Here is a 57,671-nt window from a genome sequence, read left to right as displayed (position 1 = left end):
TGTTTCTTTGTATTCAAACGCTTGCACGGCTAATGGCCACGAGTAATACATGAGGATGCTGCAAAATAAAATGATGACGGTGAAGTTAATCGAGTCTAGGATTCTTCCCGGTAGTGGCGCTAAGCGTCGGCGCACGATGTCTAAGTTGACGTGGCCACCTATGTGCATGAGGTATGGGCCGCCCAGCAGAAAGTACGGTCCAAACAGTAGTACCGCCAGTTCCATTCCCCATGTGGTGGGAGCGTTCAACACATAACGGCTAGTTACCTCATAGAGCATCACAGGTACGATGATCAGCATAAGGGCGGCAGCTAGCTGAAAAAGCCAGCGATTCAGGGTGGTTATCAGGCGTATATAGGTACGCAAGGCATGCTGCATGGCTTCTGGTCCGGAGCATCAAAGGGAAGAGATATACGGGCTGCAGCCAACTCACTGTTGAGCTGGCTGCAGCGTGGTGCAGGTGAGCTGCTTAAGTCAGCAGGCCCAGGCGCTCCAAGAATGCTATTTGACTGTCTAGCATCTTGGTCGCGTTTGGATTGTTATTGGTTGCCTTGCGCCATACTTCGACCACTTGCTTACGCGCCTGTGCAACTTCCGCAGGATCCAAAGAGCTGACGGTCACCCCTTGTTTGCGGAACGCCTCTAGGGCATTCCCGTCGGCTACCATGATGTGTTGACGTAAGGCCGCAGATGTGTCACGGGCTGCCGTAGCCAGAGCCACTTTGAAGCTTTCAGGCAGCTTGTCGTAAGCGGCTTTATTGGCAACGTAGCTAGTAGCGGTAGAAGGTTGATGTGGGCCAGGCATAATGATGTATTTGGCCACTTCGCCTAAACCCGCCTCTAGGTTAGCCGTTAAGTCGCCGCGGTCAGCCAGATCAATAACGCCTTTATCTAGCGCTGAATAGACCTCGCCAGTTGGCAAGGGTGTGACGGATACGCCTAAGGAACCCATAACCGTAGAGGCTAAGCCCACGAATCGTCCTTTTTTACCTTTGAAGTCGGCAATGCTTTCGATAGGTACTTTGGAGTGGATGGGCTCAGGGCCGTAGACGGTGGGGGCGATATAGTACAAGCCAGCTGGCGCGTAGGCTTCGCGAGCTAGTTCTATGCCTCCCAACTCATAAAACCATGCTTCATATTGATCTCCCTCAGGAAAGCCAAAGGGAACAGTGCTGGTGAAGGCTAAGCCTGGTATTTTGCCTGCTTCGTAGCCGTCAAAAGTCTTCATCATTTGGAAGGCTCCACCGCGTACCGCATCAAATGCTTGGTTGGCGGGCACTAATTGGCCTGCTGAGTACAGGTCAATTTTAAAGCGTCCATCGGTCAACTCAGCAACACGCTTGACAAAATATTCTTCAAATTTTTGTGGTGTGGTGCCCCCGTCCCAGAGAGCTTGCATACGCCAGTTTACGGTATCTGCAGCGCGTGCAATATGAGCGCCTGCGCCCAGCGTGGCGACGCCAGCCATGCCTAGGCCTTTAATCAAGGTGCGGCGAGAGATTTGTTTCATACTTTCCTCCAAATGGTGCTTATGGCTTATCTCTGCGTGTAATAAGAGATAGAAATGTCATACTTTAAAGCGACAATGTGGGCCCATAATAGAAATTAAAATGGGACAATACAAGGTACAGTTGTTGGGTCAGTGTGCAAACTGTCCCAGGTTATGCGAAGGTACGCATTAACCCTAGGAGAACGGAATGAGGCCGGTTTATCAAATTGTCGGAGCGATTCGGGCAGACATAGAGGCAGGGCGTTTATCTGCCGGCACGCGCTTACTGTCGATTCGTAGTGGTGCTGCGCGCTATGGTGTGTCGAAAAACACCATGTCTGACGCCTATGATCGCTTAGTGGCGCAAGGCTTATTAGTGGCTCGTCCTGGGTCAGGCTATTTTGTAGCCGAAACTGATACGCTGAATACGGGCAGCTTGCAGCCACATGTTGTTCAAGCCTTGGATACGGTGTCTTTATTACGCGAACAACTGATACGCCAGCACGAGGTGCGAGTGGGGGATGGTCGCTTACCCAGCAGTTGGGCACGGGGTTTGGACAAAATGGTACGCAATCAAGTGGCTACGAACGATACTATGGATCATGGTTACGGTAACCCTTGGGGCTATGAGCCTTTACGCGATCATATCGCCTTGATGCTACGTGAGCGTGGTATTAAGGTTGGCTCTGAACGTGTATTACTTACCTATGGTGCTAATCATGCTTTAGACCTAGTAGCCCGCTATTGCCTGAATCCAGGCGATGTGGTCTTGGTTGATAGCCCTGGGTATTATCCATTATTCGGCAAGTTGCAATACTGCAATATACAAATTGTAGGTGTACGACGTGGCGTTGATGGACCAGACTTGGCAGAGTTAGAGCTAGCGTGCAAAACGCATAAACCAAAGTTGTTTTTTACTCAGACTTTAGCTCATAACCCTACGGGTACTAGTGCAACGCTACCTGTTTGTCATCGTATTTTAACGCTAGCCGAGCAACACCAGTTTTATGTGGTTGAGGACGATCCATTCGCTGATATTTTACCTGTCGATAGTCCTCGTTTAGCCACCTTAGATCAACTGGCTCGAGTGATTTATGTGGGTACATTTTCCAAAACGCTATCCGCAGGTGTACGAGTAGGATATGTGACCGGGCCAGAAAAAATTCTGTCTGCTCTGTGCGACTTAAAAATGCTGACCTTGGTGGCCACTTCTGATTGGGCGGAGCGTACGGTGTATGACCTTATTGTTCGCGGGCAATACTTAAAACATTTGAGGCGTTTAAAGGTGCTGGTGCAACGTACTCAAAAGCAGGTGTATCGGGCTTTGACTGAACTTGGCTTGAACGTATTTAGCCCGCCTTCTGGAGGGTTCTATTTGTGGGTCTTGTTGCCTTCCGAGCTTGACGAGGCAGCGTTTTTAAGTGCGGCAGCCCAGCGCAGTATTTTCATCGCCCCTGGGAGTATTTTTATGCCGGACAAGCGTGTCGCTAGGGCAATGCGGGTCAATATCGCGTATGCCATGGATGAGCGTTTTTTAGATTTTTTGCGTGGGTGGTTAAGGCCTGTTAGGGGAGGGCGAGGCTGAGTGAGCGCGTGATGGTCGTGTACGCTTATGCTTGGCTATGAAATAATAAGAACTTCATCTTTTTTTATAGATCTATTTTATGTCGGCCATACACAGCAATCGCCGTGATTTCGTGCGCTTTTCGCTGGAGCAAGGGGTGCTGCGCTTCGGTGAGTTCAAAGTGAAGTCCGGGCGTATCAGCCCATACTTTTTTAATGCAGGTTTGTTCAATACCGGAGCCAGCGTCGGTCGTTTAGCACAATTTTATGCGCAGGCGCTGTTGGATGCGGGTATTAGCTTCGATATGCTATTTGGTCCAGCATACAAAGGGATACCGTTATCTACCGCGACGGCGATTGCACTGTCTGCACACCCTGATTGCCACACCGATGTTCCCTTCGCTTTTAATCGCAAAGAAGCCAAGGCGCATGGCGAGGGTGGGGTATTAGTGGGCGCCCCTTTGCAGGGTAAGGTAGTGATTATTGATGATGTGATTACGGCAGGAACTTCTGTACGTGAGTCGGTAGAAATTATCCGCGCAGCAGGTGCCGAACCCGTCGCCGTATTGATCGCCCTTGACCGTATGGAACGTGCAGGCAACGATCAGATTCTTTCTGAGCATTCTGCGGTACAAGACGTAGAGCAAAAATTTGGCATGCCGGTGGTGAGTATTGCCTCTTTGCATGATATTTTGGATTTCTTGCGGAATGATGAGACCCTAGCGGCTCATCACGAGCAAGTAGATGCTTATCGCCAACGTTACGGCGTGTAGTTACCGCCACAGAGCTAACCCTAGCCGCCTATCGGTGGCCGGGGTGATTGCGCCACGTACGAATGGTGGCGCGGTTAATGTAAATGACACGTTAAGCCATCTGGCTGATTGTCTTGCGAAAGCGGCTGAGGGACAGAGCAAACAAGGCAATCCCAATGGCGAGCAAGGCCAGAAATGGCTTCCAAACTACGCTGATACCGGCGCCTCGGTACAAAATGGCTTGACCTAAGTCGACAAAGTGCGTGGTGGGTGCCAAGAGCATAATGTCTTGTACAAGGGCGGGCATGCTTTCTCGTGGAGTCATGCCACCAGATAGTAATTGCAGTGGCAACAGGGTCAGCATCAGTAGCAGACCGAACTGAGGCATGCTGCGCGCTAAGGTAGCAAGAAAGATACCCATGGAGGTGGTGGCAAACAGGCAAAGCGCAGCACCTGCTAAGAAAAGCAGAATTGAGCCCTGAATGGGTACGTTGAGTAAGCCTTGCACCACTAGCAGTAGTGAGGCCGCCACGGCGACAAGCACCACTAGCCCCATGGACCACACTTTGGCCAGCATAATTTCTGCTGGTGTCACAGGCATAACTAATAAGTGCTCGATCGTGCCATGCTCGCGCTCACGGATTAAGGCGGCACCTGTCAGAATAATAGCGAGCATCGTGACATGGTTGATAATCTGCATCACGCCGCCAAACCAGGTCTTTTCCAGGGTAGGGTTAAAGCGTGCCCGCATGACTAGTTCCACTGGCAATACTGTATTGCTACGATAGCCTTGGACAAACTCGTTGACTTCGGCCATTACGATTTGTTGAATGTGATTATTGCCACTGAATGCTTGACTCATGCGGGTGGCATCGACGTTGAGTTGAATTTCAGCGTGGCGACCGGCTAGTATATTTCGTTGGAAATTAGGCGGTATATTCAGTACGAAAGTGTAGTGGCCGGCGTCCATGCCCGCATCCATTTGCTGAGGGGTAATCATGGCGGGCGGGTTGAAGTTAGGCGGATAGAAAGCACTAGCGATGCGAGCTGACAGGGGAGAGTGATCTTCATCCACGATAGCGATAGGGGCGTGGTGCAGGGTCTCGGGCATGGCTGTTGCCGCGGTGTATACCGACACTGAAAAAGTATAGACGATTAATATCAGCATCATGGGGTCGCGCAACAGACTCCAGATTTCTTTGATGCCGAGGCGATAGATGTTAGCGAAATACATGTCGTTCCTGGCTCAGTTATCTTGTTTTTTTAGTAAAGCGATTGCTACGCCCATAATGATGGGGATCGTGAGTAGCAGGGGCCAGAATGCATAGTGTAAATCTGCAAGGCTAAGGCCTTTACTAAATACGCCTCTGCTGATGGCAAACATATGGGTTGCAGGGTAGATCTCCCCAATAAGTTTGCCTGCCCCTTCTAGCGAAGACACCGGGTCTAGCAGCCCGGCAAATTGTGTGGCGGGAATCAGGGTGCCAATCATGGCAAAGAACATCGCGGCGATTTGGCTGCGTGTTACCGCCGATGCCAACAGCCCCATGCCAGTAGAAATAATACTGAACAGAAAAGCGGCAAGAAAGAGGGTGGCGTAACTGCCGCTTATGGGGACACCGAACACAGTGACAGCCAGTGCGCTCATGAGTAAAAAATTCACCATTGCCAGGCCGATATAAGGCAGTTGTTTACCTAGTAAGAACTCACTTCGGGTGACGGGGGTAACGTACAGGTTGATGATTGAGCCCAACTCTTTTTCTCGCACCACGGCAAGCGCTGTGAGCATAGCAGGCAAAATCAATAACAATAAGGGGATGACGGCGGGTACGATAGCAGGCAAGCTTTTGACATCAGGGTTGTATCGATAGCGAGTTTCAATTTGGGCAACGCCTTGTAAAGGCATACCTAAACGCTCGCTCGCCTGCCTAGCAAGCCATTGCCTGTGCATGCCTTGAACATAGCCCTGTACGGTTTCTGCCCGCGTGGGCATAGCGCCGTCTATCCAGGCGCCGATTTCTACGTTCTCGCCGCGAAGCACCTTACGGCCAAACCCCTGCGGGATTTCCAAAGCCAGGGAAAGTTCACCGCTGCGCATGCGTTCGTCCAGCTCGTTATGGTTATTGAGCGGTGGGCGCTCAATAAAGTAGCGAGATCCTGACAGATTCAGGGCATAGTCGCGGCTAATACTACTTTGGTCTTGATCAAGTACGGCGTAGCGTAAATCTTCAACATCCATGCTAATGCCGAAACCAATGACAAACATCAGGATGACGGAGCCGGCCAGGGCTAAGGTGGCACGTACGGGGTCTCGTCGAAGCTCAAGCGCCTCACGCCACGTATAGCTTAGCATTCGCTGCAGACTAAAGCGTGAGGGGCGCTGTGATGGGGTAGAGGGGGCAGTGCTGACCACTGGGGGGGCATCTTGGCTGCTGGGTGAGCCAGCCAACACAGGCTCCTCACGCGTTTGGCCGCTGGCCTCGAGTAAATACCCGATAAAGGCATCTTCCAGATCGTTGGCCGCCCTTTTTTTTACTAGGGCCGCCGGCGTATCACTATCTAGCACCTTGCCTGCATGCATCATGGACATGCGGTCACAGCGTGCAGCCTCGTTCATAAAGTGGGTCGAGATAAAAATAGTTACTTTGTCTCGCCGTGATAGCTCAATGAGAAGACGCCAAAAGTTATCTCTTGCGATGGGATCCACCCCTGAGGTGGGTTCGTCTAGGATGAGAAGCTCGGGGCGATGCACCATGGCCACAGCGAGCGATAGGCGTTGACGCATACCTAACGGCAGGCTGCCAGGGAGGCTATCCATGGCTTGCTCAAGCTCAAAGCGCTGGCTCATTTCATGGATGCGGGCGGGGATATCTGCCTCGGGGACATGGAACAGGCGGGCGTGCAGTACCAGATTTTGTTTTACTGTGAGTTCGCTATAAAGAGAAAAAGCCTGTGACATATAGCCCACGCGACGGCGGGTTTCGATGTCGTGAGGATCGACTTCGTTGCCAAATAGCCATGCTTTGCCTTCGCTGGCGGGTAACAGCCCGGTGAGCATTTTCATGGTTGTGGATTTACCACAACCATTAGATCCCAGAAAACCAAAAATTTCTCCCCGCCGGATTTTAAAACTGACGTGGTCAACCGCTACAAAATCACCAAAACGCATGGTTAAGCCTTGCGCTTCAATGGCAATGTCGGTGTCGTCAACGTCGAGAGCGGGAATATGGACGGGTTCGTAACCCCGTCTTTTTTCTTCTGGCAATAAGCGGATGAACGCCGTTTCCAGTGATTCAGCGTGGGTCTTTTGTAAGAGTTCGGCTGGAGTGCCTGTAGCCAGGATTTTCCCATTATCCATTGCGGCGAGCCAATCAAACCGCTGAGCCTCATCCATATATGCGGTGGCGACGATGACGCTCATCGTGGGACGCTCTAGCCTGATGCGAGCGATCAGATCCCAAAACTGAGCGCGTGCCAAAGGGTCTACGCCTGTTGTGGGCTCATCTAACACTAGGAGGTCGGGGTCATGGATCAGAGCACAGCACAAGCCCAGCTTTTGTTTCATCCCGCCAGAGAGTTTTCCAGCAGGCCGGTCTAGAAACTTATCCAAATCCGTGCTGCGGGTAAGATCGTCGATCCGTCGTCGCCTTTCGGCCGCACCATGGCCAAATAAGCGACCAAAAAACTGCAGGTTTTCCTCAACAGAGAGGGTGGGGTAAAGGTTTTTTCCTAGCCCTTGTGGCATGTAAGCAATACGGGGGCAAGCCGCTTGACGATGTGAGCGGTCAGCCATGCTGGCCCCCAGAGCAATGACGCTTCCTTGCTGGACTGCGCGTGCGCCGGCGATCAAGGCAAGCAAACTGGATTTGCCGACACCGTCAGGGCCAATTAAGCCGACCATCTTTCCAGCAGGAATATCGAGATCTAACTTGTCCAGCGCCACGGTTTTGCCATAACGCAGGCTAACGCCGTGTAGTTGGGCAATAAAGGAAGCGGCTTGAGGCATGGTTTACTCCGGCAGACGCACGTTCAAATTGGCAGGCCATTCCTTTTTGGGGTCATATTTGATCCACGCGACCCCAGGCAAACCGGTTTTGACTTGCTGAAGATGTTTGCGCAGCAGTTCGGGAGGAATCTGTGCTTTGACGCGGAACATGAGCTTTTGTCGTTCGCTTGCTGTCTCTACAGTCTTGGGGGTAAATTGTGCCGTGCTGGCGACGAAGGAGACTTGGGCGGGGATGACATATTCGGGGGCCGCATCAAGAACAATCCGCACGTCTGTGCCCATCGCCACTCGTCCGGCAATGGCCTCGGGCAGGAAGAAGGTCATGTACACATCAGAGAGATCAACTAAATTCAGTACACGCCCCCCCGCCCCTAAGACCTCACCAGGCTGTGCGACGCGAAACTGAATCCGTCCATCACGGGGGGATTTCAAGGAGTTGTCATCGATATCGGCTTCGATTCGGGCGATGGTGGCCTGAGCGGCCGTCACCTGGGAGCTTGCTCCGATTTCTTGTGCTTTGGCTGCTTGGACGGCAGCGCGACCTGCGACCACTTGAGCTCTGGCCGCGGTGAGTGCTGCTTGTGCGCTATTGACTCGCGCGCGATCATCATCTAGTTCTTGGCGTGATGAAGCGCCTCCTTTGGCGAGGCTTTCCGAACGGGCTAAACGTTTACGACTGGCATCTAGTTCCGACTCACGTTGTAGTACCACGGCATTAAGCGCCTCAACGTCGCTTTCACGCAGCGTCACTTGAGCTTGCGCGGCGGCCACGGCATGAATGGCTTGTTGCTTCATGGCCAAAGCTTCGTCGCGTTGTGCTTGTAGGGTGGTAAGTTGCATGACCGCTAACACTTGGCCAGCTTGTACGAAATCGCCTTCGCCCACTTTGATTTCGTCTACCCTGCCAGGTAGCTTGGTCGCGATGTCGATCTCGGTTGCTTCGATACGTCCGTTGCCGCGGGCAAAGCCTTCTGCAGGTTGATCATCGGAAAAATGCTGCCATGCATACCAGCCAGCACCGGCTAAAAGGACGAGGGCAGCGATAAAAACAGTTTTTTTGAGCGTAAGTGAGGTAGCCATCTGCAAGCCTTGTGGTGTTGATCTCAATAATTAAAAGAGGTGTTTTTTGCGTTGGTATCCGGTGAGTCAGGCTAGGAGGGCGAGGCTCCCCCTCCTAGGGCGGCGTACAACAGCACTTGATTAGACAACAGCAGCCGACGGGTTTGTACCAGCCCTTGCTCGGCATCAAGCAGGCTGCGTTGTGCATCCAGCACTTCAAGATAGCCTGAAGCCCCACTGTCGTAACGCATTTGAGCCAACTGCGCCCTTTGTTTCTGGGTTTGTAAGGCCTGTTCTTGGATGTGGACTTGTTTGTTTAGCCATTCACGGTTAGATAGCGCATCGGCGACTTCACGAAAAGCCGTTTGAATGGTTTTTTCATAGTTCACAATAGCCATGTCTTTGCGTACTTCAGCCAGACTTAGGTTGGCTTGACGTCGTCCGCCATCAAAGATGGGTAAAGAAATGCTAGGCAGGAAAGACCACGCTTTACTGCCGCTGTCGAATAGGCCTTTTAGCTCGGCGCTGGATGAGCCAAACGCACCTGTTAAGGTGATGGTTGGAAAGAAGGCCGCACGTGCTGCCTGAATATTGGCGTGAGAAGCGAGTAGGCGTTGTTCAGCAGCAATTATGTCGGGGCGCGCGGTGAGCAACTGGGCTGGTAGTCCGGGCTGCACGGGGGCGATGTGCGTAGCCAGATAAGCAAGACTTTGGGCTGGTTGTTCAGGCGTATCCTTGGCGCCCAACAAAAGGGCTAGAGCATGGTTTTGCGCGGCGCGCTCTTGCTCAAGGCGAGCGGCAAGCGATTGGGCCTGGATTAAAAGAGTTTGAGCTTGGGTCAAATCCAGCATAGAGGCCGCACCAACCGCTTCGCGGTGCGTAAATAAATCTAAAGAGGCTTGTCGGGAGGCAATGGTTTCCTCTGCTAATCGGAGGCGCTCGTTCAGTTCGCTTAAGCTTAACCAAGTGTTGACCACGCCGCTGATAAGGCTGATTTGCACAGCGCGGCGTGCGGAGTCAGTGGCTAAGTATTGTTGTAAGGCAGCTTCTTTTAAACTACGTACGCGTCCCCAAAGATCAACTTCCCAAGTGCTCATCCCCGCATACGCTTCGTATTTTCCGGAGACCATCGATTGTCCACTCATGTTCAGGTCACCCGGCACTTTGGCACGCCCCGCTTCGGCACCGATACCTAAGCTTGGCCATTGGTCTGAGCGCTGAATTCCATAGATGGCTTGTGCTTCCTCCACTCGTAAGACGGCGGTTTGTAAATCGCGGTTGTTCTCTAGTGCAATCGAAATGAGCTGTTGCAGTTGTGGGTCCGTGAAATGAACACGCCAGTCGCTATTTAGGGCGGCGTTATCTTGGGAGGCCGTTTGGCCCGGGTAGTGGTTAGCGACGGGTAGCGGGGAGGGAGTTGGCGTTGAGTTTAGCGCCCCGCATCCAGCCACTGCCATCAGCGTAACCATGCTAGCTAAATAACGTAGCTTTGGGGAATACAAGCTAAGAGAGAATTCTTTCATGTTTTTTAACCAATGAGGTGAGCCCGTGAGGCCAGAGCAGGCGCATCGGCAATTGAGGATGGGAGCCGCTTGCATGCATTAAATCTTCGCTATATGGATGAGTAGAGCAAGAGCATGACAGTACGATACCGCAAATACCCATTTTATTCGTGTGGATATGATGACATGTCATTAAAAACCGACTAGTCGGTCGTTAGTGATATTATAGACATTAAAAATGACCAGATACAATATGATTGATGAGTATTCAACTATGCCTGTACCATCCCAAGCCTTAGGGCGCGTGCGTTTGCGTTTGGCTCCAGAGATCCGGATAGAGCAAATTCTGGACGGCGCTTTGATTGAGTTCTCCGAGCGCGGTTTCACTGCAACCCGTATGGACGATATTGCGCAGCGCTGCAGTTTGTCTAAGGGGGGGCTCTATGCCCACTTTAAAAGTAAAGACGAGGTGTTTGCGGCATTATTGCAGCGCTCGTTTACTCCGCCAGACTGGTCGGGGATGCCTGCGTACGATGCGCAGCATGGGGTGCGGCCTATTGCCACGTGGTTGGTGCATCAACTGCACCATACACTGATGTCTCCGACAAGCGTCAATACACTGCGTTTGCTGGTGTCCGAGAGTGCGCGTATGCCGCATTTGGTCGCTCAGTGGGAGCAGAATGTACTTCAGCCGCACTTGGCTTTACTTGGCAAAGCGCTTGAGCCTTTTGGCGGTTCTGAACGAGCCACCACAAGTGTGGTGGTGCGAGAGCCTTGGCTGGCCTTGGCGCCAGTGGTGCATGCACTACTGGCGCAAGTTGTGTTCGGTCAGCGACGTCATAAAAATTTGGCTGACTACCAACAAGGGCACATTGATTTACTGTGTGAGTTGCTGGAACGGTGAACATGCCAGGCAGGATAAGCCTTGCGGCTTAACCTGCTTTTCACTTTCACTCAACTGTCTAGTTTTTGCTTAAGTAGGTCGTTGATTTGCTGCGGGTTTGCCTTGCCTTTAGCGATACGCATTACTTGGCCTACCAAAGCATTAAACGCCTTGTCCTTACCCGCGCGATACTGTTCGATCATGCTGGGGTTCGCTTGCAGCACTTCGTCCACCATGGCCTCAATGGCGCCCGTGTCGGTGATTTGCTTTAGACCTTTGGCGGCGATGATGGCGTCGGCATCACCGTTGTGTTCGCCGTCCCACATCAGTGCAAAGACATCTCGAGCGATTTTGTTTGAAATCGTGTTGTCGGCAATCCGCTCAATAAGTTTAGCCAATTGTGCAGGGTTGATGGCAGATTCGCTGATATTCAGTTCGAGACGGTTCAAGGTAGAAGACAGCTCTCCTAGCACCCAGTTCGCCGCCAGTTTGGCCTGTGCCGGTGAGGCGGCTACCAGAATGGCTTCAAAGTAGTCAGAGGTAGCACGGTCAACGGTTAATTGGGCGCTATCGTACTTGCTCAGTTCGAAGTTTTGCTCAAAACGAGCGCGTTTCTGGGCTGGCAGCTCTGGCATCTCTGCTTGTACGCGGGCAATCCAGTCGGCGCTAATTATTAACGGTGGCAGGTCAGGATCTGGGAAGTAGCGGTAGTCGTGTGCATCTTCTTTGCTGCGCATGCTGCGAGTCTCGTCCTTGTCGGAGTCGTAAAGACGCGTTTCCTGAGTCACTTTACCGCCGTCTTCAATGAGCTCGATTTGACGGCGAGCTTCATATTGAATGGCACGTTCTAGGAAGCGGAAGGAGTTGATGTTCTTTAACTCACAGCGAGTGCCTAGCGTGGTTTGCCCCTTAGGGCGCACAGAGACGTTAGCATCGACTCGAAATGAACCCTCTTGCATATTGCCATCACAAATACCTAACCACACCACTAGGCTATGCAGCGCACGTGCGTAGGCAACAGCTTCTGCTGCTGAGCGCATTTCAGGTTCGGAGACGATTTCGAGCAAAGGTGTTCCTGCTCGGTTTAAGTCAATACCGGTAGACGGCTCCCCATGCGGGCCACGAAAGTTTTCGTGCAAAGATTTACCCGCGTCTTCTTCAAGGTGGGCGCGCGTCAGGTTGATGACGCGCTCTTCATCGCCCAGCATAAAGTGGATTTTGCCACCTGACACTACCGGAATTTCCATTTGGCTAATTTGGTAGTTTTTGGGGAGATCGGGGTAAAAGTAGTTTTTACGCTCAAAGACCGAACGAGGAGCGATTTGTGCACCCACGGCAAGGCCAAAGCGTATAGCACGCTCGGCAGCCCCTTTGTTAAACACTGGCAAGGCGCCAGGCAAGGCCATGTCGACGGCGTTGGCTTGGGTATTAGCTAAGGCTCCAAATTGGGTGCTGCTATTGGAGAATATTTTCGATGCGGTAGAAAGTTGGGCATGTGTTTCCAGCCCAATCACAATTTCCCATTCCATTATTTTTGTCCTGGTTGACGTTGATGCCAATCGGTGGCTTGCTGGAAGCGATCAGCAAAAGCCAGTAATTGGCCTTCGCGAAAGTAGTTGCCGATAAGGTGTAAGCCTATAGGCAAGGGGCGTTCCGTGGTGGTGCTAAAGCCACAAGGTATAGACATGGCGGGCAAGCCCGCTAGGTTCACGCCTAAGGTATAAATATCGCCCAACCATTCGGCCGTGGGGTCGTTGGCTTGAGCTCCAATAGCGGCTGCTAGTTGCGGGGTGACGGGCCCTAGGATGACGTCACATTGTGTAAATGCTTTTTGGAAGTCATTGACAATCATGCGGCGCACACGTTGAGCTTGCACATAGTAGGCATCGTAATAGCCGTGGGAAAGCACGTAGGTGCCCACCAGAATGCGGCGCACCACTTCAGGGCCGAAACCTTCGGCACGGGAGCGGCTGATCATGCTGGCTAGGTCGTGGTACTGTGCGGCTCGGTGGCCGTATCGTACGCCATCAAAGCGAGATAAGTTCGTTGAGGCCTCGGCAGGACTAATGACATAGTAAGCAGGAATGGAGAGCTCTGTGAGAGGCAGTTGCACACTGACGCGCTCAGCGCCTAAGCCTTCGTAGACCTTTAAGGCGGCCTCGACACTGGCGGCAATCTCCGTATTTAGACCTTCGCCAAAGAATTGCTCGGGCACACCAATGCGTACGCCTTTTAAGGGCAGGCTGCCTTGTTGGTCGTAGCTAGTTTGTGTCGTTTGATATTCGTGGCGAATACGCTCGCCAGTGTTGGCTTGCTCATCGCAAAACTCTAAGCTGGTGGCATCATTTTCATCAAAGCCCGTCATGACGCACAACATTTCCAATAAGTCTTGGGCGCTGCGGGCAATAGGGCCTGCTTGGTCTAAGCTGGAGCCGTAAGCAATGATGCCGTAGCGGGAAATAGTGCCATAGGTGGGCTTGATGCCGCTGACGCCACAAAGGGCTGCAGGTTGACGAATAGATCCCCCCGTGTCGGTGGCACTAGCTGCGAAGACCAGGCCAGCCGCGACGGCTGCGGCCGAGCCACCCGAGGAGCCACCAGCCACTAGCGCTGGGTTCCAGGGGTTGTGTACCGGACCGAAGACCGAGCTTTCATTGCGCGAGCCCATGGCGAACTCGTCGCAGTTCAGCTTGCCCAGCGATACGGCGCCTGCAGCGCTCAGCTTTTGCACGACTGTGGCATCAAAAGGGCTGAGGTATTGGCCCAACATTTTGCTGCATGCTGTTGTGTGCCAGTCGCGGGTTACAAAAAGGTCTTTGTGAGCAATAGGAATACCGCACAAAGGACCAGCCTGAGCATTGGCTAATTGTTGATCAGCCAGTGCAGCCTGAGCTAGGGTGAGTTCGTGGTTTTGTTCGACAAAAACGTTCAGGGCTTGTTGCTGTTGAGCATAAGCCATGGCTTGCTCAGCCAGTTCGCGCGCGCTGACCTGTTTGTTGGCCAAAGCGTGACGTGCGGCAGCAATGCTAGGGTAATCTGAGTGTAGAGACATAATGGACGTTTATTCTATGACCGTGGGTACCAGGAACAAGCCATCTTGTTCGGCGGGGGCGTTACGCATCATGGTTTGACGCTCTGCTTGGCTGCGAGTGGCTTCAGCATGGTCTTCGCGTAGACGTAAGCTAATGTTCTGGTGTGCAGATAAAGGGTGATACATAGGCTCGACACCACTTGTATCGATTGTTTGTAAAGCCTGTATGAGTCCGAGTATGCGTGTGAAGTCCTGTTCAACTTGCGCAGACTGCTCGGCGGATAAGTCGATCCGCGCCAGTTGGGCGATGTGGGCAACGTCCTGCTGATTGATAGACATAAAAAATGATCTGTAAAAAGTAATAAAATATGGCAGAAAATCTATCTTTAACGACAGAAACCCCCATTTTAAAGGCTTATAGTGGTTACGGAATTTATCTGACCACTAAAACAGTCCTATGAGTGCTCAATTATAAGTTATCATTGAGCGTTTCTTTCCCAGGGGTATTTTAATTCGCTGCCTGGTTCTTGCGCTTGCCGTTCACGCTAGAGTTCCGCGTCGAATTTACCTGTAGTCCTTCCCAAACACTTAATACGTTGCGCGCCCATGTTCGGATTCCTACGCAGTTATTTCTCCAGCGATATGGCGATCGACCTCGGTACAGCCAATACTCTGATTTTTGTCAGAGGTAAAGGCATCGTACTGGATGAACCGTCTGTTGTCGCCATTCGCCACGAAGGTGGCCCGAGTGGTAAAAAAATTATTCAAGCAGTTGGCCAAGAGGCTAAACAAATGCTGGGACGAGTGCCCGGCAATATAGAAGCGATTCGTCCCATGAAGGATGGCGTTATTGCCGATTTCACGGTGACCGAGCAAATGCTCAAGCAGTTTATACGCATGGTACACCCACGCAGTATGTTTGCGCCTAGCCCGCGTATTATTGTGTGCGTTCCTTGTGGCTCTACTCAAGTTGAACGTCGTGCCATACGTGAGTCAGCCTTAGGGGCCGGCGCAAGTCAGGTTTATCTGATCGAGGAGCCCATGGCTGCCGCGATAGGCGCTGGGCTGGCTGTTTCCGATGCCAGTGGCTCTATGGTGGTCGATATTGGCGGGGGTACCACCGAAGTAGCTGTCATCTCTTTGGGGGGTATGGTCTACAAGGGGTCTGTGCGAGTAGGTGGGGATAAGTTTGATGAAGCGATCATCAACTATATCCGTCGTAATTACGGGATGTTAATCGGCGAACCCACCGCTGAATTGATTAAGAAAACGATTGGTTCCGCTTTTCCAGGCACAGAGATCCGGGAAATTGAAGTGAAAGGGCGTAACTTGTCTGAGGGGGTGCCACGTAGCTTTACGGTGTCCTCCAACGAGATTCTAGAATCCCTAACCGACCCTCTAAATCAGATTGTATCGGCCGTAAAAACTGGCTTAGAGCAGACACCTCCCGAGTTAGGGTCGGATATTACCGATAAAGGTATTGCTTTAACCGGTGGCGGAGCCTTGTTGCATGATTTGGACCGCTTGCTGCAAGAGGAAACTGGTTTACCGGTAGTAGTAGCCGAAGACCCCCTGACATGCGTGGTACGCGGATGTGGTGAGGCCCTCGAGCATTTGGAACGTTTAGGTGCCGTTTTTATATACGATTGACCCCTGCCAGCAGCCAGGCGCTAGCGATAGCGCTTGATGCGGGAACGAAAGGCGATGCAAGAACAAGGAACACTGAGGCTCTTTAAGCGAGGACCAGCCATAGAGTTGCGGGCGGCTGGATTCTTGCTGGTGGCTGCGTGTTTGATTGTTATCGATGCGCGCTGGACGATTCTGCAGCCAGCACGAGAAGCGCTGGCGGTGGCGATTTATCCTTTTCAGCGTGCCGTGATGGCGCCGCGTGACTTACTGACCTATTTTAGTAGCTGGACCGATGCAGCCTCAATGGCGCGCTCGGAAAAAGAAGCGCTGCAGCGTCAGCGCATTGAGTTAGCACAGCTTTCTACACATGCCGCCCAATTACTATCGGAAAACGAGCAACTTCGTCGTTTGTTACAGGTCTCCGATACGGTCACGCAGTCCTCTGTGGCCGTAGAAGTGTTTTATGAGCCGCCCAATGCGTTCTCGCATCACCTCGTCTTTAATAAGGGTTCGGCTGACGGTATCATGCCGGGTATGCCTGTGATTGATGAGGGTGGGGTGGTCGGGCAAATTATGCGTGTCACGCCTTTTACGTCCGAGGCGGCTCTGCTGACTGACGACAAGGTATCCATTCCGGTACAAGTGCTGCGTAACGGCCTGCGTTTAATTGCTTTTGGTGGTAATCAGGCTGGTCGCATCGAGGCTCGTTACCTTACGGCTGATGTGGATCTGGAAGAAGGTGATACTCTTATCACTAGCGGCATAGGAGGCTTGTTTCCCGCAGGCTTGCCTGTTGGTACTGTCGAGCGTATCGAACGTGACGTTGCTTCAGGGTTTGCATTGGCGGTGCTCAAACCGTTATCCCATCCAGAGCGTTACCGTCACTTTCTCGTGTTGCTAGTCTCTGTTTCCGATAAACCCGATTTACAGGATAATCAGGTCCATGGTGAGCAAAAGCAGTAAGCAGGCTTCACCAAATAAGCTTAGACGTTCACAACTGAGTGATCTTCAGCCTATCGATAGTCAGCCATTTCTGAGAGAGTGTCATCCCTTGTGGGTATGGGGCAGCCTGTTTGTAACATGGATGATTTCCCTGTTGCCTTGGCGTTTGTGGATCTACGCCCCTGATATGCTGCTACTGATGTTGGCTTTTTGGGCTGTGCATGCGCCTCATCGGGTACCGCTTAGTTTAGCCTTTGTATTGGGCTTACTGATGGATGTGCATGATGGGGCAATGCTGGGCGAACATAGTCTGACTTATGTCATTGTGGTGTTTGGTGCCCGCGTGTTACGTAAGCGCATGCTGCAATTTAATGTGTGGACCCATGTGTTACATATGCTGCCAATATTTTTATTCGCTCAGCTTGTTGGTAGATTGGCCCATGCTTGGGTAGCAGGGGAGTGGGGGGGCTGGTCGTGGGTGGGGGCTACGTTACTGACGCTAGCAATTTGGCCCTTAGTCGACATTCTTATGTTCCTGCCCCAACGTCGTCTGGATGATGCAGACGCGGGCAGCAGTTAAGCCGCATTGTTATGTTCGAATTCAAGCAGACGACCCACTTACAACGCAAGCGCACGCTGATTCGAGCCTGCGTGGCGGGTTTGGTCGCCATAGCCTTATTTGGAATATTAGGTGCGCGCTTATGGTATTTACAAGTCGTGCGTTACGAAGGCTTAGCGGCGCGAGCGGACCAAAACCGTATCGCCGTCGTACCCATCACGCCCCGTCGAGGCGAAATCTTAGATCGCAATGGTGTTGTATTAGCCCGTAACTATCGTGACTATACCTTGTCCGTAGTGCCCGCAAAAATAGGTGAGCCGATCAATGATATGTTGGATCGCTTGGGACAGTTGGTGCATCTGAGTCCGCGAGATCGACGCTTATTTACGCGTGCGGCAGAGCAGAGCAGTCGCTATGCTGAGATTCTTTTACGGTCTAACGTGAATGAAGAGGAGGCCTCTTGGTTTGCCACCCGTTCTTACGAGTTTCCTGGTGTTAGCTTACAAGCCCGTTGGGTGAGGGAATATCCTGAAGGTGAGTCGGCTGCGCACGTTATTGGTTATGTGGGACGTATTTCCGAGGCGGATCGTAATCGCTTAGAGGAAAGCGGTGAGCTAGGCAATTATCGGGGCACGCAAGTCATTGGTAAAAAAGGGATCGAAAAAACCTGGGAAGCGCAATTGCATGGTCGCACTGGTGTGGAAGAGGTGGAGGTGGCTGCTTCTGGTCGCCCTGTGCGCTCGTTGGATCGCGTTGACCCCGTTCCTGGGTCGAATTTGCGCTTATCCCTAGATATTAACCTGCAAAAAATCGCTGAGGCCGAGTTCGCTGGTAGGCGAGGGGCTTTAGTCGCGATAGAGCCTGCTACAGGGGAAATATTGGCGTTAGTGTCCGCCCCTTCTTTTGACCCTAACTTATTTATTGATGGTATTGATGTAGAAAATTGGCGCAAATTAAATGAATCGCCTGATCATCCGCTGATTAATCGTCCCTTATATGGGACCTATCCAATTGGCTCTACTTATAAGCCGTTTGTCGCCTTGGCGGCATTAGAACTTAATAAGCGTAAGGCAGGAGATCGTTTTCCCGACCCGGGCTATTACGAATTCGGTGGGCAACGGTTCCGTAACGCCGGAGGCGCTGTGTATGGGCCTACGGATATGCATCGTGCATTGGTTGTGTCTTCAGATACCTATTTTTATTCTTTAGGGCCTGAAATCGGTGTAGATAATTTGCACGACTTCATGAAGCCTTTTGGGTTTGGACAAGTGACCGGCATTGACCTGGATGGTGAGCGTCAAGGTATTTTGCCCTCTACGGATTGGAAACGTCGTGCCTTTGCTAAGCAGCCCGCGCAGCAACGTTGGTATGCGGGGGAAAGTATTTCTGTTGCAGTAGGCCAAGGTTATAACTCGTTTACTTTGCTGCAATTGGCTCAGGCAACCTCTACCTTGGCTAATAACGGGCTGTACATGACACCACATTTGGTCAGTCAGGTCGTGAATCCGTATACCGATCAAATTTTAGAAACGGTGCGGGTCAGCACCCATACAATTCCCTTAAAGTCTGAGCACGTACAACTGGTTAAACAAGCGATGAAAGGGGTTATTCAGCATGGTACAGCACGCCGAGCTTTTGCCGGCGCACCTTACCAAGCGGCGGGGAAAACAGGAACGGCCCAAGTGTTTAGCTTGCGTGGGGCTAAATACAATGCCAGTGCTATTGATGAACGTTTGCGTGATCATGCCCTATTTATGGCCTATGCGCCGGCTGACAATCCTCAAATTGCGGTTGCCCTGATTGCCGAGAATGCTGGCTGGGGCGGAGCTGTTGCTGCTCCTATTGCCCGTAAAGTGTTTGATTATTGGCTGGTAGATCGGCCTGAGCTCAAAAGCGCTCCTGTGTTAGAACAAGACGTGATTGCGGAAACAGAAGAGGTAGCGGCGCCGTGAAAAAAATTTATTTTTTTGCTCTGCGGGCGCTGACGGCCTTTGATTGGCCTTTGCTGATTTTATTGTGCTTGATGGCCGCTTTGGGGCTGACTGTTATGCACTCGGCAGTGGGTAGCACAGGCGGTCGTTTTGCGGATCAGACGCATCATTTCTTATTGGCTTTTTTGGTGATGTGGACCGCAGCCCTGATTTCACCCAAAGGCTGGAAAGTGCTGGCTCCTTTAGTGTATGTGGTAGCCGTCACTTTATTGCTAGGTGTAGAGTTCTTTGGGGCCACTAGCAAAGGTGCGACGCGCTGGCTAGATGTAGGTTTCACGCGTATTCAACCTTCAGAAATGTCTAAAATCGCCGTACCGCTAATGGTGGCGTGGTTTTTTGATCGAAATCAGACAGGGTCTTTACGCTTGTTCGATTTTCTAGGCGCTGCTTTTTTACTGTTGGTGCCATTTTTATTGATTGTAAAACAGCCTGACCTAGGTACGGCCTTATTAGTGTTTGCGGCAGGCTTTTGCGTGATTTACTTTGCCGGCTTATCGTTTAAGTTATTGGCCCCAGTCGTGTTGATGCTGCTGGTTGTGATAGGCGGGCTACTTTATTATGAAGACACCATATGCCAGCCAGACTTTGACTGGGTTGTGTTACGCGATTATCAGAAACACCGAGTGTGTACGTTGCTTAACCCCAGCAGCGACCCTCTAGGCAAAGGTTTTCATACTATTCAGTCCATGATTGCCATAGGTTCGGGTGGCGTGTATGGCAAGGGCTATATGGCTGGTACGCAGTCACATCTGGATTTCATACCCGAACGTACAACAGACTTTGTTTTTGCTGTTTTTGCCGAGGAGTTTGGCCTGTACGGTGGGGTGATGCTATTGGTGTTGTATGGGCTCATGATTGCACGAGGCTTAAGCATAACAGTGGCAGCACATACCCAGTTTGAGCGCTTGTTGGCGGGCTCTATGTCTATGATGTTGTTTGTTTATGTGTTCGTTAATATTGGAATGGTGACGGGTATTTTGCCCGTGGTGGGGGTTCCGTTGCCCTTTTTAAGTTACGGCGGCACAGCCTTGATGACGCTTGGCGTGGCCTGCGGCATCTTAATGAGCGTTAGTCGTAGTAAGGGGCCACCTAAGCAAATTTAAAACAATGCTGTCTCGCTGGGCGGAAATAAGCCGTCGAGCACTTTACGCACAGGGGCAGGTAAGGCCGCTTGATCCAGTTTGTTGGTGGGCATCCACAGGCTATGTTTTGTTTGTGGTTCAGCAAGCATAGGAAGCTTCACTTGGCACAGCCAAGGGCTAATATGCAGTTTGAAATGCGAAAATACATGCTGAAAACTGGCTAAACGTATAGGTTCTGCGTGTGGGTCATAATGTCGAGCCAAGCTCATCAACTCATTTTCGTCGCTTACTTCCGGTAAGCTTAGCAAGCCCCCCCAAATACCTTGGTCGGGACGCTGTTCCAACAAGATTTCATCACCACTACGCACGATTAGCATGTGGCAGTAACGTTCGTCTTGCTGTTTGCGTTGCTTTTTAGTGGGTAGCTCGTTCTGTACCTGATGTAAACGGGCATAACAATTGCTTTGCAAGGGGCAGCGCTGACAGTCGGGCTTGGTCCGTGTACAGCATTGCGAGCCTAGATCCATCAGCCCTTGAGTATAGGCAGCCATATCCAAGGTGCCGGGGGCTTGCGCCACAATATCTTCAGCGATAGTCCATAGTGCCTGCTCGACGGCTCGTTTTTGCGTTTCTCCATACACGCCAAAATAACGGGTGAAGACGCGTTTTACATTGCCGTCCATAATTGGCGTGCGGGCCCCAAAGCAAAATGCCGCAATGGCTGCAGCTGTAGAGCGGCCTATGCCGGGCAAGCTGGCTAGTTGTTCCGCTTGAGTAGGAAACTGGCCGTCCCATTGCAGCATGACAGTTTGCGCGCAGCGATGTAAGTTGCGCGCCCGGGCGTAGTAACCAAGACCTGCCCAGTACGGCATGACGTCTTCTTGCTCTGCTTTCGCAAGGCTGGCGACTGTGGGAAATCGCTCAAGAAAGCGCGTGTAATATGCCAGTACTGTGGCAACCTGAGTTTGCTGCAGCATGATTTCTGACAGCCATACACGGTAAGGGTCTTGGGTGTTTTGCCAAGGCAGGTGATGACGACCGTGAGTTCGTTGCCAAGCAACAACCTGAGGGGCAAAGGAAGCTAAGTCTTGCAGGGAAGAGGGCATCTAGATCAGAGCAAAAAGAAAGCCTGTGTAGGTAAGCTTCATTTTACCATGCTCCTAGGGGCGCCAGCCCAAGCGCGGGCTGGCGCCTAGTGGGCTAGAATTGAGTGTGCCGTGTGACGGACCAGCGAGCGGCTGTGGCGGCCAAAATAGCGACAGCGATGGCACCGGTAAGCAGCATAGAGGAGCTGGGCATATGTAAAACGATTTGAGTGCCGTAACTGGCCGCAAGTTGGTCAAGAGCTTGATTAAGAGGGATGAGCGCAAGCCAGGCAATGGTACACGCTAAAGCGCTGGCTGCAAGGCCTGTTAAAGCACCCAAGTATAGAAAAGGGCGACGAACGAACCCCTCGTCGGCACCCACTAAACGTGCTACGGCAATTTCTTCTCGTTGGCTAAGCGCTTGTAGGCGCACGGTATTAAAAACAGTGGCAATGACCACGATGCTGACACCGGCCACGACGATCCAGAAGCCAATTTCAATAAAGTGCAGGATAGATTCTAAGCGTTGTACCCATTCGCTATCCAGTTGCACGGTATCGACCTGGGGCCAGGTTTGCAACTCAGTGGCTAGAGTGGTTGCCCGGGCCGATAAGTCAGGAGCATCCAACAGTGTGATGACGACTGCATGTGGTAAAGGATTATCGGGTAGCACGGCTAATGCCTCGCTCCAGGCTGGGTTGTTTTTTAGTCCTGCTAGGGCTTGGTCACGCTCAATCGTTCTTACGCCTGCAAGGAGTTCGCCGAAACGCTCTTGGACTTGGCTAGCCGTGTTTTGAGCAGCACTAAGTTCAGCATTTTGCTGCATAAACACCGTGAGCTCGGGAGAGATGGGGATTTCGCGCACCACCGGTTGAGCCGATTGCAAGAGGGCGCCACCCAAGATTGGTATGGCTAACGTGAGAGCGATAACCAGCAGGTTTGCCACGGAAGAAAAAGGCTGCACAGACAGGCGGCGTAAGGCGACTTGAAAGGCGTAGTGGTGGTATCTTAGCCAACGTTTCATGCTTGCACTCCGGGGAAATCACTGAAACGTCCAGCCTCAATTAACAGTGTTCGGCGTGCATAGTTGGCCATGAGGCGTCTATCGTGTGAAGCAATCAGGGTGGTGACTCCGACGCGATTAAAATCACGGAAAACATCCATAATGCGGCGTGCGCTTTCGGCATCGAGGTTGGCGGTAGGCTCGTCTGCAATGAGGATAGCGGGACGATTAACAATGGCACGCGCAATCGCCAGACGTTGTTGTTCTCCCCCGGACATCTCGACGGGGTTGTGCGCTTCTTTGCCTGCTAGTCCTACTTTTTCCATGGCTGCACGAGCGCGGGCTTGCGCAGTGCGGGAGTCTAGTCCAATGACGGCAAGGGGCACCATTACATTCTGCAGCGCACTGCGGTCATACAGTAGGTGAGTGTCTTGCAAGATTGCGCCCACGGCACGCCGTAAATAAGGGCGTGCACGGGCAGACAACTGATCAATGCGATGCTCCTTAAGTTTGACAGAGCCTCGGCTAGGCGGTTCTAAGCCACCAATCAAACGTAGCAGCGTAGACTTGCCTGCTCCTGAAGGGCCAGAAACAAAAACGAATTCGCCAGCGTCGACAGAAAAATTAATGTCCGCAAGAATATTCTTGCCTCGGCCGTAAGATTTGAATACGTGTTGAAACTCTATCATGGTGCTCGCAGTCGGAACGGTTATCGAGAGCATAAGGTGCTGCTATCGCAGGCCAAGCTATCTACTTATTTAGTCGAGTAAAGGGAAATTCCCCATATGGCATTGACCATTAAGCCTTTAGATTGGAGGCCTGTAACTTGCTTCCATTGTAATCCGCATCCCTTTGCCAAAAGTAAACAGGAGGTGACATAGCATGAAGTTAATTAAAGCCATCGCTTCTGCAGCCATTCTAGCTGGGTTTTCCAGTTACGCCGCAGCCAACTCAACATTAGATGCCGTAAAACAGAAAGGATTTGTGCAGTGCGGGGCGTCTACCGGTATTGCTGGTTTTTCTATCGCCGATAGCAAGGGTAACTGGACAGGCATAGATGTCGATGCTTGCCGGGCTATCGCAGCAGCCATTTTTGGTGACGCGAATAAATTCAAAATTACACCGCTAACTACCCAACAGCGTTTTACTGCCTTGCAGTCTGGCGAGATTGACGTATTGACACGTAATACTACCGCTACGGTCACGCGTGATACAACCTTAGGGCTGATGAGCACCGGCACGAATTATTATGATAGCCAAGGTGTTATGGTTAAAAAGTCGCTAGGGGTGAATAGTGCGAAAGAACTAGATGGTGCCGCTGTATGTGTGCAACCGGGCACCACAACCGAACTTAATTTAGCCGATTGGTTCCGCGCCCAAGGGATTAAGTTCAACCCAGTAGTTATTAATAACCCAGAAGAAGCGATGCGATCTTTTACTTCTGGACGTTGTGATGCTTTCACTACGGATAAGTCTGGTTTAGCCTCTATGCGCGCCTCGCAAGGCAGTCCTGACGATTTTATCATTTTGCCGGAAGACTTCTCCAAAGAGCCGCTAGGCCCTATGGTTAGACAAGGCGATGATGAGTGGTTTGCTCTAGTACGTTGGACATTAAATGCCATGTTAGAGGCCGAGGAATACGGTATTAACTCGCAAAATGTGGATGAGCAGCTAAAGAGTGACAACCCAAATATTCAGCGCGTTTTGGGGGTGAGCGGCGAAATGGGTAAAGGCCTCAAGGTAGATAATAAATGGGCCTACAACATTATCAAGCAAGTGGGTAACTACGGTGAGTCGTTTGATCGCAACCTAGGTATGCAAACTCCTCTGAAACTAGAGCGAGGTTTAAATGCTCAGTGGCGTGATGGTGGGCTGATGTACGGCTGGCCAGTAAGGTAACATTCAATTTCTGGCAGTCTTGCCACTTTGCTCCTGTGGGCAAAGTGGCTTTCGCATAACGCAATGCTATCTAGCATTGCATTCAATGGCAGCACTGTATGGATACTTATACTTCCAAAGCGCGTAGAACGCGTTGGCGTTTGTCGTGGCACGATCCATTCATACGCTCTCTGGTTTATCAAGTGCTCATTGTGGGCTTAGTCGGGATGGGGGTTTGGTACTTAGTATCGAATACTCTGCACAACTTGGCAGTACGCAATATTTCTACCGGCTTTGGCTTTTGGAGCCGTGAGGCGGGCTTTGCTATAGGTGAAAGTTCCATCCCCTATTCCCCTCAGGACACTTATGGGCGGGCTATTGTGGTGGGCTTGGTAAATACGCTAAAAGTCTCTGTGATTGGGATTGTGGCCGCCACTTTATTGGGCACGGTGCTAGGGGTAGCGCGACTATCTAAGAATTGGTTGATTAATCGCTTGGCCTCCGTCTACGTCGAGGTCATGCGCAATGTTCCCCTATTGATACAACTATTTTTTTGGTATGCACTCATTACCGAGTCCATGCCTGGACCAAGGCAGGCGTGGAATCCAATTTCTGGTGTGTTTCTGTCAAATCGTGGCTTGAAAACACCGGCCTTAGTAGGCGGGGGCCTAGATTGGATTGTTGCTGGATTAGGCATAGCCATACTGATCATTGTTCTTTTGGCACATTGGGCTCGTAAGCGGCAAGAGCGTAGTGGCCAGATATTTCCTTTGATGCGTACGGCTGGGGTGTTGCTAGTGTTATGTCCCCTAGCAAGTTGGTGGTTAGCTGGTGCCCCGCTAGAGGTCGAGATACCCGAGCTAAAAGGCTTTAATTTTGTTAATGGACTCAGTTTTTCACCTGAGCTCGCCGCTCTTTTAGCCGGATTAATTACCTACACTTCGGCTTTCATTGCTGAGGTGGTGCGTGCGGGCATACAAGCGGTAAACAAAGGTCAGTGGGAGGCTGCTGAAGCGTTGGGGTTGAGCCGTGCACGTTTGATGCGATTAGTCATTTTGCCACAAGCCTTGCGGGTCATTATTCCTCCCATGACGAGCCAGTTTTTAAATCTTACTAAAAATAGCTCTTTGGCAGTGGCCATAGGTTATCCGGATATAGTCTCGGTGGTAAATACCACCTTGAACCAAACAGGACAAGCTATAGAAGGAATTTTAATTATTATGGCGGCATATCTTTCCGTTAGTTTATCGATTTCGTTATTTATGAATTGGTATAACAAACGCATTGCGTTGGTGGAGAGATAAATGAGCGTCGCAAACCAAGTAGCACTGCAACCGCCTCAACAAACTCACGGCGTATTAGGGTGGTTACGTCTTAATTTATTTTCTACGCCTTTAAACACCATTATTACTGTCCTGGGCTTATGGTTTTTATTCATGAGCGTGCCAGCGGCATTAAATTGGCTGTTTTTTGACGCCGACTTTGAGGCCTCCACGGCACAGCAGTGCCGCGAAGCAAGCGGTGCTTGCTGGGCATTTATACGTGAAAAACATCGTTTAATTTTGTTTGGCATTTATCCATATGCCCAACAGTGGCGCCCCTTGTTAGCCACTATATTGCTAACAGCCTTGATAATTTGCAGTTGCATAAGATGGTTTTGGAAGCCATGGCTGCCCGTATTTTGGTTTTTGGGGCTGCTTGTGGTGGCAGTGTTGATGTGGGGCGGTGTATTTGGACTGACTCACGTGGACAACAGCTTGTGGGGTGGTTTGCCTCTGACCCTAATTTTAGCTACCTTTGGCATCGCCTTTGCCTTTCCGTTGGGTGTGCTGCTGGCTTTGGGGCGCACTTCCAGGCTACCGGCAGTCAAGGCACTATGTGTGGTCTATATCGAGCTGATTCGTGGCGTGCCGCTTATTAGTTTGTTGTTCATGTCGTCAGTGATGCTGCCCTTGTTCTTACCAGCTGGCTTTACCATAGACAAACTACTGCGAGCACAAATTGCGATTATTTTATTTGCGGCCGCCTATATCGCAGAGACCGTTCGTGGAGGTTTGCAGGCGGTTCCCAAGGGCCAATATGAAGGCGCGGAGTCTATAGGCCTTAGCTATTGGCAAACGATGCGCAAAATTATTTTGCCACAAGCATTAAAAGTAGTTATTCCTCCTTTGGTGGGTATATTTATTTCGCTGTTTAAAGACACCTCGTTGGTGGTCATTATCGGTATTTTTGATCTCACCCAAGCGGCAAAAACAGCCTTGGCAGATGCGAGCTGGCGTGGTTTTAGCGCCGAGGCATATATTTTTATCTCACTGATTTATTTTCTTTATTGTTATTCTATTTCGCGTTATAGCCGTTCTTTAGAGCGCCGCTTAGCCACGGATCATGAACGAGCGTGATCGATAACAATGGAGGCTTGATAGGCTTCTAAGGAGTTGTTGCATGGCCATTATTGAGTTAAAGCATGTACATAAATGGTATGGGCAGTTTCATGTTTTACGTGATATTAACCTGCAAGTGGCAGCGGGTGAGCGTATCGTCATTTGCGGCCCTTCGGGTTCAGGTAAGTCTACGTTAATACGCTGCATCAATCGGCTAGAGGAGCACCAGCAGGGGGATATAGTGGTAGATGGCGTAGAGTTAAGTAATAACTTAAAGCAGATTGAAGCGATCCGCCGTGAAGTGGGAATGGTATTTCAGCATTTTAATTTATTTCCGCATTTGACCGTGCTTGAGAACCTGACTCTAGGCCCAATTTGGGTATTGAAGCGCCCCAAGGCCGAGGCAGAAGCTATCGCTATGGAGTATCTCGAGCGCGTACGGATCCCAGAGCAGGCGCAGAAATATCCTGGTCAGTTATCAGGTGGACAGCAGCAAAGGGTAGCAATTGCTCGCTCCTTATGCATGAAACCTAAAATTATGTTGTTTGATGAGCCTACCTCTGCTTTAGATCCCGAAATGGTGAAGGAGGTATTGGATGTGATGGTGGGGTTAGCTGAAACCGGGATGACAATGTTGTGCGTCACCCATGAAATGAATTTTGCGCGCAAGGTAGCTGACCGGGTCATTTTTATGGATAAGGGCGAAATCATCGAGCAAAGTCCACCCGATATATTTTTTGATCAACCCCAAAATGAACGTACTCAAGCCTTCCTAGGGCAGATATTGCACTAATATAATGTCCTACGGTCTATACAACGCCTGACATTTATTTTTGGAGTGGTTTATGAGTATCACGCGCTATCTGCATCGTCCTTTGATGGCGGCATGCTTGAGCCTGGGTGGGCTATTAGCAGGGACAGCAGTACAGGCAGAGGGTTACCCCAGCAAGCCTATACAGTTCGTGGTGCCTTATCCTCCAGGTGGTCCTTTGGACATCATGGCGCGCTTGCTGGCGCAGCAAGTAAAAGAAGACTTAGGCACAGTGGTGGTAGAAAATAAAGCCGGTGCAGGAGGAAATATTGGTGCCGGATTAGTGGCTAAGGCTAAGCCCGACGGGTATAGCTTGGTGATGGGGGCTGTGGCAATTAATGCCATCAACCCTTGGCTGTATAGTAATCTGCCTTTCGATCCCATAGAAAGTTTTGAACCGGTGGCATTAGTTGCCTCGGTACCGAACGTGTTGGTGGTAAATCAAGCATTTGCCGAAGCCAATCAAATCAATCAGGTGGCAGATTTGGTTGATTACGCACAGCGTCATCCTGGAGAGTTGAATTATGCCTCGGGAGGTAACGGGAGTGCTGGACACTTGGCAGGCGCGTTGATGAATGCACGTACCGATGTTAATACGGTACATGTCCCGTACGCTGGGGCCAACCCTGCTAAAACAGCCTTGCTGGCGGGAGAGGTTCATTTCATGTTTGATAACCTTGCCTCGGCCGCACCATTGATCAAAGAAGGGCGCCTGAAGGCACTGGCCGTCACTACAGTTGAGCGTTCCAGTTTTTTGCCTGATGTAGCGACAATGGAGCAAGCCGGAGTAGAGAACTTTGACCTGGGGACTTGGTTTGGTGTTTTCGCTACGGGCGGTACTCCTACAGATATTGTGGAAAAACTAAATCTTGCCTATACACGTGCCTTACAAGACCCTAAAGTGCGCGAGACTCTCAAACAAATGGGCTCAGAGGCTGCCGTTTTAAGTGCGCCTGAGTTTGCACAAATGGTCAGTGATGAACTGGCCAAATATGAAGATATAGTGGCCGCCTCAGGAGCCCGATTGTATTGAGAGTGGTCAGCAAGGCTTACATGAATGTATGTTAAGTTAGGTAAAGTGAACCACTCTGTAACGCCCAGATACTTAGGCTCTTGCTAGTATAGGGACACTTACAAGCACCTTTTACAATAAGCTTGTCTAATTCTCGAGAGGATTTATGAGTATTTCCATACGCACTGCAAAATTTGGTGTTTGCCTAGGCATGACGGCCTTAATGGCAGCTTGTGTTACCACTCAGTCTACGGGTGGACGTACGGCTATCGGTGCAGGCGCAGGCGCCGCAGCTGGCGCGGGTTTAGGGGCCATTATCGGCGACAGCAGTAAAGCAGCGTTAATTGGGGCAGGTATTGGTGCGTTGGCTGGTGGTATTGCGGGGTATAACTGGTCAGGCATTAAGCAAGACGTGCAGCAATCCGGTGCCAGCAATCTAGGGGTAGATGTTACTGAGATGCCGGACGGCTCTTTGCGTGTCAATATTCCTAGCCATGTATCTTTTGATACTGGCAAGTACCAGCTTAAGTCAGCGTTATTGCCGGTATTAGATAGTGTTGCGCGTGCTTTGATTCAACACCCCGAGTTGCGTGCCGTAGCCGTAGGCTACACAGACAGTACCGGCTCGCTACAAACGAACCAAGTCTTGTCGCGTGAGCGTGCTCAGGCGGTGACGACATATCTAAGCCATCAGGGAGTAGGCGGTAATCGTCTGATCGCTGAAGGTCGTGCGGATAGTCAGCCTATAGGCAACAATGCTACGGCTGAAGGTCGTGCTTTAAACCGCCGCGTTGAGTTGTATTTGTACGCCCCCCAACAATAATGATGATGGGGTTGCCCCTCTGCCGTTAGGGCGGCGGGCCAAGATAAACAGAACGTGGCAAGCGGGTAAAATTGCTTGCCACGTTTGGCCTTTTTTTATTTAGGCTTTTTGGTACAGCTTGCTACCTTGCTGTACGAACTGGATGGACATTTCCTTCATACCCTCGGCTACGGCTGCTTGCTCTTCCAAGCCTTTTGCTTTGGCATAATCACGTACATCTTGCGAGATTTTCATGCTGCAAAACTTCGGGCCACACATAGAACAGAAATGAGCGACCTTCATCGAATCTTTGGGCAAGGTCTCATCATGATATTCGCGCGCCGTATCTGGGTCTAACCCCAAGTTGAATTGATCGTCCCAACGGAACTCAAAGCGTGCTTTGGATAATGCATTATCACGGAATGCAGCAGAGGGGTGCCCTTTAGCTAAATCAGCAGCATGCGCGGCGATTTTATAAGTGATGATGCCGTCTTTCACATCTTTTTTGTTGGGCAAGCCCAAGTGTTCTTTAGGGGTTACGTAGCAAAGCATCGCTGTGCCTTGCCAAGCGATCATGGCTGCCCCTAGACCAGAAGTAATGTGGTCGTAGCCGGGAGCGATGTCGGTGGCCAGCGGCCCTAAGGTATAAAATGGTGCCTCATGACAGTGCTCTAGCTGCATCTGCATGTTTTCAGGAATGAGGTGCAAGGGAACATGCCCTGGACCTTCAATCATGACCTGAACATCGTGTTGCCACGCTACTTGGGTCAGCTCACCTAAAGTGCGTAGCTCTGCAAACTGAGCCTCATCGTTGGCATCGTAGCCTGAGCCTGGACGCAAGCCGTCGCCTAAGGAGAATGCGACGTCGTATTGCTTCATGATTTCGCAAATATCTTCAAAGCGCTCATAAAGAAAGCTTTCTTTATGATGAGCTAAGCACCACTTTGCCATAATCGATCCGCCACGTGACACTATCCCAGTCATTCGTTTAGCGGTCATGGGGACAAACGGGAGCCGCACCCCCGCATGAATGGTGAAATAATCCACACCTTGCTCTGCTTGCTCAATCAGCGTATCGCGGAAAATTTCCCAAGTGAGGTCTTCGGCTACCCCACCTACTTTCTCTAGTGCCTGGTAGATCGGTACGGTACCAACCGGAACGGGTGAGTTGCGAATGATCCATTCGCGAGTTTCATGGATGTTTTTACCGGTGGACAAATCCATGATGGTGTCTGCGCCCCAACGTATGGCCCAGGTCATTTTTTCAACCTCTTCGCCGATATCGGAGCCTAAGGCGGAGTTACCGATATTGGCGTTAATTTTCACTAGAAAATTACGTCCAATAATCATGGGCTCTGTTTCGGGGTGGTTGATGTTATTAGGCAAAATGGCTCGGCCACGTGCGATCTCGTCACGTACAAACTCTGGCGTTACTTTTTCAGGCAAGCTGGCACCATAGCTCATGCCTGGATGCACTTTGCTTAGCCTACGGGCCATATCAGCCCCGTTAGGGCCGCTATTGTGTAGCGACTCTAAATAAATTTCGCGCCGTAGGTTTTCACGTATGGCGACGAACTCCATTTCGGGGGTGATAATGCCACGCCTAGCGTAATGCATTTGAGTCACATTAGCCCCTGATTTCGCGCATCTAGGCTGACGGCTGAGTTCAAATCGTAGGTCTTGTAGCTTGTCGTCGCCAAGGCGCTGTTGTCCATACTGACTGCTTAAACCGGGCATGAGCTCGGTGTCTTGACGCTCAGTAATCCATTGTTGCCGTAGGGCAGGTAAGCCCTTGCGGATATCAATGCGTGTGTCAGGGTCAGTGTAAGGACCACTAGTGTCATACACAGTGAGAGGAGGGTTGGGTTCCGCGCCAAAATGGCTAGGTGTGTCGTGTTGAGAAATTTCGCGAAAGGGTACGCGTATATCAGGACGAGAGCCAACTTGGTACACCTTACTAGAACACGGGAGCGATTTTATCGCGGCGGGATCTACCGTGGCGGTGTTGGCGGTAAATGGGGAGGTTTTTTGATTCATTCCAGCTCCAAAAATAAAAAGGAGCCGATATAGGAAGTATGACAGTCCGGGCATTGCACCCGTAGTACACGCTCCCAGCATCGGCATTATCCGTACTGGTACGAGGGTGTGTCTCAACCCGCTTTTTATGCGAGTACCCCTGCGTGCTAAGTAGTATAGGCCGAAAAGCCCCGTCGTATCTTTATATAAGCAATTAGTTTTAGGTGGCTTGCTTGCCTGCGGTCAATCCATTGAGCATCAAGCGTAATGCACGTTCTATTTCTTGTAATTGAATCGGTTCGAGAGCGTTGAGCTCATGTGGGCTAATACTGTCAAAGGGCCAATGCTCGTCGCTATCCGTGCTAGGGGTTTCTTTTACAGTCTGAGACAGTTGAGGTATTCCTTGCACTTGCAAGTGCATCTCTCCTACGCCTTCTTGTAGCCATTCGGGACTTACATGTAAAGCGCGCGCAAGCACGAGTATTTCTCGGGGTGCCTTACGGGTACCGTTTTCATAGTTTGAAATAGCGCTTTGAGCCAGTCCACAAAGCCGGGCTAGGGAGCTTTGAGAGAGTTTCCGATATTGGCGCGCTGTGCGTAGCCGATCACTGAAGAGTTCCACCTAGGAATTATTGTTCTTAGTGACAACACGGTGGTGATAGCATGAGCATAACGAACGTGATTATAATGACATGGTTAGTGAATTTTGCTCATTTTGATTGAGGTGTCAAGCATGCAGGAAGTTCAAAGCCCTACCGTGTTCCATCTAGCGTTGCCAAATCATGGGCAAACCTTAACTGATGATCAGTTCCAAGCTTTACGGCAACGTGGCTTTTCTGTTTGTGTTTTTGATGACTTTGCACCACTTAGCGACGCCTTAGAGCGCCGTGATGCAACAAATAGAGGATGGCCCGGACTGCTCTGCCTAACCGGTACGTTAAACGGGCTGACGGCATTGACCATGCGTTTACGCATGAGTTATCCGCGTTTGGGCATACTGCTGCTTTCTGACTGGAGTGAATCGGCTTTACTACAAGCGTTGCAAAGTGGTGCCGACAGCCTTCTTCCTATTTCGGCCACTCCTGAGCTGCTTGGGTGTTACGCCTATAGTATGTTTAGGCGTCAATTGCCAGTGACAATGGTCGCCAATAAACGGCCCACTGATCTTTGGCGTTTAGAGCAAAATGGCTGGGCTTTATGTAGCCCAGCAGGCAAACGATTTTCCTTAACCTCGGCCGAGCGCTCTTTTTTTGACTGCTTATTACGTCATCCCGAGCGCCAAGCCACCCATGCACAATTGCTACAAGCCATTGATGAGCGGGGTTGTCTAGCCCCAGACAACACGCCCGCGTCGCAACATTCATACAGTATGGCTGAGGTGAATCGTCTAGGGGTTTTGGTAAGTCGCTTACGTCGTAAATTTGAGCGCGACGCTACCGATCTGCCTATACGTTCCATCCACAATTGGGGCTATATGTTCTCTGCCGAATGTGAGATCGGAAGTCAACGCCAGCAATAAAGAGACTAGTGGTAACGGCTAATCCCTAAATCATCAGAGCGGATAGCCGTCTCTTTACCTGAAATGATATCCGCTAACAGTTGGGCACTGCCTGTACTTAAGGTCCAGCCTAATGTGCCGTGACCGGTATTAAGGTACAGGTTATCGTAAGCTGTTTTTCCTATAATAGGCGTGCTATCAGGGGTTTTGGGACGTAAGCCTGTCCAAAACTGTAGATCAGCGTGGCTTTGATAACTACCGGGGAATAAATCGCTTAACACCATGCTTAATGTCGCTTGGCGTTTTGGATTTAAGGTTTTATTAAATCCTACCACTTCTGCCATGCCTCCAACGCGTATGCGTTGATCAAAACGGGTGATAGCAATTTTATAGGTTTCATCCAGTAAAGTGGAAATGGGTGCACGAGTCTCATCTACGATAGGGGCAGTAATTGAATAGCCTTTTAACGGATAAACCGGTAATTTGATAAGCTTATGCAACAAAGGTGTGGACCACGAACCTAGGGCAACGACGTAAGCATCCGCAGTGAGAGTTTCATCCTCGCATTGGATGGCACTGATGCGTTGACCTTGGCTTTGTATGTGACGAATACCCTGAGAGAATTTGAATTCGACGCCAGCTTGCTTAGCCATTTCTGTGAGTTGACGGGTGAACATTTGACAGTCACCGGTTTGGTCATCAGGCAGGTGTAAACCACCGCTTAGTTTGTGAGCAACATGCTCAAGAGCAGGCTCGATGGAGGCCAGTTCTTGGGCGCTTAGCAGTTGGTGGGCCACTCCGGCTTGTTCTAGTATGCGAATGTCGGGGGCGACGCCGTCAACTTGTGCTTGGGTTCGAAAAACCTGTAATGTGCCTTTTTCGCGGCCTTCGTAAGCAATGCCGGTTTCGGATTGGAGCGTGTGTAAGCAGTGACGGCTGTATTCTGCTAAGCGCACCATTCGCTCTTTGTTGACCGCATAACGTTCTGGGGTGCAATTGCGCCACATTTGGTAGAGCCATTGCAACTGATGTAAGCTGCCATCAGGCCGGATAGTCAGTGCAGGATGCGTGTCAAACATCCATTTAATAGCTTTGCGGGGAATGCCCGGTGCCGCCCAAGGGGATGCGTAACCAAAAGAGAGTTGCCCGGCATTGGCAAAGCTTGTTTCTAGAGCCGAACCTTGTAAACGATCAACCACAGTAACTTGATGGCCTTCACGAGCCAGATACCATGCGCTTGTGACGCCTATAACACCTGCACCCAATACGACGATTCTCATACGTTCCCTTACTGGTTTGGGCTCGGGCATATAAGAAGGGTCGGCCCGAACGCTCATCAATTTGAAAGTTTACAACCTATTACAACAGTCAGCGAGTGGTTGGGCCAACCTTTTGCTGTAAGCGCTTATCTATAGTCAAACTTTTCCGTGTTAAACACCATATTGTCGCGATGCATCAGCTCGGCGTCAGTCATAATTCCGAGGATTTCGGCAATACGTTGACTAGGATGCCCTTTGATACGGCGGGTGTCATCGGCAGAGTAGTTGATTAAACCGCGCGCGCATTCCACGCCGTGTTGGTCAACACAAGCGACTACGTCGCCCCGACCAAAATCTCCCTCTACTTGGACTACGCCTATTGCTAGCAGGCTTTTATGGCCCTGGGTGAGCGCATCCACCGCACCTTGGTCTAGAGTTAAGCGGCCCCGTGTGCGTAAATGATTCGCCATCCAGCGTTGTCGGGCCGATTTTACCGGTAGGACAGCCTGTAGTTCAGTGCCAATAGATTCGCCGCGTGCTAGGCGCACTAGTACATCAGGTTCTCTGCCTGAAGCAATGACCGTATGCCCGCCGCTGTTTGCCGCGCGCTTGGCAGCTAGTATTTTGGTAATCATGCCGCCCGTACCCACCGTACTACCAGCTCCGCCTGCCATGGCTTCCAATTCTGGGTCGCCTGCTTGGGCATGGGTGATAAAACGGGCGCTGGGGTTGCTACGAGGATCGGCACTATACAAACCGCTTTGATCCGTAAGGATGACCAGTGTTTCTGCTTCGATAAGATTGGTGACCAAGGCGCCCAAAGTATCGTTGTCACCTAGGCGAATTTCATCAGTGACGATGGTGTCATTCTCGTTCACGATAGGCACCACGCCTAAATCAAGCAGGGTATAAAGCGTACTGCGTGCGTTTAAGTAACGGTGCCTGTAGGCCAAATCTTCGTGAGTGAGCAAAATTTGCGCGGTGCGTATGCCATGGCGTGCAAACGCCACTTCATAGGCTTGGATGAGTCCCATTTGCCCCACAGCCGCTGCCGCTTGTAGTTGATTCATGGCTTTGGGGCGCCGAGGCCAGCCCAAGCGGGCCATACCCTCGGCAATCGCGCCGCTTGAAACCAATACTATTTGGCAGCCTTGGGCATGCAACTGCGCAATTTGTGCTGCCCATTGCTCCACCGCGTTGATATCTATGCCTTTGCCTTCGTTGGTGACTAAAGAAGAACCAACTTTGACAACCAGGCGTTTAGATGAGGCAACAATAGAGGACATGTGTGTTGAAGCGTGCATCAAGTTAAAGAGGTAAGAGGTCAGGAGCGCGAGTCGTCAAAGCGAGGGTCGCTGTGCACATAGGTGCCTGCCGCTCGATCTTGGGCTTCTTGCTCTGTTAAGCGTTGTTGATCTAGCCAATCTTGAATTTTAAGAACGAGCTCGTGAGTGCCTGCGCCAGTCAGTGCTGAGATGCTAAATACTGGTCCTTGCCACTGTAGCGTTTCTATTATATTTGCTTTGAGCTCTTCCGGGTTATCCACCATGTCTAGTTTGTTCAGGATAAGCCAGCGTGGTTTCTCATACAGTTCTTCACTGTATAGACGCAACTCTTCCACAATCGCGCGTGCTTCCGTGACGGCTTTTTCAACTACATCGACGTCTGGATCCAGTGTGGATACATCAAGTATGTGCAATAGCAAACGAGTGCGGGTTAAGTGGCGTAGAAACAAATGTCCTAAACCTGCCCCTTCTGAAGCCCCTTCAATTAAACCTGGAATGTCGGCGATAACAAAACTATGCGCCGCAGAGGCGCGTACTACGCCAAGATTCGGGTGTAGAGTAGTAAAAGGGTAATCGGCGATACGCGGTTTAGCGTTAGAAACTTTAGTAATAAAAGTCGACTTTCCTGCATTAGGCATGCCTAACAGACCGACGTCGGCCAATACTTTTAATTCTAGACGCAGTTTGCGTTGCTCGCCTTCTTTGCCATGAGTAAACTGGCGTGGGGCGCGATTCACACTGGATTTAAAGTGTAGGTTGCCCATACCTCCGTGGCCACCCTGTGCTAGGGTGACTTGCTCGCCGTCTTTGCGCAGATCATATAGCTGTTGGCCCGTCTCCGCGTCAAAAATCATGGTTCCTACCGGTACGCGTAATGTGATGTCAGTACCTGAGGCGCCATACTGATCAGAGCCGCGGCCATTCTCGCCGTTACGTGCCCTATGCATACGAGCATAGCGATAGTCGACTAAGGTATTGATGTTGCGGTCTGCTACGGCGTACACACTGCCACCGCGTCCACCGTCGCCCCCATCGGGGCCACCGAAAGGAATAAACTTTTCTCGGCGGAAACTGGCTACGCCATTACCGCCTTTACCTGCAATCACTTCGATTGTTGCTTCGTCTACGAATTTCATAATCGTGTCTTGTGGAAAAGTGGCCGGAAGGAGCGCGTATAGCCAAGCGTGCCGTAATCCGGTAATGATAAACGAAAAAGCCCTACCTTACTAAAGGCAGGGCTAGTTCAGTGCGACGCAAAAGTCGTTTATTCGGCGCTAAGTACCGAGACTGTGCGTTTGTTCAGTGCACCAGTGATAGAGAATTTAACTTTTCCATCAACGAGTGAGAACAAGGTGTGGTCTTTACCGATACCTACGTTTACACCCGGGTGAAACTGAGTGCCGCGCTGGCGAACAATAATGCTGCCTGCCGAAATGGCTTGACCGCCGTATACTTTCACGCCGAGTCGTTTGGCCTGTGAGTCACGGCCGTTTCGCGTAGAGCCGCCGCCTTTCTTCTGTGCCATGTTTTAGCTCCTGTAGAGTCGTCTGAGATCGCTTACACCGAAACGGTGTCAATGCGGATTTCAGTAAAGTTTTGACGATGGCCTTGTGTTCTGCGATAGTTCTTGCGACGGCGCATTTTGAAAACAATAATTTTTTTGTGACGGCCTTGCGCAAGAACAGTAGCTTTAACCGAGGCACCGGGAACGAAAGGAGCACCTATTTGTAGTGCTTCACCTTCGCCTACGGACAATACCTGGTCTAGCGAAATTTCTTGCCCAATGTCAGCCGGTATCTGTTCTATCTTTAGTTTTTGGCCAGTAGTAACACGATACTGTTTACCACCGGTTTTTATAACCGCGTACATAGGGAAATCCTTGAAAAACTGATCGTTTAGATCAAATCTTGTAGTCTTTAGCTAAAAAATAGCTAAGCAAAAAATTCTATCTTGAATTTGCCTATAGGTCAAGAGCTTAGCGCTAAAACAGAGTTGTTTGGGCCTTACTTGTGCAGCTTTTATGTGGTCCGCTTTCGCGGCCTTAGTTAGTACACCGATGTTTCTGAGTGTAGGTATTGTAAATAGGTGCTGCTGTTTTAGTGTTAGAGCGGGGATGGCGACGTAATTATTTACAGCTTCTTGCATTCTGTGCGAACGTTTTGACTTGCTTTGGCGTACGGTAAAGCTAAGCAGTCCACTTCACAGCAAACTTCTTGGAGGTTTTTTATGAATAAAGATGTTTTTAAAGGAAAGTGGGAACAGTGGAAAGGTCAGGCAAAAAGCAAGTGGGGTGAGTTGACGGATGATGACCTGCTGCAAGTGCAGGGGGATGCGCAACGTTTGGCCGGGCTTTTGCAAGAGCGTTATGGTCATACCAAAGAGCGAGCTCAGCAAGAAATACAAGATTTTTATGATCGTAATAACTAGGTAGCTAAAGCGGTAGTTGATGCATTGGCATCCTTGTGCTTTTTACACTAGGAGACAGTTATGTTGTATTACTCCATCTTATTTTTTATCGTGGCGATTGCGGCTGGTGTTTTAGGGTTTGGAGGCATCGCTGCAGGTGCTGCAACAATTGCTAAAGTATTGTTTTTTATTTTCTTGGTTTTGGCTTTGTTCACTTTACTGAAGGTCATCACGCGTTAGCCAGCCTTGGATAGCGCACTTAACCCACCTCTATAGGGTGGGTTTTTTTATGCCTGACGTTATCAGTGAATTGCCAAGTGTTAGCAAAACATTGCATTGATATCGTTTTAGAACGATATGATTTGAGTGGTAAATGCTTGGGTGTTAGCGTGAAGAGTGCGTTAATTCTAGGGTTGGGATGCTTATACCCCTGTGTTGGGGGGCGCTACTAATACGTTTTTATGCTAAAACCAGAATATGGCATGGCCGTCGTGGTAGTGACGGCTTGCATCGCGATGCGTACGTTGGTTTTTTATAACCTTGGGACCTTAGTGGTCGTAGAGCTTAGGTATCATGCCCGCACAGCCCTTTCAAAAAATCGTTCGCTCCTTTCAATGGCTACACGTACTTAGTATTAGTGGCCTATCACTGGCGTTGTTATTAGCAGTGGCTCTTTATTGGGGAGGCCAGAGAATTGTTGAGCAAGAGCGCGAAAAAGTAGGTCTCAGTTTTTTCTCACTCACGACATTTCTTGATTCTCAGGCTCGTTTTTTAGAGCAATTACGCCAACTTATAAGTATAGGTGGAGTAGCAGCCCACTCTGTGGTCCCTATTTCAGTGCAGCAAATTTCCGCGCCTAATGCTGCACAGACTCTGTATAAGGTACAAGCACGTCTTGCGGATGTTCCCTTCACGATAAACTGCTTTCCCTTAGGGGCTCAATATTGCCCGACGCTCACAGGCCTACTAGATGGCGATACTCCCTTACTCAGGTTGGGCGATTTTTTAACGGATGCCTATACCCGCCATTGGGCTGAGTCTTATTTTCCCGGGGCGCGCACCATCGTGTTAGATGCCAAGGGAAGTTTCTCACTGACAGTACCTACGCCAGACACTTCCAGCCCGCAAGGTATTCAACGAGCACAAGTAGGCTCACAAGCAATCACCGAAATACAGGATTTTTTAACTCAACCGTTGGGCTTGAGCCAGTCTAGACGGCCGGTACATTGGCGAGCCCTGAAAGGGGTGCCGGAGGGGTTGGCGGCTATGACGCAGTTGCCGTTGAATCTTGAGCCCAACGGTGAACCTTTATGGCCTACTGATTCTATCTATGCTGTCACGGTGTCCACCATAGAGCGGACGCAACTTTTTCAAAACATACTCGACACCCCTATTTATGATGAGTTTTGGCTCCTTCATGATTATGGTGGCCTGATGCTCGGTAAGGGGGAGGTGCCTGGGCCAGGTCAGCCTGGGGTGAGTGTCGAGCGTACAGGATTGATTTTTACTCTGGTGAGTGAGCAAGGAGATTGGCAGGGGGTGTTTAGAGTGTCTTACTCCACCTTATTCCAGGCTAATTTGTGGTTGCCCGGTACGGCGTTGGCTTTATTGGTTCTATTTGTTTTGGGCGTGATTTTATATGTGCGCTGGTATAACCGGCGGGTTTTGGGACCTGCCGAGCAAGCTCAACAAGCGTTAATTGAAAGTGAGGGTTTTAATCGCACTTTATTAGATACTGCACCGGTTGCTTTATGTGTTTTTACGCGCCGGCAAGGAGAACTAGTCTTTTGCAACTCTTTAGCACGCGAATGGTTAAGTATTGAGGATGCCAAACAAGTTTTACCCAGTGGTCTTTTGCCAGCGGAAGTGTATCGAGCAGACCAGTCAGGTGTGTTTAACAGCTTAGAGATTAACGGCCGTTACTTGCAGGCGGTGTATTCACCAACTCGATATAAGCAGCAGGATGTGGTGTTGTGCGTATTCGCCGATATTAGCGACCGAATAGCGTACGAGGAGGTCTTGTCTCGGGCGAAGGCTGAGGCGGACAGTGCGAATGCGGCAAAAACTCGCTTTTTGGCCGCGGTAAGCCACGAGATACGCACCCCTTTATATGGCATTTTAGGTACTTTGGAGCTTATGTTGTTAGGCCCCTTGGATCCTGGGCAGCATTCCCATTTGCGACGTCTTCAGTACTCCGCTAATTCTTTGATGCAGTTAATTGGCGATATTCTAGATGTGACCAAGATAGAGGCGAATCAGTTAGTCCTTAGCAGCCGAAAATTTAATCCACGTCGTTTGTTGCACTCTTGCGTAGAAACGTATGCTGCAGCGGCTGCGCGCAAAAAACTATTGTTATTTGGATGCGTAGATACCGGAGTGCCGGTAGAGGTCGTGGGCGACCCTGAGCGTATACGCCAAATATTGAATAACTTGATCAGCAACGCGTTGAAATTTACGCAATCTGGGCAAATTACGGTGCGCTTACGTAGTCAATCCAATGCCCCCACTGAGAGCTTATTGAGTTTTCAGGTGAGTGACACGGGGATAGGTATTCCCAAGCAGGCCCAGGACCAGTTATTCACCCCTTTCTATCAAGTCGAAAATAGTGGTTTGATGGCGCGAGGGACGGGGCTGGGGTTAAGTATTTGTGCCGAGCTTGTGACGTTAATGCAGGGCAAAATTCTCGTAACCAGTGAGCCTGGCCTGGGTAGTAGTTTTACTTTAGAGCTCAGTTTGCCTGTCACTACCCCTGATGCTGACTCTGTGAAAGCACCAAACCTACAAGGTTTACAGGTTGTTGTGCGTAGCCCTCATGTAGAGCTGAGCATGAACCTTTGTCAGTGGTTTAAGGTGTGGGGCGCGCAAGCTCAGAGCTGGGACGAAAGCAAGAATCTAGGTCAAGCAGACAACGACACTATTTTTGTGGATGTCTTAACACCGCAGGCAGCACCGCCTAGTCATTGGCAAGGCCCGTATCTACTTGCGGGTATGACTATACAGCCTGAACAAGGGGCGGGAGTGCAAATAGAAAGTACGAACCCTTACGAGATTGCACAAGGTATATTGAAGCTGGTTCGCGGAGAGCGGCAAAGTACCCCTTCAATCCAGAAAAAAAGTTTCAAACCTCTTGGGCTCCATTTGCTGGTAGCCGAGGATAATCCCATTAATCAGGAAACCTTAGCTGAGCAATTGGCCCTATGTGGCTGTACAGCGAGAATAGTTGATGATGGTCAAGAGGCGTTGAGTTATTGGCCGTTAGAACGTTTTGATGCGATTTTGACCGACGTTAATATGCCTAATATGAATGGTTATGAGTTTACTCAGGCCGTGCGCCAGCAAGATCTGAACATCCCTATTTTGGGGGTTACTGCCAATGCAACCCGCACGGAAGAGCAGCGTTGCCATGCAGCGGGTATGTCGGCCTGGTTGGTCAAGCCTATTGATTTAAATACTTTGTATGCCAATTTAGCGCAGTGGAGTAAGACGTCTGTTGCCTCTGCCTCTGCCTCTGAAAATGCAAGTAACGCTTTGACTACAGACTTATTGCCTGAAGTAGCGTCAACTGCGATGGCGGATAACGATTATGGCGCGTTGGCTTTTGACCAGGCTATACAAGAACTTAAGCTCGTGCCAGAGCGCCACCATAAGCTTTTTCGTGAATCCATGAACGCTGATGCGCAAGCGATTATTCGGGCAGCTCAGCAGCAAGATGAAGTAGCGTTACGGCGGGCTTTACACCGTTTGTTAGGGGCCTTGCTAGCGATGAAGCAAAGCGTTTTTGTTGCACGTGTACAGCATGCTCAAGCCGCATTAAAAGCTCATGATATGACTTCAGCGGCACAGCAGGCAGTGGAGTTAGCGCAGGACTTACAACAGCTAATCGCTGTGCATTTACCGAGTTAGGCTGTGTTTACCTATGAAGGATAATCAATGACTCGTTTACGCTTAGTGTTTGCCGATGATCATCCTTTAGTGCTAGCAGGGCTACATGAGTTTTTTATGCATGATATTAGTGTAGAGATCATGGCTATGGTGTCCTCGTCTACGGAGTTGATCGCGGCGATTGCAGCCCACCACCCTGACGTCGTGGTAACCGATTTTTCCATGCCTGGTGATGAGCGTTACGGCGATGGGTTGAGCTTCATTAGTTATTTGCTACGGCGCTTTCCCCAGGTGCGTGTGTTGGTCGTGACGATGGTATCCAGTCCTGTCGTGATTCAGTCTTTGTACAAGGCTGGGGTTAGTGGCGTGGTGCTAAAGACTGAGGATATGGACAAGCTAGGCAGGGCTTTGGATGCTATACGTACGGGACGTGTGTATGTTGGCGAGGCCGCAGCGAGTATTGGCGTTGAGCCGGACACAGAGCAACCTTTTCTGACTCAGTTGTCGCCTCGAGAACTAGAGGTGGTGCGCCATTTTATTGCTGGTCAATCGTTAACGGATATCAGTCTGGTGCTCAACCGGAGTATAAAAACCGTAAGTAGTCAGAAGCGTTCTGCCATGCGTAAATTAAATGCTAAAAATGACCAAGAGTTAATTGCTTACTGTGTACAGGCGGGGGTATTTCAATAGAGCTAGAAAACAGAATGGTCGAGACATATAGCGTATGCTGGGGGCACGCAGGTATGATGGGTAATCAGTGACAGTGCAACTGGTGTCGTTATAAGCCGGTAAGATGCTGGTATGAGGCGCCTGATGCAGGCTAATAGCTTATAAGGGATGGCTTATGTGAAAGATCATTGGCGGGTTTGACGTTCATCTATGGTGATATTTACCGGTATAGTGCGGGTTTTTTGCTTGCAGCATTCATATGTCCTATCCATTCCGAATACTAATTGTCGAAGATCACATTCTGCAGCAGCAATATATGCTGGATGTACTGCTGCAGGCAGGGTTCGATGTCGCTGAGGCAGTAGAGGGTGGAGTAAAAGCATTAGAGCAATTAAAAGAAAATGAATTTGATTTGATTTTGCTCGATCTAGATATGCCTGATATGGATGGGATGCAGTTTATTCAGGCTTTGTCGCAACGACAGCCGATGGTTGCCTTAGCCATTTGTAGCGCCTGCATGCCAGATATCATGGAAAGCGCAGTACGTGTGGCTAGAGGGCAGAACCTGACGGTGTTGGGGCACTATGCTAAGCCGTTCATAGACGAGTACGCACATGAGCTTGCTCATAAATTACAGGTAGCGCAGCACGGACGGGAAACCATCCTTAAAGAGCGGCCTATTGTGTTGTCGCCTAACCAGTCGGCGCTGGAGTTAGCTTTACGTGAAAAGCAAATTATCCCGTGGTATCAGCCCAAGCAGTGTTTACGCACGGGTGCGATTGTCGGTGTGGAAGCCTTGGCTCGTTGGCAGCATCCTCATAGCGGAATGATTTCACCCGCACTATTTCTGCCCTACGTGTCCCTGCACGGTCTGGATAAACCCTTGCTAACGCATATTTTTCGTTTGGCTGCGCAAGACTACCAAGACTGGTGCCGCAACGGTTATACCGTGCCTATTTCTATTAATTTGCCTACTCACTTGCTTGAGCAGGAGTCTTTGCCTGACGAGCTTTTAGAAGTGGCGATGCACTATCACATTGACGCTCAAGACATCACGTTTGAGTTATTAGAAACCACGTTAACTGAGCAGACGAGCCAGTTGTTGGTGGGGGCGGGACGCCTGCGTCTAAAGGGCTTTCAGCTTGCCCAAGATGACTTTGGCATAGGCTATAGTTCTATGCAGGCGCTCACTACTGTGCCTTTTACAGAGTTAAAAATTGATCGCATGTTTGTCGCCGGCGCGGCACAAGACGAAACGCGTGCAGCCGCTATGCGTAGTTCCATTGCCTTAGGTAAGCAATTGGGCCTTAAAGTGACGGCTGAAGGAGTAGAAACCGAAGAGGACGCTCGCTTATTGCACACCACCGAGTGCGATAACATACAAGGGTATTACGTATCTCATCCTTTACCAGCCGATGAGCTTTTACGGTTTTTGCAACGGGCCTAATCGCGAGCTAGTGAGGCTTGAGATTGCCCATGTTTACCCTAAAAATTTCTGCCGTACCGAGCTAATATGTGCCTTCATGAGTTCAGCGGTGCGAGCTTTATCGCCTTGCTTCATGATATTTAGCAAATCGTGCAGTTCTTCTATGCTGGCTCTTTTGTTGCTATTAGCGGGCGATGAAGTAAACCATAAACGCATAGAGCGGTCGAGCAAATGGCCGGCAAACTCAGCCAGTAAGTCGTTGCCTGCGGCTGCGTATAAAATTTGATGAAATTGTCTGTCTACTCTCATGCCCCCTTGGCGATCGCCTTGGGCATAGAACCGGCGACCTTGCTCTATCAGTGCTTCTAATTGAGCAATCAGTTCGGGGCTAAGGTGGTCGACTGCTGCTGCGGCCAGATGAGGCTCAACGAGCTCGCGCGACTCTAATAGGTTGAGAAAGCTATCTAAGGTTTCAGCGCGAATAATAATGCCTTTGCGTGGCAATATATCGACTAGTCCTTCACGCGCAAGGCGATGTGTCGCTAAGTGCACGGGGTTTTTACCCAAGTCTAGCTGTTCACTTAACTGTGCCACATTGACTTGATCACCCGGCTTTAGTTCACCGTTCAGAATCAAACCTTTAAGCGCGAGATAAGCCTGCTCGCCTAATGAGTTAGCTAAAGGTTTCTGTGTAGCAGAGCGAATTTTGGTCACCATATGAAAGAAGAAGCCATCTAGTGCTGACTAATAGAGCCAGTATTATAGATGGCTTCAAGCCGCTTATTGTAAGACGATGCCGGCGTCGTCTATGATTTGCTTGTATTTATCACTTTCAGCTTGCATAAATTGGGCGAACTCTTCGGGGGTGGAGGCCACTGCATGCATGCCTTGTTGACGCATCACGTTTTGTACTGTGTCGGCGCTGAGCGCTTGCTTATACAGTTTATTAAGTGCTGCCACGTGCTCATCAGGGGTGGCGGCAGGGACGACCAGACCAAACCAACTGGCAGAGTTAAGGTCCGGCAAACCCGCTTCAGCAAAAGTGGGTACATCAGGTAGCATGTCCATGCGTGTATCGCCTGTTACAGCGATAGCTTTTACTTTACCCGCTTGTACATGAGGTGCAACGACACCAATGTCACCTAGGGTGGCGTCTACTTCACCTGTTAGAACGGCGAGTGTGGCTGGCGCAGCCCCTTTGTAGGGCACGTGTAGAAGCTCGGTACCCGCTTGTTTATTGAACAACTCAAAGCCTAAGTGACCCGAAGAAGCCAGACCAAAGGAAGAGTAGGAGCCTTGGCTGCTTGGTTGCTTTGCCCATTCAATAAACTCTTGCAAGTTGGACACAGGCAGATCGTTACGTACGACCAGTACATGTGGATTAGCAGCCAATTGTGTTACTGGCTTAAAGTCTTTCTGTGTGTCGTAGGGGAGATCTTTAATGGTGTTGGGATTGACTACAAAGCTAGCTGCCATAAGTAGTACGGTATGACCATCAGCCGGCTTATTTAATAAATACTGCGCACCAATGACCGTACTTCCTCCTGGGCGATTTTCCACGATAAGTGTTTTGTCGGCCTCTTTTGCAACAGCGGCCCCCACTGCGCGGGCTAAGGAGTCACTTGAGCCTCCTGCTGTGTAGGGAACGATGAGCGTCATTGTTTGGGTGGGAAATTCTGTTGCAGCGACCCCTGAGCAGGCCAGTGCTAGGCTCATGCCAATAAGAGCTTTTTTCATGCGACTATCCTTTGTAATGTGTCTGATGCGAGTCAGTATTTAATTAAGATGAAAATGTAGCGGCAGGTTGATCTTGGAAGTCGTTGATCAATGCGCCTAAGCCTTGAATACGGCATTCGATGACGTCGCCGGCTTTAATGAAAATGGGTGGGGTGCGGGCATTGCCAATGCCATCAGGCGTGCCCGTCAAAATAATATCGCCTGGTAATAGTGTCATGCCAGCAGAAACCTCTGCTATTACTTTAGCGACGGAAAATATTTGCCGCTCGGTATTGGAGGCCTGCATCACCTCACCGTTCAGTAAACAGGCAATGTCTAATGCCTGTGGATTAGGTAGCTCGTCCGCGGTCAGGATGAAAGGGCCCAGCGGGCAAGTGCCGTCCAATGATTTTCCTTTGAACCATTGGCCTCCATGGGCGCGCTGTAAATCACGCGCGCTAATATCATTGGCAATGGTATAACCGAACACATAATTTAATGCCTCTTGTTCTGTTATATCGCGTCCGGCTTTACCGATGATTACCGCCAGCTCTACTTCCCAATCAAGACGCTGGGTAAGGCTGCTATGGAGTGGCAAGGTTTGCCCGGGATGGGCAAGGCTAGTGGTAGCTTTAGTAAATAATGTGGGCTGCTCGGGGAGGTCTTGTTCTTGACCCTCGCGCTTTCCTATGCTTTCGGTGTAGTGCTTAAGGTAGTTCCATCCAACACAAATAATATTACGCTCTGGTTGAATAGGAGCAAGTAGGCGAACGCTCGCTAACGGAACGGCAGAGCCTAGGGGAAGCTGCTGTAGGGCGGAGAATTCCTTGTGCATGAGTTCTTGCACGTTGGTATAACCTTGCACTGGATAAACATCAGTGCCCTGATGTACACCAAGCTGCGGAGTGTTCTGAGCATCGAGATAGCGAACGAGCTTCATATTAGTCTGCCTTAGATAAGCGAGCCTGGCCTTGGATTTCAACGAGAATTTCAGGCTTGCCTAGCTCTTTAACGCCTACGAGTGCACAAGCAGGGTAATCACCGCTAAAGAATTCACGTCGAGCTTGCCATACACCCTGATTATGTTTCATGTCTGTTACGAAAATAGTCATGGTGACTATGTCATCAATGGTGCCACCGGCTGCCTCTAATAAATTTTTCATCTTGCTAAAGATTACTTTCGCTTGCTCATAGCTGTTGTCGCCTTGAATGGTCTCGCCGTCATTAGCGCGTGAAGTAAAACCTGATAAATACACTGCATCGTCTACACGTAAGCAGTTAGACCACAAGCGCTCAGCCGGTTCGGCAACTTCGGGGCTGATTACACGTATTTTACGAGTCATTTCTTATTCCTTAAATTTCATAATCAAGACAGTGAAATTTCACAGTCAGTTTTATAGTATCACTTTTTCATGGCTTTGCAACTAGGTGAAATGACGAAGGGTTTTAAGGATGACTGATAGGTGTGTGGGGTGAGTCTGCAGCCGTGGTTGGAGCAAAAACGGCAAGGTGGGTACAGATGCAGCGCTGAGGGAAGTGAGGGCTACAAATGGCTAGCTTTTTATGAGGCCTGCGACTAAAATCACGTTTATCAAGGGGAGTAGCTTACTTACCGTCGCATCGTCATCACGGCTGCATGTTTTAAATATGCTCCCGGTGCCCGGGCAACATTTGTTGCAAGCAAGACCTTGCCATTCATGGGCAAGGTGCATTCTCTTAATATGAAATGGCCTAGTCCCTTACAGACAGGCCATTTTTTTTCTGCTTGCGGGGCAAGTCAGACGAGTAAATGGCCCATCCTCAATCTATTTTTTAGGGTGTGCAATGCTCGAATTCCTTCAAACTATGCACTGGGGTGCAGTTTTCCAGATTATTTTGATTGATATCCTTTTAGGCGGGGATAATGCGGTGGTCATTGCGCTCGCTTGTCGCAACTTGCCTGCCAAGCAGCGTATGCAAGGTATTTTGTGGGGCACAGCGGGGGCGATCATTTTACGTGTCGTGTTAATTGCTTTTGCACTGACACTGTTAGGAATACCGTTTTTGAAGCTGGTGGGGGCAATACTATTGGTTTGGATCGGTATTAAGTTAATGATTCCCGAAGAAGATGCTCATGGTAATGTGAAGGGAGGGGTGTCCCTTTGGAGTGCCGTCAAGACCATTATCATTGCCGACTTTGTGATGAGTTTGGATAACGTGATTGCGATTGCTGGTGCCGCTCAGAATGCAGATCCTGACCACCAGTTAGGGTTGGTTATTTTTGGCTTGCTTGTGAGTATCCCAATTATTGTATGGGGCAGTACATTAGTGCTGAAGTTGATTGACCGATTCCCTATTGTGGTTACTTTTGGCGCTGCGCTGTTGGGCTGGATTGCCGGCGGCATGATGATCAGCGATGTGGTTGTGGTAGAGCATTTTGGCGAGGTCCAATTAGCAGTGAAGCTAGCGGTTGAAATTGGTATGGCCGTGTTAGTGGTGTTGGCGGGGTATTTCCTCGGTAAACGCAAACAAAAGGCTTAAAAGTTTTACGTTTTGCACACTGCTAACCCTTAACAGCAGTGTGCAAAACACGTTAAGCTGTAGGCTTATTTACTAAGGAGTATTTCATGGCACAAGCTTCCGCACGACACATTTTGGTTAGCAGTGAAGAAAAAGCGAATGAGCTTAAAACTGCAATTGAAGGCGGCGCTGATTTTGCTCAAGTGGCGAAAGAAAATTCGAGCTGCCCCTCTTCACGTCAAGGTGGGGAGTTAGGGCGCTTTGGTCGCGGACAAATGGTTCCCGAGTTTGATCAGGTTGTATTTAGCGCGCCTGTAGGCGTGGTGCAAGGCCCAGTAAAAACTCAGTTTGGTTATCACCTAGTTGAAGTGACCGATCGACAAGACTAAGTTAATTAGTTCGTTTGTTCAGATGCCTTGTTGGCCTTCAGCCAGCGAGGCATTTTTTATGGCTACATGTGTTGTAGTCGCAAATAGGCCTTGCGCACCCCATCATAACCATGCTTTTTTTCTAGCCGTTGGACGATGAAATGGCCTTGCGCCATGCCCAGATAGTGGCTGATAAAGACGGAGTTGATTTTTTCTTCGGCGTGCCGCGAAAGTGGCTGTAGCGATTGCAGAGTAATCTTATCGTTTAGGGCTTGGCTAAAGCGTTGCGCTACATACTTCAGTAGGGCGCTGCATACCGCGGGAGGCTCTTGGAGGGGGGCGCTCTTGTTGGTGCTGGTGAGATTATGCAAGTGATCGCGTGTGAGATAGTAGGTAGATGGCTGGAGGGGGGTGTCGCTTGGTGGGGCGCCATTGAGAGCGAAAATGGTAAGGCAAGCGCTACGAGTTGCGGTGTCTGAAAGACAAAAGTGTTGGTGGCTTGCTATTTGAACAATCGATTGCAATAAAAGCCGAATCGCTAGAGGTAATTCTAAAATAGAACCGGCAAAGCCAAATGAGCCACCCACGGCGCCGGAGATGGCGGTAAATGTGCGGGCTAGCGTAGATGTAGGAGGCGGTGCAAGTAACAGTTGGGTGATTGCAGTGCTCAGTGCATGTTGAACAGCATTGCGCAGATACAACGAGGTGCAATCGGCATCGACGCTGGGGTGCGGCGCGAGTGTTTGTTGGCTGACTTGAGCAAGACGGTGTTTAATCGCTGGGGCTTCCAGTAAACCGATGGCGGTTTTTAAATCAGCAATGTCTTGTGCGTCTGTAAAAACTGGGGTACCCATAAGGTTCTGAGGTAAAGGTAGAAGAAGTTACTTAGCAATAATCGGGCAGGGCAAACAATTTGCAGTTAAAAAATACGGTATTGAAATTGCCTATATTTTTAGCTAACAATAAAAAGTGTTATTGATTATGGCCCATTTCAGTGCTCTGCTGTGCATTTGAATACCGGGCAAAGATAGAAATAGTGCGAAAATAGTAATATTACGCCGTGTGTGGATGATGCTGTGTGAAAACATTGATATCTGTTCGTCAGACTTACGATGAGAAGTTTCATTAATAGATTTAATTTGATTTTTAGTTATTAATGAAATGTAGCTTCTTTTATTTATTTTTTATTTATAGACGAAATTAGCACTGTGAAAATGATGCGTAGCGTGTTGTATGGCGATTCGTTTTCAAAAAAAGTAGCCCTTCTTAATGATGAGAGGCTTGTTATAGACTGATCTACGTAACATAGGCTGGCAGATTATCTGATTAACAAGCCCGGACTTACTTGCTACCTTGTTGGCGTATGTTTGCCAGCAGAATTTCGATAGGATGGCGTAAGCGTTGTTGTGTCATGCGTTGCACTTGACTGCGGCACGAGTAGCCAGTAGCTAACATTTCTTGTTCGCTATTTGGCTGGCTTAAAGGTTCAGCCCAAGAGAGATTAAAAATCGTTTTCGAACTTTCCAGGTTACGTGCTTCGTGGCCGTAAGTACCTGACATACCGCAGCAGCCAGTGGCTTGTATGTTGAGTTGTAGGTGGCGTCTTTCAAACAGTTCTTGCCATTGCTTTGAACTAGTAGTCACTTGTGTTTTTTCGGTGCAGTGGGCTAATAAACGATAGGTCTGGCGACTGCCCGACTCAATACTTGGCAAACTGCTAGCAAGCCATTCCTGAGGTAGGTGCACTAAGGGGAAGGAGGGTAAGTTAGGCAGTTGTTTATATTCTTGCCTGTATACCAATGTCATGGCCGGGTCTAAGCCTACCAAAGGTATATTAAAACGCGCTAAGTCATGTAATGTTTGTGCCGTACGGCGGGCAGCGCGTTCAAAAGCTGGCAAAAATCCCTGCACATGTAAAGGTTTGCCATTGCTTTTGATGGGCGCGATATACACCTGATAGCCTAAGCGTGCGCAAAGCTCAATTAGGGCTGCGAATAGCGGAGTTTCGAAATGTTGAGTGAAAGGGTCAGGAATTAATACCACGCTACGTTGGCATTGTTCTGGGCTAAGTTTTTGTAATTGCGCAGGACTAGCGGGTAAAACATGCCACCGCTTGAGTGTATCTTTTAATTTGAAACGGCTAAATAATGGGCTGTCTACTAAGCCTAGCTTAGCGCTTAACTGTTTTTGTAGCCAGACAGTTTGCAATAATCGATTGTATAGCCCGCTTACACGGGCCAGATAGGGAAGGCTGAGCTCTACGCTGGCGACCATGTAATCACGTAAAGGGCGCAAGTAGCGTTGGTGATAAAGGTGTAAAAAGCGTGCTCGTAAGTCTGGAATATTGACTTTAACGGGGCATTGCCCCGCACATGATTTACAGGCTAGGCAGCTTGCCATGGCCTGATACACTTGGTGCGAAAAATCGGGCTCGCCTTGACGGGCGCCCTTACTGTTTTTAATGCGAGTAGGTAGGCCTGTGAGCCACGACGGATTATGTTGGCTTACTGCCTGAATATCTATGCCCGCCTGATGTTGTAAGCGCAGCCATTCACGCATAAGTGATGCGCGTCCTTTGGGTGATTGCACTCTATCACGACTCGCCTTCCAGGAAGGGCACATCGCATCGTCTGGGTCGTAGTTATAGCAGGCGCCGTTGCCATTGCAGTGCATCGCGGCGCCGTAACTTTCCCAAACGGGCAGGGGTATCTGCCTATCATATTCACCCCGTAGGGGGACTTCGTCTAGTTTAAGTAACTGATCCTTGCTACCCAGTGGCGTGGCAATTTTTCCGGGATTGAACTGATTGTGTGGATCAAAAGCAGACTTGAGTTGTTGTAATGATGGGTATAGTTCACCAAAAAACGTGGGTGCATATTCTGAGCGCACGCCTTTGCCATGTTCGCCCCAGAGCAAACCGCCGTAGCGTAAGGTGAGGGCGGCTACCTGATCAGAAATAGGACGTACTAAAGCCGCTTGTTCAGCCTGTTTCATATCTAATAGCGGACGCACATGCAATACCCCCGCGTCGACATGCCCAAACATACCGTACTGTAGGCCGTAACTATCCAGTAAAGCACGAAATTCAGCGATAAATTCGGGTAAGTTTTCCGGGGGAACAGCCGTGTCTTCTACAAAGGGTTGCGGACGAGCCTCCCCCTGTACGTTCCCTAATAGGCCGACCGCACGCTTACGCATGGCGTAGACTCGATTAACGGCTTCGCGCCCCTGAGCTAAGGTATGTCCTAAGCGGACGACGCTTTGGTCTAGCTGCAAGTGGCGAAGGAAGCGTTGTACTTGTTCGTCTAGGTCAGTTTGTGTATTGGCGCTAAGTTCAATGAGGTTAATACCAAGCGTGTCGTGTTGCTCGTCTTTAGGAAAGTATTGAGCTACGCTATCCCACACCATGTCCTGCATGGCAAGTAACAATACCTTTGAGTCTACCGTTTCTATGGAAAGCGGTTTCATCGCCATGAGGGCGCGTGCATCTCGTAGCGCATCCATGAAACTGGCGTAACGTATATTGATTAGGGTTTGGTAAGTAGGGATGGGCAAGACCCTAAGCTTGGCTTGAACAATAATTCCCAGGGAGCCCTCTGATCCACAAAGCACGCTGTTTAAATTGAAATGCTCCTCAGGCGTACTTAAGTGTGCAAGGTCATAGCCCGTTAAGCAGCGGTTTAGTTTTGGAAATTTGGCGGCAATAAGCTCTGCCTGGGTAGTAATAATATGTTCGGCGCAACGATACACCTCCCCTTCACGGTCATCTTGGGCGCAGTAATGACTGAGTTGCTGGGCGTCTATGGCATGGCTATGAATTTGTTGCCCGCCAAGTAACACGGTGTCCAGCTCCAAGACATGATCGCGCGTTTTGCCGTAGGTGCAACTACCTTGGCCGCTCGCATCGGTATTAATCATGCCGCCTATGGTGGCACGGTTAGAGGTGGACAGTTCTGGGGCAAAAAACAAGCCATAAGGCCGCAAGGCGGCATTAAGCTGATCTTTCACTACGCCTGCTTGTACACGCACCCAAGCTTGAGTGGGATTGATTTCTAAAATTTGGTTCATGTGGCGCGATAAGTCCACCACAATCCCGTGCGTGAGCGACTGTCCATTCGTCCCTGTCCCCCCTCCACGGGCACTGATCACAATACCTTGATACGCGTTGAGAGATAGGACTCGGGTTAGTACTTGTACGTCCTTCTCATGAAGAGGAAACACAGCAGCCTGGGGAAAGCGCTGATAAATAGAGTTATCGGTAGCGAGCACATTGCGAGTGGCGTAGTCTGTGCTGATTTCGCCCGAGAAGCCCGTCTCTTGAAGTTCTTGTAAAAACTCAAGAGTCAGCGCTGGCAGGGTGGTGGAGTGTAGACGTGCAATGTGCATGGTAGGGAAATAGTGCGATAATCGCTAAAGAATGATTTTTATGCATGCCATGAATAATCTTTTGGCTACCTGCTTATAGTATCTACGTGGTTTGCGACGAACACAAATTGAAAATATAGGTCTTATTGATGACTTTTATGCATGAATTATCGTAAGCTCACGCCTTCCATGTCGGTATTGTTGGCTTTTGAAGCAGCGGCTCGGCATGAAAGCTACACGCAAGCGGCACAAGAGTTACATTTAAGTCAAAGCGCGGTCAGTCGCCAAGTGCAAACCCTAGAACAGCAGCTTGGGGTCGCTTTATTTCGACGCGTTGGACGACGCGTCGTGTTGACTGATGTAGGGCGCCGCTACTACTTAGAACTCCATGACGCCCTAGGGCGTATACGCAGTGCGAGTTTGCAGGCTATGTCGGATCAGGTGACGGCAGGTTCGTTGCGCTTAGCCACTTTGCCCACTTTTGGTTCTACGTGGCTATTACCCAGACTGCATGACTTTTATCAGGCACACCCTGATGTGACGCTGCATATTCACTCACGCATTGGTAAGATTGATTTTGCATTGGAACCATTAGATGCCGTTATTACGGTAGATGTGGAGCCGTGGCCCGGGTTAGTCTCGGTGCGCATCGCAGAGGAAGTGTTGCAAGCCGTGTATTGCCCGCAACAGGCTGTCAGTACATCTTTATCGCCCGCTTGGGCGTATGAGCAAACGCTTTTAACCGTCACCAGTCATAGCCAGTTCTGGTCTCGTTGGTTTAGCCGGTATCAGTTGGACCACAGACGCATGCGCCTTGGACCTAGCTTTGAATTGACCTCGCACTTATTGCAGGCTGTGCGTGCCCAAATAGGGTTGGGCTTGGTGCCACTAATGTTGGTACAAAATGAATTAAAACGGGGTGAACTCTGTGCGTTAGGTGAGCCGATCACGAGTGGCCGTGCTTATTATTTAGTATTCCCACCGCACCATGCCTCTTTACCAGCGTTACAAGTTTTTCGGGCGTGGATACAGCAAAACCAGTGATTCAGTGTGCTGGCCAAAATCTTCGTTTTTTTCGATTAATTTTCGTTTATATGATAGTTAGGGAAACCCCTGTGCCTTCCTGTAAGCCTTATAAATAAAGGTTTTGGTCTAGTTATTTCCCAAACATGACAAAACGGTAATGTTTAAGAAAGGTTGTTTTGCGTAGACTTCGCCCCTGAACGGTTATGCAGCGTGATGCTGTTTGGCTGCCGTAAAACAAGAGGTTGAGAAGAACACTATGCAAAGTCAACGTTTGAAGCGTCGTAAATATGGTTCAAGCATGCTTTTACTGCTCATGGGTCTAGGAGCGGTATATCAAAGCTTTGAATACACCATAGGCACAGCAGCTCGCATGGGGCCTGGTTATTACCCACTCATACTGGGAATTCTATTAGTGGTGTTTGGCGTCATGATTTTTGTCTTGCCAGACTCTGCCCAGGATATGGCCCTGATGGACAACATGGAGGAGGCTAAGGAGCAAGAAGAGGCGGGGGAGTTAACCCTAGTTCAGCATATGCGTCCATGGATAGCCATTGTTGTTTCCATGTTGATATTTATTTTGGTGGGTAAGTACGGTGGGTTGGTGCCAGCTACCTTTGCTTTGATATTTATTGCTGCCTTGGGCGACCGTGCCAATAGCGTTAAAAGCGCTTTGTTTTTGGCGATAGGAGTAACGTTAGCGGCCATTGCGTTGTTCCATTATGGCTTGCAGTTGCAATTTCCTCTGTTCACCTGGGGTTGATACAGCATTATGTTAGAAAATTTACTACTAGGTTTTCAGACAGCACTATCGTGGAACAATTTGCTCTACGCTTTTGTAGGTGTCTTTTTAGGTAACCTTATCGGCGTCTTGCCAGGCATTGGTGCTTTGGCAGCCATCTCCATGCTTTTACCTGTGACGTATGGCTTAGATCCTACAGGCGGCTTGTTAATGTTGGCCGGTCTGTACTATGGAACAAGCTTCGGTGGGGCGACGACTTCCATTCTCTTGAATTTGCCAGGCACGGCTTCGCACGCGGTCGTCTGTGTGGATGGTAATCCACTCGCGCGTCAAGGGCGCGGCGGTGCCGCTATCTTTATGGCTATGTTTGCGTCATTTATTGGCGTAGTCGTGGGCATTATTTTGATGATGCTGTTTAGTCCCTTATTAACCGGCGTGGCCTTTATGTTCGGTCCTGCTGAGTATTTTGCCTTGATGGTGATGGGATTACTTGCCGCTTCCACGTTAACTAGCGGTTCGCCGTTAAAGGGTATCGCATCGGTCGTGATAGGCCTGTTGTTTGGCGTGGTCGGGACGGACGTCAATAGCGGTGTGGCGCGTTTTGATTTTGGTATCGTAGAGCTGCAAGATGGTCTGGCGCTGATTGCATTAGCGATGGGTTTATTCGGTATTTCGGACGTCTTGGCTAATGCAGGAAAAATTGGTGAGGGGACTCTGATTTCAAAATCAGTCTCTGGCCAGTCTATCCGTCCTGCGAAAGGCGAGATTCGCCAATCGGCGGGTGCGATTAGTCGGGGTTCAGCCGTAGGTTCGGTTTTAGGTATATTGCCGGGCGCCGGTGGGACGATGGCTTCTTTTATGTCCTATGCCCTAGAGAAAAAGTCTGCTAAGGACCCTAGCCGCTTTGGTAAGGGTGCTATTGAAGGTGTGGCAGGGCCGGAGGCTGCTAATAGTTCCGCAGCGATTACCGCTTTTATCCCAACGCTTACTTTGGGTATACCGGGTGATGCGGTTATGGCGTTAATGCTAGGCGCGATGATGATTCACAACATTACGCCTGGCCCGCAACTGATGGTGGAACACCCTGATCTATTCTGGGGCCTTTTAGTCAGCTTCTTGATTGGTAATATCATGTTGCTGATTTTGAACATACCGTTAATTGGTATGTGGGTGAAATTACTGTCCGTCCCCTATCGTATGATTTTCCCCGTGGTTTTGTTTTTAGTGGCGATTGGGGTGTATAGCTCGAACAACAACTTATTTGATGTGTATGTTGTGCTAGCTTTAGGTGTTTTTGGTTATGTGGCCTCCAGTTTAGGGTTCCAGCCGGCACCTTTGCTATTAGGCTATGTGTTGGGCCCTATGCTGGAAGAGTATTTCCGCCGCGCTTTACTCTTGTCCCGCGGTGATATGTCTACGTTCTTCACCAGACCTCTATCAGGTACGTTTATGGCGATTGTTATCCTTATGCTGCTGTTCGTGGTGTATAAGCAAATACGAGGAAGAGCGCTACGGCGTGCCACGGCTAGGTAAGGAGGCGCGGACTAAATCGGGAACGGCTGGCGTATAAAGCCAAGCTTTACGAATAACACCCCAAAAGTTGGACAACGTTCCAACATTGGGGTGTTTTTTTATGAGGGGTAGTGACGGCAGTAGGGTACGTTATAGTTTTACTTGGGCAGTTCTTACGCAATGCATTGCTAATCATATGATTTTAAAGTGTATTTTTTTGGCTTTTTTGACTTCGTCAGCAAGGCTGGTTATAATTGATACTTCAGGTTCGCTTCTACGCGATTCGTCCAGGCTAAAAAATCTATCTCCACAAGCCTGTTTTGCGGGTGGCTCCCAAGCTATATTGTGACCCGTTTTTATGCAGCTCAGCCATGGCAATGGCTCATCAGGCTGCTCTGTCTATATATTCTAGGCATGGATGCGCTGGCCGTTGTTGGCAGCCTATTCCGTTCTTGTTTTTACGGGAGAAAATAATGATTAAATTAAAACTCTTTAACCGTACTGCTTTACAGCATCGTTTAAGTATCAATTTGTTGAAGTCTGATCGTGATCTAGCACGCCGTGTGCTTACTAAAGTGGCAGCTAGTGTTGGTGTGGAAATTTTGGGCTGGCGCCCTGAGACCCAAGCGTGGGATGCCGATGTCGGACGCATTGCGCTCAGCGTAACGTTTCAAGCCGATAGTGGCGTCGCCAGCTTATTTCAACAGCGTGTGTTAAGTGCCTTAGCAGATCAAGCGGATGTGCGGGTGCAGCTAGAAAGCAGCACCGTGAGTGGGGGGGCACTAAGTGCTGCTTCGTTACAGCAGCGCGCTGCCGATTATCGCGGTTTGGCGCCGCAACGAAATCATACGCGCCAGGGGCCCCTAATGAGCCAAGTCTTGCCCTATGGCATGACGGCGAACTAATGGGCGTTTTGGCTACCGGTTAACGGCTGGGCGAGCGGCTAGTTTGAGGCCTGCTGTACCAATACGTCGAGCAGTTCAAGTAAGTTTTTATCTTGGTGTGGGCGTCCCACTACTTGTAAACCTAGCGGTAAACCATTTGCTTGTCCATATGGCATATTCATACAAGGCCATCCCAGTAAAGACCAGATGCGGTTTAAAATGGATGAGCCTGTACTTTGAATACCTAGCGGTGCGGGCCCGGTGCTTGCCGGCGTAACGATCGCATCGTATTGGGCATAGCGCTCGGCCCACTGTATTTGCAGATCTCTGCGGCGTGTTTGCCATTGCTGATAATCGCTGCTAGGTATCGCTAAGCCTGTTTTGATATCGTTTATCGTTTCTGCGCGTAAAGCGTCATCACAGGCTTGCCAAACCGGTAGTAGAGCTTGAGCCATTTCATAATGCATGATTTGGCCGTGTAGCGTGAGTAGCTCATGCGCCTGCTCATCATTCTCTATCTGGATGCACTCATAGCCTACTTTAGAAGCCTGAGCCTCGAATGATTCAAAAATTTGTTCAAAAGCCGGGTGGACAGCATGTAAGTGGCTTAGCGACATCATAGCGATACGGTGCGATGGCATTGAGGCGTGGGCCGGCATC

At 49.9% G+C, this 57,671-nt stretch carries 52 protein-coding genes (2 of these 52 only partly in view); 26 read left to right on the top strand and 26 right to left on the bottom strand.

The window, feature by feature from the left end; all coding sequences use genetic code 11:
• A protein-coding gene (locus OSH01_RS07855; RefSeq protein ID WP_266123530.1) for a TRAP transporter small permease subunit crosses the window boundary here: on the bottom strand, positions 1-378 show its 5' portion. It extends 144 nt beyond the left edge of the window; only the first 378 of its 522 coding nucleotides appear in the window; it begins with the start codon at positions 376-378; the stop codon falls past the left edge of the window.
• 91 nt (positions 379-469) lie between these two features.
• Positions 470-1,510: a TRAP transporter substrate-binding protein DctP gene (gene dctP, locus OSH01_RS07850; RefSeq protein ID WP_266123529.1), complete on the bottom strand. Its 1,041-nt coding sequence runs from the start codon at positions 1,508-1,510 to the stop codon at positions 470-472.
• Between the two features lie 187 nt (positions 1,511-1,697).
• Here dctP and OSH01_RS07845 point away from each other — a divergent pair, with 187 nt between their 5' ends.
• Positions 1,698-3,074, top strand: a complete 1,377-nt coding sequence (locus OSH01_RS07845; RefSeq protein ID WP_266123528.1) for an aminotransferase-like domain-containing protein — start codon at positions 1,698-1,700, stop codon at positions 3,072-3,074.
• Between the two features lie 79 nt (positions 3,075-3,153).
• Positions 3,154-3,825 carry an orotate phosphoribosyltransferase gene (pyrE, locus tag OSH01_RS07840; protein WP_266123527.1) on the top strand — a complete coding sequence of 224 codons (672 nt, stop codon included), beginning with the start codon at positions 3,154-3,156 and terminating at the stop codon, positions 3,823-3,825.
• A gap of 91 nt (positions 3,826-3,916) precedes the next feature.
• Here pyrE and OSH01_RS07835 read toward each other — a convergent pair whose 3' ends face one another.
• The 4 genes from OSH01_RS07835 to OSH01_RS07820 form a co-directional block, all read right to left on the bottom strand.
• Positions 3,917-5,038 carry an ABC transporter permease gene (locus OSH01_RS07835; RefSeq protein ID WP_266123526.1) on the bottom strand — a complete coding sequence of 374 codons (1,122 nt, stop codon included), beginning with the start codon at positions 5,036-5,038 and terminating at the stop codon, positions 3,917-3,919.
• A gap of 12 nt (positions 5,039-5,050) precedes the next feature.
• On the bottom strand, positions 5,051-7,810 hold the full coding sequence (gene rbbA, locus OSH01_RS07830) for a ribosome-associated ATPase/putative transporter RbbA (RefSeq protein ID WP_266123525.1): 2,760 nt from the start codon (positions 7,808-7,810) through the stop codon (positions 5,051-5,053).
• Positions 7,811-7,813: 3 nt separating this feature from the next.
• Positions 7,814-8,890: an HlyD family secretion protein gene (locus OSH01_RS07825; RefSeq protein ID WP_266123524.1), complete on the bottom strand. Its 1,077-nt coding sequence runs from the start codon at positions 8,888-8,890 to the stop codon at positions 7,814-7,816.
• Between the two features lie 71 nt (positions 8,891-8,961).
• Positions 8,962-10,392, bottom strand: a complete 1,431-nt coding sequence (locus OSH01_RS07820; RefSeq protein WP_266123523.1) for an efflux transporter outer membrane subunit — start codon at positions 10,390-10,392, stop codon at positions 8,962-8,964.
• A gap of 253 nt (positions 10,393-10,645) precedes the next feature.
• On the opposite strand from OSH01_RS07820, the gene OSH01_RS07815 reads away from it, so the two are divergent.
• Positions 10,646-11,275: a TetR/AcrR family transcriptional regulator gene (locus OSH01_RS07815; RefSeq protein ID WP_266123522.1), complete on the top strand. Its 630-nt coding sequence runs from the start codon at positions 10,646-10,648 to the stop codon at positions 11,273-11,275.
• Between the two features lie 50 nt (positions 11,276-11,325).
• Here OSH01_RS07815 and gatB read toward each other — a convergent pair whose 3' ends face one another.
• Genes gatB through gatC form a run of 3 tightly spaced genes read right to left on the bottom strand, consistent with a single transcriptional unit; the run spans position 11,326 to position 14,624 of the window.
• Positions 11,326-12,783 (bottom strand): Asp-tRNA(Asn)/Glu-tRNA(Gln) amidotransferase subunit GatB, encoded by a 1,458-nt coding sequence (gene gatB / locus OSH01_RS07810; RefSeq protein WP_266123521.1) that lies wholly within the window; start codon positions 12,781-12,783, stop codon positions 11,326-11,328.
• Positions 12,783-14,306 carry an Asp-tRNA(Asn)/Glu-tRNA(Gln) amidotransferase subunit GatA gene (gene gatA, locus OSH01_RS07805; RefSeq protein ID WP_266123520.1) on the bottom strand — a complete coding sequence of 508 codons (1,524 nt, stop codon included), beginning with the start codon at positions 14,304-14,306 and terminating at the stop codon, positions 12,783-12,785. The genes gatB and gatA overlap by 1 nt, the downstream gene beginning before the upstream one ends.
• 9 nt (positions 14,307-14,315) lie before the next feature.
• Entirely contained in the window at positions 14,316-14,624 is a 309-nt protein-coding gene (gene gatC, locus OSH01_RS07800; RefSeq protein ID WP_266123519.1) for an Asp-tRNA(Asn)/Glu-tRNA(Gln) amidotransferase subunit GatC, read from the bottom strand.
• Positions 14,625-14,891: 267 nt separating this feature from the next.
• Here gatC and OSH01_RS07795 point away from each other — a divergent pair, with 267 nt between their 5' ends.
• From OSH01_RS07795 to rodA, 5 genes are read left to right on the top strand one after another with little or no spacing between them, the layout of a single operon-like run.
• The gene (locus OSH01_RS07795) at positions 14,892-15,935 is read left to right on the top strand and encodes a rod shape-determining protein (protein ID WP_266123518.1); all 1,044 of its coding nucleotides are present in this window, start codon (positions 14,892-14,894) and stop codon (positions 15,933-15,935) included.
• 54 nt (positions 15,936-15,989) lie between these two features.
• Positions 15,990-16,877, top strand: coding sequence for a rod shape-determining protein MreC (mreC, locus tag OSH01_RS07790; RefSeq protein WP_266123517.1), 888 nt, complete (start codon positions 15,990-15,992; stop codon positions 16,875-16,877).
• Positions 16,858-17,436 carry a rod shape-determining protein MreD gene (gene mreD / locus OSH01_RS07785; protein ID WP_266123516.1) on the top strand — a complete coding sequence of 193 codons (579 nt, stop codon included), beginning with the start codon at positions 16,858-16,860 and terminating at the stop codon, positions 17,434-17,436. The genes mreC and mreD overlap by 20 nt, the downstream gene beginning before the upstream one ends.
• An 11-nt stretch (positions 17,437-17,447) precedes the next feature.
• Positions 17,448-19,367, top strand: coding sequence for a penicillin-binding protein 2 (gene mrdA / locus OSH01_RS07780; protein WP_266123515.1), 1,920 nt, complete (start codon positions 17,448-17,450; stop codon positions 19,365-19,367).
• Positions 19,364-20,509, top strand: a complete 1,146-nt coding sequence (gene rodA / locus OSH01_RS07775) for a rod shape-determining protein RodA (RefSeq protein ID WP_266123514.1) — start codon at positions 19,364-19,366, stop codon at positions 20,507-20,509. Before mrdA ends, rodA begins: the two co-directional genes overlap by 4 nt.
• On the opposite strand, the gene mutY is transcribed toward rodA, so the two are convergent.
• The 3 genes from mutY to OSH01_RS07760 form a co-directional block, all read right to left on the bottom strand.
• The gene (gene mutY / locus OSH01_RS07770; RefSeq protein WP_266123513.1) at positions 20,506-21,594 is read right to left on the bottom strand and encodes an A/G-specific adenine glycosylase; all 1,089 of its coding nucleotides are present in this window, start codon (positions 21,592-21,594) and stop codon (positions 20,506-20,508) included. The genes rodA and mutY overlap by 4 nt on opposite strands.
• Positions 21,595-21,688: 94 nt before the next feature.
• Positions 21,689-22,597: a cell division protein FtsX gene (locus OSH01_RS07765; RefSeq protein ID WP_266123512.1), complete on the bottom strand. Its 909-nt coding sequence runs from the start codon at positions 22,595-22,597 to the stop codon at positions 21,689-21,691.
• Complete coding sequence (locus OSH01_RS07760; RefSeq protein WP_266123647.1) at positions 22,594-23,265, bottom strand: cell division ATP-binding protein FtsE; 672 nt, start codon at positions 23,263-23,265, stop codon at positions 22,594-22,596. The genes OSH01_RS07765 and OSH01_RS07760 overlap by 4 nt, the downstream gene beginning before the upstream one ends.
• Before the next feature lie 193 nt (positions 23,266-23,458).
• Between OSH01_RS07760 and OSH01_RS07755 the strand changes: the two genes are divergently transcribed.
• From OSH01_RS07755 to OSH01_RS07730, 6 genes are all read left to right on the top strand, one after another.
• Positions 23,459-24,475 carry an amino acid ABC transporter substrate-binding protein gene (locus OSH01_RS07755; protein WP_266123511.1) on the top strand — a complete coding sequence of 339 codons (1,017 nt, stop codon included), beginning with the start codon at positions 23,459-23,461 and terminating at the stop codon, positions 24,473-24,475.
• A 98-nt stretch (positions 24,476-24,573) separates the two neighbouring features.
• Complete coding sequence (locus tag OSH01_RS07750; RefSeq protein WP_266123510.1) at positions 24,574-25,758, top strand: amino acid ABC transporter permease; 1,185 nt, start codon at positions 24,574-24,576, stop codon at positions 25,756-25,758.
• Positions 25,759-26,853, top strand: coding sequence for an amino acid ABC transporter permease (locus OSH01_RS07745; protein WP_266123509.1), 1,095 nt, complete (start codon positions 25,759-25,761; stop codon positions 26,851-26,853).
• Positions 26,854-26,896: 43 nt separating this feature from the next.
• Positions 26,897-27,628, top strand: a complete 732-nt coding sequence (locus OSH01_RS07740; protein ID WP_290459505.1) for an amino acid ABC transporter ATP-binding protein — start codon at positions 26,897-26,899, stop codon at positions 27,626-27,628.
• A gap of 52 nt (positions 27,629-27,680) precedes the next feature.
• On the top strand, positions 27,681-28,679 hold the full coding sequence (locus OSH01_RS07735) for a Bug family tripartite tricarboxylate transporter substrate binding protein (RefSeq protein WP_266123508.1): 999 nt from the start codon (positions 27,681-27,683) through the stop codon (positions 28,677-28,679).
• Positions 28,680-28,824: 145 nt separating this feature from the next.
• A complete protein-coding gene (locus OSH01_RS07730) occupies positions 28,825-29,481 on the top strand; it encodes an OmpA family protein (protein WP_266123507.1) in 657 nt (218 codons plus the stop codon).
• A 99-nt stretch (positions 29,482-29,580) separates the two neighbouring features.
• Here OSH01_RS07730 and thiC read toward each other — a convergent pair whose 3' ends face one another.
• On the bottom strand, positions 29,581-31,497 hold the full coding sequence (thiC, locus tag OSH01_RS07725; RefSeq protein WP_266123506.1) for a phosphomethylpyrimidine synthase ThiC: 1,917 nt from the start codon (positions 31,495-31,497) through the stop codon (positions 29,581-29,583).
• Positions 31,498-31,696: 199 nt separating this feature from the next.
• On the bottom strand, positions 31,697-32,098 hold the full coding sequence (locus tag OSH01_RS07720) for a helix-turn-helix domain-containing protein (RefSeq protein ID WP_266123505.1): 402 nt from the start codon (positions 32,096-32,098) through the stop codon (positions 31,697-31,699).
• 111 nt (positions 32,099-32,209) lie between these two features.
• On the opposite strand from OSH01_RS07720, the gene OSH01_RS07715 reads away from it, so the two are divergent.
• Complete coding sequence (locus OSH01_RS07715) at positions 32,210-32,995, top strand: DNA-binding response regulator (protein ID WP_266123504.1); 786 nt, start codon at positions 32,210-32,212, stop codon at positions 32,993-32,995.
• Between the two features lie 5 nt (positions 32,996-33,000).
• On the opposite strand, the gene OSH01_RS07710 is transcribed toward OSH01_RS07715, so the two are convergent.
• The 5 genes from OSH01_RS07710 to rplU all read right to left on the bottom strand — a co-directional run bounded on the left by OSH01_RS07710 (position 33,001) and on the right by rplU (position 37,388).
• On the bottom strand, positions 33,001-34,254 hold the full coding sequence (locus tag OSH01_RS07710; RefSeq protein WP_266123503.1) for a D-amino acid dehydrogenase: 1,254 nt from the start codon (positions 34,252-34,254) through the stop codon (positions 33,001-33,003).
• Positions 34,255-34,379: 125 nt separating this feature from the next.
• Positions 34,380-35,537 carry a glutamate 5-kinase gene (proB, locus tag OSH01_RS07705; protein WP_266123502.1) on the bottom strand — a complete coding sequence of 386 codons (1,158 nt, stop codon included), beginning with the start codon at positions 35,535-35,537 and terminating at the stop codon, positions 34,380-34,382.
• Positions 35,538-35,557: 20 nt separating this feature from the next.
• Positions 35,558-36,655, bottom strand: coding sequence for a GTPase ObgE (obgE, locus tag OSH01_RS07700; protein ID WP_266123501.1), 1,098 nt, complete (start codon positions 36,653-36,655; stop codon positions 35,558-35,560).
• A gap of 128 nt (positions 36,656-36,783) precedes the next feature.
• Positions 36,784-37,044, bottom strand: coding sequence for a 50S ribosomal protein L27 (gene rpmA / locus OSH01_RS07695; protein ID WP_266123500.1), 261 nt, complete (start codon positions 37,042-37,044; stop codon positions 36,784-36,786).
• Positions 37,045-37,076: 32 nt separating this feature from the next.
• On the bottom strand, positions 37,077-37,388 hold the full coding sequence (rplU, locus tag OSH01_RS07690) for a 50S ribosomal protein L21 (RefSeq protein WP_266123499.1): 312 nt from the start codon (positions 37,386-37,388) through the stop codon (positions 37,077-37,079).
• Positions 37,389-37,745: 357 nt separating this feature from the next.
• On the opposite strand from rplU, the gene OSH01_RS07685 reads away from it, so the two are divergent.
• The 5 genes from OSH01_RS07685 to OSH01_RS07665 all read left to right on the top strand — a co-directional run bounded on the left by OSH01_RS07685 (position 37,746) and on the right by OSH01_RS07665 (position 43,923).
• Entirely contained in the window at positions 37,746-37,946 is a 201-nt protein-coding gene (locus OSH01_RS07685) for a CsbD family protein (protein ID WP_266123498.1), read from the top strand.
• Between the two features lie 60 nt (positions 37,947-38,006).
• Entirely contained in the window at positions 38,007-38,165 is a 159-nt protein-coding gene (locus OSH01_RS07680) for a DUF1328 family protein (protein ID WP_266123497.1), read from the top strand.
• Between the two features lie 333 nt (positions 38,166-38,498).
• Positions 38,499-41,828: a hybrid sensor histidine kinase/response regulator gene (locus tag OSH01_RS07675; RefSeq protein WP_266123496.1), complete on the top strand. Its 3,330-nt coding sequence runs from the start codon at positions 38,499-38,501 to the stop codon at positions 41,826-41,828.
• A 27-nt stretch (positions 41,829-41,855) separates the two neighbouring features.
• A complete protein-coding gene (locus tag OSH01_RS07670) occupies positions 41,856-42,497 on the top strand; it encodes a response regulator transcription factor (protein WP_266123495.1) in 642 nt (213 codons plus the stop codon).
• 238 nt (positions 42,498-42,735) lie between these two features.
• Positions 42,736-43,923 (top strand): EAL domain-containing response regulator, encoded by a 1,188-nt coding sequence (locus OSH01_RS07665; protein ID WP_266123494.1) that lies wholly within the window; start codon positions 42,736-42,738, stop codon positions 43,921-43,923.
• A gap of 33 nt (positions 43,924-43,956) precedes the next feature.
• On the opposite strand, the gene OSH01_RS07660 is transcribed toward OSH01_RS07665, so the two are convergent.
• From OSH01_RS07660 to OSH01_RS07645, 4 genes are all read right to left on the bottom strand, one after another.
• The gene (locus OSH01_RS07660; protein WP_266123493.1) at positions 43,957-44,619 is read right to left on the bottom strand and encodes a GntR family transcriptional regulator; all 663 of its coding nucleotides are present in this window, start codon (positions 44,617-44,619) and stop codon (positions 43,957-43,959) included.
• A 63-nt stretch (positions 44,620-44,682) separates the two neighbouring features.
• Positions 44,683-45,639: a Bug family tripartite tricarboxylate transporter substrate binding protein gene (locus OSH01_RS07655; RefSeq protein ID WP_266123492.1), complete on the bottom strand. Its 957-nt coding sequence runs from the start codon at positions 45,637-45,639 to the stop codon at positions 44,683-44,685.
• Positions 45,640-45,682: 43 nt separating this feature from the next.
• Entirely contained in the window at positions 45,683-46,558 is an 876-nt protein-coding gene (locus OSH01_RS07650) for a fumarylacetoacetate hydrolase family protein (RefSeq protein WP_266123491.1), read from the bottom strand.
• A 1-nt stretch (position 46,559) separates the two neighbouring features.
• Positions 46,560-46,961 carry a RidA family protein gene (locus OSH01_RS07645; protein WP_266123490.1) on the bottom strand — a complete coding sequence of 134 codons (402 nt, stop codon included), beginning with the start codon at positions 46,959-46,961 and terminating at the stop codon, positions 46,560-46,562.
• Positions 46,962-47,442: 481 nt separating this feature from the next.
• Here OSH01_RS07645 and OSH01_RS07640 point away from each other — a divergent pair, with 481 nt between their 5' ends.
• Both OSH01_RS07640 and OSH01_RS07635 read left to right on the top strand, forming a co-directional pair.
• Entirely contained in the window at positions 47,443-48,138 is a 696-nt protein-coding gene (locus tag OSH01_RS07640) for a TerC family protein (protein ID WP_266123489.1), read from the top strand.
• An 86-nt stretch (positions 48,139-48,224) separates the two neighbouring features.
• A complete protein-coding gene (locus tag OSH01_RS07635; protein WP_266123488.1) occupies positions 48,225-48,506 on the top strand; it encodes a peptidylprolyl isomerase in 282 nt (93 codons plus the stop codon).
• Positions 48,507-48,568: 62 nt separating this feature from the next.
• Here the strand turns inward: OSH01_RS07635 and OSH01_RS07630 are convergent, their stop codons facing one another.
• Together OSH01_RS07630 and ydiJ are read right to left on the bottom strand one after the other, a co-directional pair.
• Entirely contained in the window at positions 48,569-49,339 is a 771-nt protein-coding gene (locus OSH01_RS07630) for an EcsC family protein (RefSeq protein WP_266123487.1), read from the bottom strand.
• A gap of 487 nt (positions 49,340-49,826) precedes the next feature.
• The gene (ydiJ, locus tag OSH01_RS07625) at positions 49,827-52,871 is read right to left on the bottom strand and encodes a D-2-hydroxyglutarate dehydrogenase YdiJ (protein ID WP_266123486.1); all 3,045 of its coding nucleotides are present in this window, start codon (positions 52,869-52,871) and stop codon (positions 49,827-49,829) included.
• A gap of 141 nt (positions 52,872-53,012) precedes the next feature.
• Between ydiJ and OSH01_RS07620 the strand changes: the two genes are divergently transcribed.
• The 4 genes from OSH01_RS07620 (at position 53,013) to OSH01_RS07605 (ending at position 57,032) form a co-directional block, all read left to right on the top strand.
• The gene (locus OSH01_RS07620; protein ID WP_266123485.1) at positions 53,013-53,894 is read left to right on the top strand and encodes a LysR substrate-binding domain-containing protein; all 882 of its coding nucleotides are present in this window, start codon (positions 53,013-53,015) and stop codon (positions 53,892-53,894) included.
• 238 nt (positions 53,895-54,132) lie between these two features.
• The gene (locus OSH01_RS07615) at positions 54,133-54,636 is read left to right on the top strand and encodes a tripartite tricarboxylate transporter TctB family protein (protein WP_266123484.1); all 504 of its coding nucleotides are present in this window, start codon (positions 54,133-54,135) and stop codon (positions 54,634-54,636) included.
• Between the two features lie 9 nt (positions 54,637-54,645).
• Positions 54,646-56,148, top strand: a complete 1,503-nt coding sequence (locus OSH01_RS07610; protein ID WP_266123483.1) for a tripartite tricarboxylate transporter permease — start codon at positions 54,646-54,648, stop codon at positions 56,146-56,148.
• Positions 56,149-56,600: 452 nt separating this feature from the next.
• The gene (locus OSH01_RS07605) at positions 56,601-57,032 is read left to right on the top strand and encodes a hypothetical protein (protein WP_266123482.1); all 432 of its coding nucleotides are present in this window, start codon (positions 56,601-56,603) and stop codon (positions 57,030-57,032) included.
• Between the two features lie 38 nt (positions 57,033-57,070).
• Here the strand turns inward: OSH01_RS07605 and OSH01_RS07600 are convergent, their stop codons facing one another.
• Positions 57,071-57,671 carry the 3' portion of an amidase gene (locus OSH01_RS07600; protein ID WP_266123481.1) on the bottom strand. It continues 566 nt past the right edge of the window, so the window shows 601 of its 1,167 coding nt (coding positions 567-1,167); its start codon lies off the right edge, out of view; its stop codon occupies positions 57,071-57,073.

Source organism: Alcaligenes endophyticus, assembly GCF_026344035.1.
GTDB classification, from domain to species: Bacteria; Pseudomonadota; Gammaproteobacteria; order Burkholderiales; family Burkholderiaceae_B; genus Alcaligenes; species Alcaligenes endophyticus.
This window is presented reverse-complemented; position numbering and strand designations above follow the sequence as displayed.

Coding starts and splice junctions, on each gene's coding strand:
- mreC (WP_266123517.1), top strand. CDS start 15,990: ATGCAAGAACAAGGAACACTGAGGCTCTTTAAGCGAGGACCAGCCATA.
- OSH01_RS07740 (WP_290459505.1), top strand. CDS start 26,897: ATGGCCATTATTGAGTTAAAGCATGTACATAAATGGTATGGGCAGTTT.
- OSH01_RS07820 (WP_266123523.1), bottom strand. CDS start 10,392: ATGAAAGAATTCTCTCTTAGCTTGTATTCCCCAAAGCTACGTTATTTA.
- gatB (WP_266123521.1), bottom strand. CDS start 12,783: ATGGAATGGGAAATTGTGATTGGGCTGGAAACACATGCCCAACTTTCT.
- OSH01_RS07760 (WP_266123647.1), bottom strand. CDS start 23,265: ATGATAGAGTTTCAACACGTATTCAAATCTTACGGCCGAGGCAAGAAT.
- OSH01_RS07765 (WP_266123512.1), bottom strand. CDS start 22,597: ATGAAACGTTGGCTAAGATACCACCACTACGCCTTTCAAGTCGCCTTA.
- rpmA (WP_266123500.1), bottom strand. CDS start 37,044: ATGGCACAGAAGAAAGGCGGCGGCTCTACGCGAAACGGCCGTGACTCA.
- OSH01_RS07670 (WP_266123495.1), top strand. CDS start 41,856: ATGACTCGTTTACGCTTAGTGTTTGCCGATGATCATCCTTTAGTGCTA.
- OSH01_RS07655 (WP_266123492.1), bottom strand. CDS start 45,639: ATGAAAAAAGCTCTTATTGGCATGAGCCTAGCACTGGCCTGCTCAGGG.
- mutY (WP_266123513.1), bottom strand. CDS start 21,594: ATGCCCTCTTCCCTGCAAGACTTAGCTTCCTTTGCCCCTCAGGTTGTT.
- gatC (WP_266123519.1), bottom strand. CDS start 14,624: ATGTCTATCAATCAGCAGGACGTTGCCCACATCGCCCAACTGGCGCGG.
- OSH01_RS07620 (WP_266123485.1), top strand. CDS start 53,013: ATGAATTATCGTAAGCTCACGCCTTCCATGTCGGTATTGTTGGCTTTT.
- pyrE (WP_266123527.1), top strand. CDS start 3,154: ATGTCGGCCATACACAGCAATCGCCGTGATTTCGTGCGCTTTTCGCTG.
- OSH01_RS07680 (WP_266123497.1), top strand. CDS start 38,007: ATGTTGTATTACTCCATCTTATTTTTTATCGTGGCGATTGCGGCTGGT.
- OSH01_RS07735 (WP_266123508.1), top strand. CDS start 27,681: ATGAGTATCACGCGCTATCTGCATCGTCCTTTGATGGCGGCATGCTTG.
- OSH01_RS07815 (WP_266123522.1), top strand. CDS start 10,646: ATGCCTGTACCATCCCAAGCCTTAGGGCGCGTGCGTTTGCGTTTGGCT.
- thiC (WP_266123506.1), bottom strand. CDS start 31,497: ATGAATCAAAAAACCTCCCCATTTACCGCCAACACCGCCACGGTAGAT.
- gatA (WP_266123520.1), bottom strand. CDS start 14,306: ATGTCTCTACACTCAGATTACCCTAGCATTGCTGCCGCACGTCACGCT.
- OSH01_RS07640 (WP_266123489.1), top strand. CDS start 47,443: ATGCTCGAATTCCTTCAAACTATGCACTGGGGTGCAGTTTTCCAGATT.
- obgE (WP_266123501.1), bottom strand. CDS start 36,655: ATGAAATTCGTAGACGAAGCAACAATCGAAGTGATTGCAGGTAAAGGC.
- OSH01_RS07685 (WP_266123498.1), top strand. CDS start 37,746: ATGAATAAAGATGTTTTTAAAGGAAAGTGGGAACAGTGGAAAGGTCAG.
- OSH01_RS07795 (WP_266123518.1), top strand. CDS start 14,892: ATGTTCGGATTCCTACGCAGTTATTTCTCCAGCGATATGGCGATCGAC.
- OSH01_RS07665 (WP_266123494.1), top strand. CDS start 42,736: ATGTCCTATCCATTCCGAATACTAATTGTCGAAGATCACATTCTGCAG.
- mreD (WP_266123516.1), top strand. CDS start 16,858: ATGGTGAGCAAAAGCAGTAAGCAGGCTTCACCAAATAAGCTTAGACGT.
- OSH01_RS07615 (WP_266123484.1), top strand. CDS start 54,133: ATGCAAAGTCAACGTTTGAAGCGTCGTAAATATGGTTCAAGCATGCTT.
- OSH01_RS07730 (WP_266123507.1), top strand. CDS start 28,825: ATGAGTATTTCCATACGCACTGCAAAATTTGGTGTTTGCCTAGGCATG.
- OSH01_RS07745 (WP_266123509.1), top strand. CDS start 25,759: ATGAGCGTCGCAAACCAAGTAGCACTGCAACCGCCTCAACAAACTCAC.
- OSH01_RS07835 (WP_266123526.1), bottom strand. CDS start 5,038: ATGTATTTCGCTAACATCTATCGCCTCGGCATCAAAGAAATCTGGAGT.
- OSH01_RS07825 (WP_266123524.1), bottom strand. CDS start 8,890: ATGGCTACCTCACTTACGCTCAAAAAAACTGTTTTTATCGCTGCCCTC.
- OSH01_RS07660 (WP_266123493.1), bottom strand. CDS start 44,619: ATGGTGACCAAAATTCGCTCTGCTACACAGAAACCTTTAGCTAACTCA.
- OSH01_RS07675 (WP_266123496.1), top strand. CDS start 38,499: ATGCCCGCACAGCCCTTTCAAAAAATCGTTCGCTCCTTTCAATGGCTA.
- OSH01_RS07635 (WP_266123488.1), top strand. CDS start 48,225: ATGGCACAAGCTTCCGCACGACACATTTTGGTTAGCAGTGAAGAAAAA.
- OSH01_RS07605 (WP_266123482.1), top strand. CDS start 56,601: ATGATTAAATTAAAACTCTTTAACCGTACTGCTTTACAGCATCGTTTA.
- OSH01_RS07710 (WP_266123503.1), bottom strand. CDS start 34,254: ATGAGAATCGTCGTATTGGGTGCAGGTGTTATAGGCGTCACAAGCGCA.
- mrdA (WP_266123515.1), top strand. CDS start 17,448: ATGTTCGAATTCAAGCAGACGACCCACTTACAACGCAAGCGCACGCTG.
- proB (WP_266123502.1), bottom strand. CDS start 35,537: ATGCACGCTTCAACACACATGTCCTCTATTGTTGCCTCATCTAAACGC.
- ydiJ (WP_266123486.1), bottom strand. CDS start 52,871: ATGCACATTGCACGTCTACACTCCACCACCCTGCCAGCGCTGACTCTT.
- OSH01_RS07650 (WP_266123491.1), bottom strand. CDS start 46,558: ATGAAGCTCGTTCGCTATCTCGATGCTCAGAACACTCCGCAGCTTGGT.
- OSH01_RS07715 (WP_266123504.1), top strand. CDS start 32,210: ATGCAGGAAGTTCAAAGCCCTACCGTGTTCCATCTAGCGTTGCCAAAT.
- OSH01_RS07755 (WP_266123511.1), top strand. CDS start 23,459: ATGAAGTTAATTAAAGCCATCGCTTCTGCAGCCATTCTAGCTGGGTTT.
- dctP (WP_266123529.1), bottom strand. CDS start 1,510: ATGAAACAAATCTCTCGCCGCACCTTGATTAAAGGCCTAGGCATGGCT.
- OSH01_RS07750 (WP_266123510.1), top strand. CDS start 24,574: ATGGATACTTATACTTCCAAAGCGCGTAGAACGCGTTGGCGTTTGTCG.
- rplU (WP_266123499.1), bottom strand. CDS start 37,388: ATGTACGCGGTTATAAAAACCGGTGGTAAACAGTATCGTGTTACTACT.
- OSH01_RS07645 (WP_266123490.1), bottom strand. CDS start 46,961: ATGACTCGTAAAATACGTGTAATCAGCCCCGAAGTTGCCGAACCGGCT.
- rbbA (WP_266123525.1), bottom strand. CDS start 7,810: ATGCCTCAAGCCGCTTCCTTTATTGCCCAACTACACGGCGTTAGCCTG.
- OSH01_RS07610 (WP_266123483.1), top strand. CDS start 54,646: ATGTTAGAAAATTTACTACTAGGTTTTCAGACAGCACTATCGTGGAAC.
- OSH01_RS07630 (WP_266123487.1), bottom strand. CDS start 49,339: ATGGGTACCCCAGTTTTTACAGACGCACAAGACATTGCTGATTTAAAA.
- OSH01_RS07845 (WP_266123528.1), top strand. CDS start 1,698: ATGAGGCCGGTTTATCAAATTGTCGGAGCGATTCGGGCAGACATAGAG.